This is a genomic window from Labrenzia sp. PO1, from assembly GCF_012273635.1.
Lineage (GTDB): Bacteria > Pseudomonadota > Alphaproteobacteria > Rhizobiales > Stappiaceae > Roseibium > Roseibium algicola.
On sequence record NZ_JAAXCR010000003.1, the window covers coordinates 1 to 57,671 of the forward strand.

At 56.6% G+C, this 57,671-nt stretch carries 37 protein-coding genes and 2 pseudogenes (1 of these 39 running past the window's edge); 16 read left to right on the top strand and 23 right to left on the bottom strand.

Features of this window, described 5'->3' with window-relative positions; genetic code table 11:
- Window positions 1-105: 105 nt before the first annotated feature.
- A pseudogene (locus HCG46_RS28590) lies at window positions 106-243 on the top strand (transposase); the annotation flags it as partial.
- Window positions 244-401: 158 nt separating this feature from the next.
- Here the strand turns inward: HCG46_RS28590 and HCG46_RS15115 are convergent.
- From HCG46_RS15115 to HCG46_RS15130, 4 genes are all read right to left on the bottom strand, one after another.
- Complete coding sequence (locus HCG46_RS15115; RefSeq protein WP_168686715.1) at window positions 402-2,342, bottom strand: MotA/TolQ/ExbB proton channel family protein; 1,941 nt, start codon at window positions 2,340-2,342, stop codon at window positions 402-404.
- Window positions 2,343-3,826: 1,484 nt separating this feature from the next.
- Entirely contained in the window at window positions 3,827-4,720 is an 894-nt protein-coding gene (locus HCG46_RS15120) for a hypothetical protein (RefSeq protein WP_168686716.1), read from the bottom strand.
- Window positions 4,721-4,725: 5 nt separating this feature from the next.
- The gene (locus tag HCG46_RS15125; RefSeq protein ID WP_168686717.1) at window positions 4,726-6,225 is read right to left on the bottom strand and encodes a hypothetical protein; all 1,500 of its coding nucleotides are present in this window, start codon (window positions 6,223-6,225) and stop codon (window positions 4,726-4,728) included.
- Entirely contained in the window at window positions 6,222-6,782 is a 561-nt protein-coding gene (locus HCG46_RS15130; protein ID WP_168686718.1) for a hypothetical protein, read from the bottom strand. Before HCG46_RS15130 ends, HCG46_RS15125 begins: the two co-directional genes overlap by 4 nt.
- A gap of 337 nt (window positions 6,783-7,119) precedes the next feature.
- Here HCG46_RS15130 and HCG46_RS28460 point away from each other — a divergent pair, with 337 nt between their 5' ends.
- Complete coding sequence (locus HCG46_RS28460; RefSeq protein ID WP_168686719.1) at window positions 7,120-7,413, top strand: transposase; 294 nt, start codon at window positions 7,120-7,122, stop codon at window positions 7,411-7,413.
- 231 nt (window positions 7,414-7,644) lie between these two features.
- Here the strand turns inward: HCG46_RS28460 and HCG46_RS15140 are convergent.
- A pseudogene (locus HCG46_RS15140) lies at window positions 7,645-7,790 on the bottom strand (IS1595 family transposase); the annotation flags it as partial.
- Between the two features lie 319 nt (window positions 7,791-8,109).
- On the opposite strand from HCG46_RS15140, the gene HCG46_RS15145 reads away from it, so the two are divergent.
- The 6 genes from HCG46_RS15145 (at window position 8,110) to HCG46_RS15170 (ending at window position 11,993) form a co-directional block, all read left to right on the top strand.
- Complete coding sequence (locus HCG46_RS15145; RefSeq protein ID WP_168686720.1) at window positions 8,110-8,838, top strand: hypothetical protein; 729 nt, start codon at window positions 8,110-8,112, stop codon at window positions 8,836-8,838.
- 110 nt (window positions 8,839-8,948) lie between these two features.
- Entirely contained in the window at window positions 8,949-9,851 is a 903-nt protein-coding gene (locus tag HCG46_RS15150) for a metallophosphoesterase (protein ID WP_168686721.1), read from the top strand.
- Window positions 9,848-10,678, top strand: a complete 831-nt coding sequence (locus HCG46_RS15155; RefSeq protein WP_168686722.1) for a metallophosphoesterase — start codon at window positions 9,848-9,850, stop codon at window positions 10,676-10,678. The genes HCG46_RS15150 and HCG46_RS15155 overlap by 4 nt, the downstream gene beginning before the upstream one ends.
- Complete coding sequence (locus tag HCG46_RS15160; protein WP_168686723.1) at window positions 10,675-11,211, top strand: metallophosphoesterase; 537 nt, start codon at window positions 10,675-10,677, stop codon at window positions 11,209-11,211. The genes HCG46_RS15155 and HCG46_RS15160 overlap by 4 nt, the downstream gene beginning before the upstream one ends.
- A gap of 8 nt (window positions 11,212-11,219) precedes the next feature.
- Window positions 11,220-11,513, top strand: a complete 294-nt coding sequence (locus tag HCG46_RS15165; RefSeq protein ID WP_286185401.1) for a hypothetical protein — start codon at window positions 11,220-11,222, stop codon at window positions 11,511-11,513.
- A 234-nt stretch (window positions 11,514-11,747) separates the two neighbouring features.
- Window positions 11,748-11,993, top strand: coding sequence for a hypothetical protein (locus HCG46_RS15170; RefSeq protein WP_168686725.1), 246 nt, complete (start codon window positions 11,748-11,750; stop codon window positions 11,991-11,993).
- A 144-nt stretch (window positions 11,994-12,137) separates the two neighbouring features.
- Here the strand turns inward: HCG46_RS15170 and HCG46_RS15175 are convergent, their stop codons facing one another.
- Complete coding sequence (locus tag HCG46_RS15175) at window positions 12,138-14,345, bottom strand: hypothetical protein (protein WP_168686726.1); 2,208 nt, start codon at window positions 14,343-14,345, stop codon at window positions 12,138-12,140.
- 396 nt (window positions 14,346-14,741) lie between these two features.
- On the bottom strand, window positions 14,742-16,988 hold the full coding sequence (locus tag HCG46_RS15180; protein ID WP_205838564.1) for a hypothetical protein: 2,247 nt from the start codon (window positions 16,986-16,988) through the stop codon (window positions 14,742-14,744).
- Between the two features lie 497 nt (window positions 16,989-17,485).
- Between HCG46_RS15180 and HCG46_RS15185 the strand changes: the two genes are divergently transcribed.
- Both HCG46_RS15185 and HCG46_RS15190 read left to right on the top strand, forming a co-directional pair.
- Window positions 17,486-22,780 (top strand): DUF3883 domain-containing protein, encoded by a 5,295-nt coding sequence (locus HCG46_RS15185; RefSeq protein ID WP_168686727.1) that lies wholly within the window; start codon window positions 17,486-17,488, stop codon window positions 22,778-22,780.
- Window positions 22,781-23,058: 278 nt separating this feature from the next.
- A complete protein-coding gene (locus HCG46_RS15190; RefSeq protein WP_168686728.1) occupies window positions 23,059-24,870 on the top strand; it encodes an ATP-binding protein in 1,812 nt (603 codons plus the stop codon).
- A gap of 31 nt (window positions 24,871-24,901) precedes the next feature.
- Here the strand turns inward: HCG46_RS15190 and HCG46_RS15195 are convergent, their stop codons facing one another.
- Genes HCG46_RS15195 through HCG46_RS15210 form a run of 4 tightly spaced genes read right to left on the bottom strand, consistent with a single transcriptional unit; the run spans window position 24,902 to window position 32,913 of the window.
- Entirely contained in the window at window positions 24,902-25,615 is a 714-nt protein-coding gene (locus tag HCG46_RS15195) for a SprT family zinc-dependent metalloprotease (RefSeq protein WP_168686729.1), read from the bottom strand.
- Window positions 25,612-28,995 carry a type I restriction endonuclease gene (locus HCG46_RS15200; RefSeq protein WP_168686730.1) on the bottom strand — a complete coding sequence of 1,128 codons (3,384 nt, stop codon included), beginning with the start codon at window positions 28,993-28,995 and terminating at the stop codon, window positions 25,612-25,614. The genes HCG46_RS15195 and HCG46_RS15200 overlap by 4 nt, the downstream gene beginning before the upstream one ends.
- Window positions 28,992-30,233, bottom strand: a complete 1,242-nt coding sequence (locus HCG46_RS15205; protein WP_168686731.1) for a restriction endonuclease subunit S — start codon at window positions 30,231-30,233, stop codon at window positions 28,992-28,994. The genes HCG46_RS15200 and HCG46_RS15205 overlap by 4 nt, the downstream gene beginning before the upstream one ends.
- A complete protein-coding gene (locus tag HCG46_RS15210) occupies window positions 30,226-32,913 on the bottom strand; it encodes an N-6 DNA methylase (RefSeq protein ID WP_168686732.1) in 2,688 nt (895 codons plus the stop codon). The genes HCG46_RS15205 and HCG46_RS15210 overlap by 8 nt, the downstream gene beginning before the upstream one ends.
- Window positions 32,914-33,123: 210 nt before the next feature.
- On the opposite strand from HCG46_RS15210, the gene HCG46_RS15215 reads away from it, so the two are divergent.
- Both HCG46_RS15215 and HCG46_RS15220 read left to right on the top strand, forming a co-directional pair.
- Entirely contained in the window at window positions 33,124-34,548 is a 1,425-nt protein-coding gene (locus HCG46_RS15215) for a DUF2779 domain-containing protein (RefSeq protein ID WP_168686733.1), read from the top strand.
- 64 nt (window positions 34,549-34,612) lie between these two features.
- Window positions 34,613-34,912, top strand: a complete 300-nt coding sequence (locus HCG46_RS15220; protein ID WP_168686734.1) for a hypothetical protein — start codon at window positions 34,613-34,615, stop codon at window positions 34,910-34,912.
- 37 nt (window positions 34,913-34,949) lie between these two features.
- Here the strand turns inward: HCG46_RS15220 and HCG46_RS15225 are convergent, their stop codons facing one another.
- From HCG46_RS15225 to HCG46_RS15255, 7 genes are all read right to left on the bottom strand, one after another.
- A complete protein-coding gene (locus HCG46_RS15225) occupies window positions 34,950-37,340 on the bottom strand; it encodes an AAA family ATPase (RefSeq protein ID WP_168686735.1) in 2,391 nt (796 codons plus the stop codon).
- The gene (locus HCG46_RS15230) at window positions 37,337-37,804 is read right to left on the bottom strand and encodes a hypothetical protein (protein WP_168686736.1); all 468 of its coding nucleotides are present in this window, start codon (window positions 37,802-37,804) and stop codon (window positions 37,337-37,339) included. Before HCG46_RS15230 ends, HCG46_RS15225 begins: the two co-directional genes overlap by 4 nt.
- A 3-nt stretch (window positions 37,805-37,807) precedes the next feature.
- The gene (locus HCG46_RS15235; RefSeq protein WP_168686737.1) at window positions 37,808-38,281 is read right to left on the bottom strand and encodes a hypothetical protein; all 474 of its coding nucleotides are present in this window, start codon (window positions 38,279-38,281) and stop codon (window positions 37,808-37,810) included.
- An 8-nt stretch (window positions 38,282-38,289) separates the two neighbouring features.
- The gene (locus HCG46_RS15240; protein ID WP_168686738.1) at window positions 38,290-41,172 is read right to left on the bottom strand and encodes a hypothetical protein; all 2,883 of its coding nucleotides are present in this window, start codon (window positions 41,170-41,172) and stop codon (window positions 38,290-38,292) included.
- Window positions 41,169-42,668: a site-specific integrase gene (locus tag HCG46_RS15245; RefSeq protein WP_168686739.1), complete on the bottom strand. Its 1,500-nt coding sequence runs from the start codon at window positions 42,666-42,668 to the stop codon at window positions 41,169-41,171. Before HCG46_RS15245 ends, HCG46_RS15240 begins: the two co-directional genes overlap by 4 nt.
- Window positions 42,661-43,950, bottom strand: coding sequence for a site-specific integrase (locus HCG46_RS15250; RefSeq protein ID WP_168686740.1), 1,290 nt, complete (start codon window positions 43,948-43,950; stop codon window positions 42,661-42,663). The genes HCG46_RS15245 and HCG46_RS15250 overlap by 8 nt, the downstream gene beginning before the upstream one ends.
- A 152-nt stretch (window positions 43,951-44,102) precedes the next feature.
- A complete protein-coding gene (locus HCG46_RS15255; protein WP_022998392.1) occupies window positions 44,103-47,786 on the bottom strand; it encodes a vitamin B12-dependent ribonucleotide reductase in 3,684 nt (1,227 codons plus the stop codon).
- A 641-nt stretch (window positions 47,787-48,427) separates the two neighbouring features.
- Here HCG46_RS15255 and HCG46_RS15260 point away from each other — a divergent pair.
- From HCG46_RS15260 to HCG46_RS15270, 3 genes are all read left to right on the top strand, one after another.
- On the top strand, window positions 48,428-49,138 hold the full coding sequence (locus HCG46_RS15260) for a response regulator (RefSeq protein WP_208993526.1): 711 nt from the start codon (window positions 48,428-48,430) through the stop codon (window positions 49,136-49,138).
- A 205-nt stretch (window positions 49,139-49,343) separates the two neighbouring features.
- Complete coding sequence (locus HCG46_RS15265) at window positions 49,344-49,730, top strand: NADH:ubiquinone oxidoreductase subunit NDUFA12 (RefSeq protein ID WP_168686741.1); 387 nt, start codon at window positions 49,344-49,346, stop codon at window positions 49,728-49,730.
- 293 nt (window positions 49,731-50,023) lie between these two features.
- Complete coding sequence (locus tag HCG46_RS15270) at window positions 50,024-51,031, top strand: hypothetical protein (protein WP_022998395.1); 1,008 nt, start codon at window positions 50,024-50,026, stop codon at window positions 51,029-51,031.
- A gap of 174 nt (window positions 51,032-51,205) precedes the next feature.
- Here the strand turns inward: HCG46_RS15270 and aat are convergent, their stop codons facing one another.
- From aat to HCG46_RS15295, 5 genes are all read right to left on the bottom strand, one after another.
- Window positions 51,206-51,886, bottom strand: a complete 681-nt coding sequence (gene aat / locus HCG46_RS15275) for a leucyl/phenylalanyl-tRNA--protein transferase (protein WP_022998396.1) — start codon at window positions 51,884-51,886, stop codon at window positions 51,206-51,208.
- Between the two features lie 141 nt (window positions 51,887-52,027).
- Window positions 52,028-53,374 (bottom strand): acetyl-CoA carboxylase biotin carboxylase subunit, encoded by a 1,347-nt coding sequence (gene accC / locus HCG46_RS15280; protein WP_022998397.1) that lies wholly within the window; start codon window positions 53,372-53,374, stop codon window positions 52,028-52,030.
- Between the two features lie 15 nt (window positions 53,375-53,389).
- The gene (gene accB / locus HCG46_RS15285; protein ID WP_168687181.1) at window positions 53,390-53,860 is read right to left on the bottom strand and encodes an acetyl-CoA carboxylase biotin carboxyl carrier protein; all 471 of its coding nucleotides are present in this window, start codon (window positions 53,858-53,860) and stop codon (window positions 53,390-53,392) included.
- Window positions 53,861-54,181: 321 nt separating this feature from the next.
- Window positions 54,182-54,985: a DsbA family protein gene (locus HCG46_RS15290; RefSeq protein ID WP_145903449.1), complete on the bottom strand. Its 804-nt coding sequence runs from the start codon at window positions 54,983-54,985 to the stop codon at window positions 54,182-54,184.
- 58 nt (window positions 54,986-55,043) lie between these two features.
- The gene (locus HCG46_RS15295) at window positions 55,044-56,462 is read right to left on the bottom strand and encodes a M48 family metalloprotease (RefSeq protein WP_200863737.1); all 1,419 of its coding nucleotides are present in this window, start codon (window positions 56,460-56,462) and stop codon (window positions 55,044-55,046) included.
- 257 nt (window positions 56,463-56,719) lie between these two features.
- On the opposite strand from HCG46_RS15295, the gene HCG46_RS15300 reads away from it, so the two are divergent.
- Window positions 56,720-57,671, top strand: partial view of a pyridoxal phosphate-dependent aminotransferase gene (locus HCG46_RS15300; protein ID WP_168686742.1) — the 5' portion only. Its footprint extends 218 nt past the window's final position; 952 of the gene's 1,170 nt are visible here — the first part of the coding sequence; the start codon lies at window positions 56,720-56,722; its stop codon lies beyond the right edge, outside the window.

A 57,671-nucleotide genomic window follows, 5' to 3' on the forward strand; every position in this document is an offset into this window, starting at 1 on the left:
TCTTGGCCAGATCAAGGCCCACGGTGGTTGGGGTCATTAGCGATGCTCCTCTTACAAACGGGACCAGCATACGGTCACTTCGGGAGCGGGGCCGTCTTCCCCATCAACGGCAGCTTCAGGGAAGAGTGCCTCAACGAGACGCTATTTTCGTTGCTCGCCGAAGCCAGATCCCAAATCAACGCATTGAAGGACGACTACAACCGAAACAGACCCCACTCATCCCTGGGCAATCTCACCCCCTAAGAATTCGCATCGAAAATGACATTGCAAACACGGGCCGCATAAGGCCAAAAATCAACCGGAGGACTCCGCGCTAAGCCGGAAGAGGATTGGGTCTCAGGTCAATACGCAAAAAGCAACCTTCTTAAGAGGTTGAGCCGAAGATAAATCCTAGGTGTTTGTTACTCTTGATAGAGCGTGGTGATCAAGTTTAGAAGCGATTCACCGAACAGAATGGTGGTTAAAACTGCACATAAAATCACTAGAAGAAATAGTATTCCAACGGAGAATCTAGAACTTTTCTGCTGACAAAGTCCATGGAGACTTCGTAACGCAAGACCTTCTTCGACCATATCCATGGTTTTTCGGAATTTATATGCATTTCCATCAAGTATGTCGCTCCAGCGCTCCACCTGTGCTGCGGAAAGGCCCATCTGGGCGAGGCCATTCCGCAAGTCCTTGATCGGATCATCCGGCAGGATGTTTTCGATCTGAACGAGTGCGCGGAGCGCGTCGTGCTTTTCGGAAGCGAGCATACTTTCCTCCAAGTGCTGAAGAAAGTGGAGTGCCAACATTAAGATAAAACTAAGCGCTAGTGCCACAAGCGTCGTATCGAATGCAACTCCGATTTCCACCGCCACTCGGCTCTCAGCTCGGAGGCGTGTGACTATGTCGGCACTTTGCAAATCAACTGTGGCCAGAAGCGCTGAGCCTATTCCGATAACTGTTCCGATGAAGCCGAGTGTCGGGATCGCCCATACAATAAAGCTAAGGAGCCGGTGATGAGCCTCCAGACGCTCCGCTGCGGCCTCGATTTCGACTGAAACGAAGGAAGGGACGTTCTCACCACTCCGCGAGGACTTCATGGCAAGTAAACCCGCAATCCAGACGTCAAGCTTTGGGAACGCCGGTATTGCTCCTGCCCCAAGGAAATTGGCACGCCAGCTCACATCAATGCGGATCGTTTCCATTTCGCGAATAATGCGGTCGAGATCTGCATGTTCACCTGATAAAAGCCATGGCGCGCGGACTACCACCAAGTTTGTATGCGACTTCTGTGGGACAGGAGATGCATCCGATTTCGAAATATCTTCAATTTCTATGGGAACGATATCCGGTTCTTCTGATCCCACTTTGGTTTGGCGTCCGGCTTGATCAGCAGGTTGTTCAATTGGTTTAGGCTTGGGTTGTTCCGGGGAGGGGAGATTATCAGTTTCTATTAGACGTCGGTCGAGTTGAAACGATGTCGTAGCAGTCAGGAGACGGTTTGGCAGAATATTGGCGATCCAATGAAGGCCGATGAAGATCAACCCCGCAGCGAAAAGCAAGTAACAAACGTACTGGATCGGTCCATTTAGTCGACGCGGCCAGACGAAGTCGATCGTACCTGCGGATGGTGCAGCACCAAGATATGAATCAATTATTTTCTTCGCTCGCTCGCGCTCTCGGGCGGAGAGGTTATCGTCTGCGCGATCCATGATCATGCTCGAGAGGATGTATGGGCTGGCCTCAAAAATTATCGTGCGAAACGGCCAAACGAGCCCAAAGGATTCGGTCCACAGTTTGTGAATTGCAGCTCCAGACCAAAAGCCAAATGGTCCGGGAAGTTCTTCGAGGGCTGGTGCGACCCTAAGGATAGTTACCTCGGAAGTATCGTCACCATTCACATAGCGCGCAATCATGCGGTACGAAGAAACGGATGGCGAAGTAGTCGCAGGCGTCACTTCTATCCAGTTCTCACCGACTGGTGACTGCACGATAAGGTTTGCTGGAAGTGGGTCTATGGACTTATCGATTTCCTTTAATCGAGCGACTACACTTGCACTGTGGAGGCTTTTCGCCTCCAGTGGAACCGCCTCGATGACGCGTAGGGTCGCTTCAGAAAGCGGCCCGCAGCTTGCCCTCTCTGCATTGGTGACAAGGCAAGCCAGCTGGGCGACATCCTTTTTTTGGGGGGGGGTGAAAGGTGGCTGACTAACAACGGCCCAGGTTAGGAGAAATGCACAGATCAGTATTGCCGCTAGTCGAATGACTGCGCGCAAAACACCGACGATCCAATTTCCCCGGAAATCGGCGGAACCAAAAAAAATGAGGGGCGAGATGACGTTGAAAACGTATTGCATGTCATCTCCAGTCGAGGACTAAGAATGCCGGTGGCTGCCTAATACGCGCAGTTTCTAGAACTCTGTCTACGTCTCTCAGAGGCATCTCGCCCATTAGTAGACGTTCAGTCATCATTTGACGTAGTTTGACAAGATCGGCACCGGACAGGCGCTCAACAACCACTCGTGCGTTGAGGACCGACAATCGGTTTTCGAACTCGGTTTGTGTGAGCAGCGGTCGGATTAAGCATTGTCCCTCACAATCAGAAGCGGTTCCGTGAAAGTGGAGGACGCCCGTGCTTTCTGAAGTGAAGCGACCTTCCATCCCTAGACCGCGGACATCAGCGAGGGCCACGCCCGCTGATAGAATTCGATCAAGCGTAGGTCCAAGACTTGTCCGTTCTGCTGCTTCGGTCCGAACAATAAGCGACGGCGTCAAATCAGCTCCCCTTACGACGCGCAATGAAACATGCGACGGGTCGGGTCGATGCCGATAAACAAGTGCGCCTCTAAGTTCTTCTACCGAATGATCGTCGGTCTTGAGGCCTCTAGCCGCTGCGTAGAAACGCTCAGTCGAAACCGGATGCACGCCCCCGGGTCCGGGTGGGACCATGTTACTGGCGACATTATAGTATTTCCCAAGTGGACCACCATCGCAACGCCAGAAGTAAGGGGAACGAAAATTGCAAATAGCATCATAGTCGGGGGGCGTTTCAAAGGTAAGTGTGACACATTGATATGCGCGAGAAATGCCGAACGTGGGAGCGCAGTTTCCACCCCGCGGCTGGTCTAGACGAATAAGCAGAACGTTCTGCTCCGCGCTACTCCGCGATACAATTACAACGCTTCCGTCCGTCGGATTCGGAGACCTGTTTGCAATGCAGAACTCCGCGTCTGAAGGCGCTACGGCTTCTACGGCTGGGCAAATTTGCTCTTTCTCAAGCGTCTGAGCCGCAGCGCCTATGACTTCTGCAATGCACGCGACAAGCAGGTATCCAAGTTGAAAAAGTCTCATGGGCAGCGTTCCAACACCGCGGACGGATCGTTAAATGGGTTGAGGCGTCTGCGGAAGCCATCGCTTCGTAGGAGCGCAATTATGCGCTGTTGTCCCTCGACTTCCGTTCGCACAATTATGCAGGGTTTGGTATAGAATCCCGCTCCGTCAAGTATCGCAACATCTAGTGATGTAGGGGTTACTGCTGCATCTGCCAGCACTGCCGTCAACCGCCCCTGTCCGCGACTCCATTCCCGCACGACATTTGGTTCGGGTGGGCAATTCTCTTCGAAGCAGCCTTTAGCCGGACTCGCTGCGGGCAAGCGTGCGCCAAGCAGAAATGGAGCGGAATTTTCGGTACGAAGCTCTACTATACGAGTAACTACAAATGGCTCCATAGTCCCGTCTATCGAAGGTGTTATAAGGTAAAGAACAACCACGCCTCCGAAAGCACAACTAATCATGTCAAGAAATGGCATCCCGATCACTTCGACCGTATGACGACGACGTCTCACGGGCAGCCCCCCAGTGATGGCGGTCGGTTCGACTTAAAAACTCCGCCTGCCCAGCCAACGATCCGATCACGGATTGAAACCCCATTCAGAGTGTCGAGGCGAGGCGGGCTTCCCTTCGGGTCTGGCTCGATCAACCGGACGGCGCCGTCGCCCGAAAAAGATACTTCAAGCTCAAGATTGCGGTCTAAACCACAGTCATAAACTTGGTAGTGAAGTGGCGTTGGCCAATTGTCAGTCGGACACATTGCGTTGATTTCGCTTTGGATACGGCTTCGAAAATGCGTTTCCCAGACTGCTGTCGGTCGCCGAGTAGCCCGCAGAGCGCTTTGAGCTCCATCGCGGCAATGAAAGACAGAGCGCGATTCATTAACGCCTCGTCTGTCGATCGATTGCATTTCCAAATAATGGACTTCGCTCGCTTTACAGGAACTGATAAACACCCCAACCTTCGCTGCGCTACTCATGTTCTCAAAGCGGATTGTGATTTCTTTTGCGAAGGCATCTGAGGCCTGACAACTGATTTCGACTTCGGAACCTCCTCCTTTTTTTCGAAAGCGAGCAGTGAAACGTTTACCGACGCCTGTCTTTGCACAGTAGTTATTGAAACTCTGGCGAGGGTTAAATGCTGTAGCATTGTGGGATACGTTGCCTCGCTCGTCCCGATAAGAGAAACTCAGGATGACGTAGTTGGGAAGCGAAAACCCAAGCAAGTGCGCTACACCAAACTGGCGGATTCGAAGTTCCCCGTTCCCGCGAGAGCGATCGCCATCGTGTGCTCCTCCTTCGTTGCCAAAGACTAGCAGCCACAGCACAAGCACTGCTCCGAGAGCACACGCCAGCATGTCGATTGACGAGGTCGAAAACAGTTGGATTGTCGCCCGGCGCTTCATGTTTCTTATTTTTTTCCTGGGCAGAGTTGGTTCGGCTCGGGGGTAAAGCTCGTATTGGTGACAGCAAACTCGCTCTCTTTGCCTGCTGGCCTTGCGATCTCAAGGCAAAGCGGAGCATTGGAACCTTCGAACTGAACAACCACGCCCGGAGTTTCGAAATCGCAGGAAATAAGCCGGATATCGGGATCCTTCCAGTCGAGCGGGAAGTCGGCGTAGAGCGAACTACCAGTGACCGCGCCTATGTTGAGATCGAAGGGAAGGTCATTGCTGCTTACCTTCACCGGGGATAGAGTGAGTATTGCGTCGTTGTCGCTCACTAGCGCGTATGCGCATCCGACGCCAGGATGCGCCTTCACCGAAGGATCGCCTCCAACTGCTTTGATCTCAGCGTCGCTCCGTGGATCAGGGTTCGTTGTTTCGACAATTGAACCTGGCGCGGAGTTGTCTGGTGCCTTCAACGAGTTGTCAGACGGATTTTCCGAGGGCTCTTCCCCCGGATTATCAGTCGGAATGCGCGGTGTTTGCGATTGAGCGACCGGACCTGAATCGCCTGTTGATGGAGTAGGAGCACCTGGGATCGGACCTCCTCCGGGTTGGTCGTCCACACCATCTCCGTCGCCGTCACCATTGCCATCCGAAAAGAGAGCTGAAAGGATTATCATAGCCAGTGCTAGGTAGGGATTGCCGGTCAACATGGCTGCCATTGCAAGGTTTTGCATGGAAGACTGAAAGGCGTCTTGCACTTCCTCAGCGCTGCGAGCTCTTGAGAGTTTCCGAACCAGGTCCGGCGCTTCGTTGCAAGCATATTGCCCGAGAAGGTCGCTGAAATCCTTACCCCCTTCGCCGCGGCGGACTGCTGAGACTATGGCCCGCTGTTGGTACGGTGTGGTCCCTCGGCAGGCTTCGGAAATTGCTGGGATGAGCTCTTGCTCCACAAAATTATCGAGAACTTGGTCCATTGCCTTTTTAGTTTTCTGGATCTCCTCCATGGTCTTGTCGACTTCTTCCTTGCTCCAGCTTTTAAGCTCTTCCTGGTTGGGGACCTGCTTAATTATCTCTTCAAACTGCTTCGCCTGGTCCTCGAGCGCCTTTTCCAACTCTGTTGTAGCGTCCTTAGCGAGATCCTGTGCTGCGTTCTCGAGCTGCTTCATTTGCGCTTCGGCATTTGCGACTTCCGCTTCGACCCTGGCTTCGACTGAAGCACCGGCCTGGGTCGCGAGGATCTGGCCCATCATTTCCATGAGGATTTCATTTTGCGCCGCGGCGGTGTCGAGCCTCGCGTTCAGCGTTGTAAGTTGTTGTCGGGTGCTTTCAGCTGCTGCGGCGCGAGCCTTCTCGGCTTCTTCGGCTGACTTTCGGGCGTTGGCGGCAAGGGTCCTTAGGCTATCGAGGTTTTGAATTTCCTCAGCTAATGCCGCCGGGGTCGTGCTTAACAAAGCGATAGATAATGCCGCTACCCCGGAGACGAGCCTTCGGCTCACTGAGAAGGTGATTTTGTTAATCATTCTCTTTCCTCTATCAAATGAGCTGAGTTATCTGTTGCTTTTGGATGCTGAGGGGTCGGAGTAGCTACGAGAATATCGAGGAGCAGGGAAAATGATTGCGCGCAGAATGTCTCGGTTGAAGTGGTCCGGGTGGAAAGGTCTGCGATGCGTTTCCGTAGGTCCTCAATGCCGTTGAATTGTTGAAGACTGTTAGCTGATACTGATTGGCTGACACGCATTGTGCCGCTTTTTATCAAAGTGCCAACGGAGCTTTCCAAATTGTCGAGCCGGGTCTCGCAAAGGCCTTCAATTTCGGCAAGTGAGATTCCGACACCGTGACGTGTTCGAACCTTGTCAAGGTTGACCGTCGCATCGAGCCGATCAAGCATGTTCAATAGAATCGCACCGGTGCTTTTAGCTTCAGCACCAAGTCCAGTCATGCGTCGCAATTCTGCTAGACCGTCGGCATATATTCCGCTTGTCCCGCACACCACTCCAAGGCCGAAGGCAACAAAGATAGAAACGATTGCCAGAATTCTGCAAATGAAGCGCCAGAAGCGAATTGCAGGAGTTATCACAATAGTCTCCTGGACACGAACTTTAGAGTTCTGCCGACCTATCTTCGGGTAATCTTCTGAAGGGCACACTTTACTCAGATGTCCCAGCGTTCAAAGAAATTATAAGAAAGCTACTCTACGTAAACTACATATTGGCGTTATCTGCAACCTTTTCTTTCGGTGAGGTTGAATTTGGCCTGCATCTGAGCATCTGAGCATCTGGACATGGGCTCAAGCCGCTTTGCACGGCATTTTTAGCGAGGAAATCCGCCAAAATCTGAGCTACTCCTCTGAAATCGGACACTGACGTAAGCTACGATTTGTTGTCTGCTGATCTTCAAGAAGAAGGAGATCAGAGATGTCGAAACGCAAGCAACACTCGCCGGAATTCAAGGCGAAAGTCGCTCCGGAAGCCTTGAAGGGCGAAGAGACGGCATCGGACCCGGCGAGCCGCTTTGGGGTTCATCCGACCATGATCCATCAATGGAAATGGGCACTTCTTGACGGGGCCTCGGACGTATCTGAACGTGGTGGCAAACGAAAGCCGGAGATTGACGAGGACCAGTTTAAGGGCTCCACGCCCAAGATCGGGGAGCTGGCGGTCGCCCAACGGTTTTTTGGCCAGAAGCTTAAGCCTTGGGGCGTGAAGTGAGGCGCAGCATAATCACGGTGACATCCCCAGCCCGTCACCGTGAAAGAAGCCGGAAAACTCCAACCTCCGGCGATCCAAGGTTGGGTCTCAGTGCAACACGCCGAAGGACTCCGCGCTAAGCCGGAAGAGGATTGGGTCTCAGGTCATCTCCACCGCACGGATGACGGTCAGCAACCCGTCGCTTCTCCTGCCACTGCCGAAGGAGATGGGATTGGAGCGCTTGCGATGGGGAATGAAGGTCTCGTCGACCTCGATCGTTCTGACAGGGGCTTCCGGTCCGGACGCACCATGGCCCGCATCAGCTTGTGCAGGAGCAACCAGGCCGTCTTGTAGGAACCAAGACCGAGCTTTGCCTGAATCTGGAGGGCGGAGATCCCGTTTGACTGCCTACGCACAAGGTTGCGCGAGATCGTGAAATCACCGTGCCCTGAGCGACGGAAACGGCAATCTCTTGCTCAAAGAAACCCATTGTCTGTCCGGTCTTTATTGGAAACGAATCCCTGAGCGACGCCATCAATCTTCGGTTCGGAGGCCTCTGTGCAATTTGGGGGGCGTCGCCGTTCGAGGAAATGTGCCAAGTTTCCATCATTCGGTGATTCTTGGCCCACTGGAATAGTCGGTCAGCCGAAAAAGTCTTTTGTTTCAACATCGTGAAGGATTCGCCAGAACCGCACGGTGTGGCGAAAAGGATGGCAAATGAAGTACAGTTTTGAAACGCTCGACGTCGCGCAAAAACATTCCATCGTTCAGAGTGCGCTCCGTTCGATGACCCATATTCGCACTGGCCGACGAATCCCTGCCACCTGGGAACTCGAGCTCGGGTTTCCATTCTACAAGAATAGTCTGGGGGAGGATTTAATTAGTTATTGCAAACATTTGTATGAAACAGACCCGGTTTTTGACTTGGACACTGATCTGCTGTCAAACGCGCCGTCTGGAAATGACGAGTTGATAAAGATTTGTAAAGACTACCTTGATTCAGCAAGTTCGACCAATTTCGCGCTCAGTAGCAACTTTGAAGACTTCAAGCGGCGCCTGTACGTATATTCCTCCCGTCATGAGAACGGTTCAGAACTTGCGGTCGACGGGTTTGCCTGTGTTATGGACAGTTTACATTTGCTGTCACGCGTTTTTTCCAAGGTCATTGAAGGCTGCAACAAGACAGATGCTGCGGAGATCGCGTGTAGCTTCGGTGAAAACAAGCAATTTCTTGAACGATGCCTAGTCGAAGCCGAAGATAGTTTCAGTTCGGCAGCGTACGAAGTGTTTCTGATCGAAGATGCGCTCGACAGCCAAGACGCCGAAATGAAGCAACTGGCTCTGTGCCGATTGGGGGCAAGGAGAGGGATCACACCGGAATGGCCGGAAAAACCGCTTCATGGCGGATCTGTGCATGATATCCCGACCTCCGAAAATGCGTCGTGAAATCTAAGTGAGAGATACGGCGTTGTTCTCCGAGTGACGTCCTCGATCCGGATGGTCTCGACAACGACGTCGGGTCTGAGAGCCCCCAAAACAACGAAAGTTCTCAAACGATGCCTCGCCTCCGCGTCCTCTCGGACCTCCACCAAGAGTTTGTTCGAGATCCTTACTACGGCCCGTATCCGCTGACGAAATTTGATCCGGCTGTCGAAATGGACTCCGACTTTGACGTTCTGGCCATCGTCGGTGATCTGGACGTCCCTCTGACGCGTTCGCTCGAATGGATCGCCGACAGGTTCCCGGGCGAGACAGTTCTATATGTGCCGGGCAACCACGATTTCTACAGCAACCCCGGGAAGCACGAGGCTGGCTTCACCATGCTTGAGCAGATCGACGCCGGACTGGAACTTGCCGATAAGCTCGGCATTCATCTCCTGCACGACCGCGTTCTTGAATGCCCCAACGACGGGATCCGTTTCATCGGCGCCACTCTCTGGACCGACATGGCCACCGTTGGCCTGGGTACGAAGCATTCGAAGATGGCGCAGGCCGAAGGCAAGAACGGGATGAACGATTACAAAAACATCAAGCGCGAATCCACGACGAAGCCCGGGAAGCGGAAGCGGATCCGGGCGCAGCACATCGCGGATGCCCACGTCGTCTCTCGCAGTTTCATCGAAAGCGCGCTTGCAGAGCCTTTCAACGGCGAAACCGTCGTGCTGACCCATCACGCTCCGCATCCTGAAAGCCTATGGCGTGACAATCCCAACCTGGTCGATCTCGCATGGTGCTACGCGTCCAATTTGTCGTCGATCCTCGAGGCTGAGACAGCACCTGACCTTTGGTGTCATGGCCACATCCACGACAGCCGGGACTACCAGATCCCCAACAGCCGCACTCGTGTCGTCAGCAATGCGCGAGGATACGCGTTCGTGGAGGATCCCACGAAGAGGGCTGCGGCGTTTGATCCCAACTTCACGATCGAAGTCGGCTATCGACCCGGTATGAAATCATGAAGATCTGGATCGTCAGCGATTTGCACTATGAGATGCAGGCTTTCTCCCTGCCGTCGCCGGAAGATGTGCCGAATGCCGACGTCATGATCATTGCTGGGGATTTTCACAACGCCCACGCCACAAAGGACTACATCAACGAGCTGATCGAGATCGTCGGTATGGATGTCGTCATGGTGGCTGGAAACCACGAATTTTACGGCATCGGAATCGAAGAGGGTTTGGAGCGCCTTCGTGCGATCGACAATCCGCGACTGCACTTTCTCGAGAACGATACCGTTGCCCTCGGCGGCACCCGCTTCATCGGGGCGACGCTCTGGACGGACTTCAAACTCTTCGGCGAAGAGCACGCGATTGCGGCGAGGGAATTGGCTCGGGCCAAGATGAACGACTTCGTTCAGGTATGGCGGTACTCGGATCCGAACGTGATCGATGACCTTGCGGACGAGATGGTCGTTATGCACGCCGAAAGCAAGGCGTATATCTCCGATGTCCTGGCCGAGAACTTCGACGGCCCGACCGTCGTCGTGACTCACCATGCGCCACACCCGGAATGCTGTCATGAAAAGCACGGGAGAACGCTCCTGGACGCGGCATTCGCATCCGATTGCCGTGACCTAATGCACGGCGACAACGCTCCGGATCTTTGGATCTCGGGCCATACGCATGACGGACACGCATTCACCGAAGGCAGAACCAAGCTGATCGGGAATCCCTACGGATATGTCTGCCGATGGACCGGAAAACCGGAAAACGAAATCTGGCAGCCGGATCTTGTGATCGACACCGACATGCTTCCGCGCTTCCGGTCGGGAAGACTGGCTCCATGAAAGTCTGGGTCGTCTCCGATCTTCATTTCGAACGCTTCCGACCGGAAGTAGTTACCGTGCTGGAGAAGCCGGATGACGCCGACGTCATGGTCGTTGCCGGGGATACCCACAAGTGCCCGAGGGTGCCTGATTGGGTCCTTCGCCAGCGTGACGCTTCCGGGATCCCCATTGTCATCATCGCCGGGAACCACGAGCATTATGGCCAAAACACCATCTACAATTCGCTCGGCCTCCTGAGGGAGGTTCTCGGCCGGGAGGAGGGCATCCACTTCCTCGAGAACGATGCCGTGACCCTCGGCGATTGCCGCTTCGTTGGAGCGACCATGTGGACCGACTTTTCGCTTCATGGAAAGGGGAACAGGAAGAGCCGGATGACGAAGGCGCACTTCTACATGAACGACTACGCGCACATCCGCACCGCGATGCACAAGCATCTGACACCGGCCGACACGCTTGAATTCCACGGCGCACGAGGGGGGAGTTTACCGAAACGCTGGACTGGTATCCGCACGACGGCCCCACGATCTTCGTGACGCATCACATGCCCCATCCGCTATGCGGCGTCCGGTATAGCACGCACGAACTCCTCAAACCCGCCTACGCATCCGACATGTCCGACATCATGCTTCGCGATGACGGCCCGGATCTTTGGATTTCCGGCCACGGGCATGAGAGCTATGATTTCGAAGTCGGCGAATGTCGATTGGTCGCTAATCCTCGCGGGTATCAGGACAAGCGTAGTCCCAACGGCTTCGAAAACCTCGATTGGGATCCAATCAAGGTCATCGACACTAACCTGTTGCCGCGATTTCGACCCGCCGGACCGACGCCTTAACACCGCCGGCGATTTCAACGCGGTCGTTTGTGGCCGAAGGGTTTATGATGTCGGATAAGCAAGGATGGATCGGTGACTGACTCATATTTCGAAGGCCTTACGATCCTTTTTTTAGGATTTCACGAAATATGCCGATCGCTGGAACCGGCTGCTCAGGATATTGACGTCAGGGTCCTACTGGATGATTTCGGAGATGCTATCAGTCGCAAGTGCCGAGCACGTGAGATCTAGGACATGAACAAAGACGGAGATGGCGTTCAGCAGTCGATGGTGAAGCTCGGCGAAAACGGAAAGTCGCCCGAGCCGCCGAATAAGCTCGATACGCTGATGGACCAAATGGCGGTGCCGGGTCCGAACGAGGAAGCCTTTTTCGAAGAGCGACGACGGAAAGGTCTGGGCGTAGGTCTTGACGGCGACGGCAATCTCGTCGGTGCCAACGATAGCGCGAACAGAAAGCCGTCTGCACACGAGGACGAATGACCGGATCTTCGTTCCCGATGCCGAGGTCCGCCAAGCGGACAATCAGGGGAGCAGGCTGAAACAGATCGGGTTGGCATCCTACAGCTTGTGTCCATTCGCCTACCAAACACCGCGGGTCATTGCCGTCGCAAATTTCGTAGTGAATTAGCGTCGGAAGGCTTTCATGGTAAATCGCTTCACGCTCCTGCCGCCATTCCTCATCAAGACTTCGTTCAGCCCGGGCTTCTCGAGGAGCACGGTTTGAAGCCGATGCGAGCTCGCGAGAGCCGAGGCATCCGCTGGAGCGATGTCCGTAGCCAGAATGAGGAGTTCCGCGCATCCGGCTTCCGTCTTCGGTGCTTCGGTCTCGAGCAGTAGACGGTCTTCCATCGCGGCGACGAGATCGTCCGAAGCGCGGATCGCCATCCATCGTTCAAGATCAGATCCGCCCAGGTTCGCTTCGAGAGCGAGATTGCGGGTTTGCAGGCATGCAATGCGGCGGTCACAGGCTTCGATCAGGTCGTCATGGAGATCTTTCGCAGCGGCAGACATTCGAGCGATCCATTCGCGCATGAGGCCGGACTGGACGGCGTTCTTGACTGTGCCATTGGCCATGAGGGCCGCGCTGCCGATAACGGGTGCCAGAACAATGGCTCCAGCCGCCCCGACGGTGACAAGCCCAACCCACGCCCCGGCCTTGGTTCCGACCGCTCCCAACAGGCCGCGAGAGGCCCCGTCGATCATCATCCACGCTGGGAGATCCCCCATAGGAATGCGCCCCCGGGCGACTTCAAGGCCGCCGCGCAGCAAACCAATGGACAGAGCGAACTCCAGTATATCCGGGTCGGCAAGGTCGGCTGCGTGTCCAAGCGTTTCCGACAGCATCTCCTCGACGGTGGGGAGGTCGAAGCTGGGAAGGGTCGTGACCATGGGAGCCCATGGCTCTCCGTGCGCCCGCGCCGCCTCCACAAGCGCCGCATTGGCGATCACGGGAATGTTGGGGTTCTTCTCGAAATGCTCGGACAGGATCGAAAGGCTTTTACCACACTTCACCTGAACCTCGGCCCCGTCGACGAGCAGATCGAAGCCTTGCTGGTTGCTGGCTTCCGGGAAGGAGACTGCGTGACCGTCCGCAACGAGGCGGTCGAATACGAGACGCTCGGCGGTGTATCCGCGCAAAGAGATTCCGGCGCCGACGCTGGTGAATTCATGGACGCTCGCCGCGAAATCGAGAGGATCGGCGAGATCCGCCTTGCGGGAGAAGTCGGCGGCCTGAAGGACCTTGGGGTCCATCGCCAACGAATGCCAGATCATCTCTCCGGCGCTAAGACCGAAGACAAGAAGGCCGTCGGCGACGTCGGTGCCGGACGGTCGGACGTTCCAGCGCCCCGGAGGCGCTATGGCGGCGCGCGGCATCGGAGATCGCATCCACCCGTCCAGTGTGGCCGTGCGCTTGCGGAGCGCGAGAAGGTCCCTTTCCCGCAGCCAGAGGACGTCCCCGTCGTTAAGGCCTCCAAGAACGCGCATGTCGGAAAGGAAGGTCTCCAGACCAACATCACGATTTCCCGACCCGGAAGCGGACAGGAGAACCGTTAAACGCGCGGCGATCTGACTGCGTACGATTTGCGCGCCCTTTCCCATGCCGAGCCAGGCGATGGCCGATACGCCGACCATGACTGTCAGCGGATTGATCAAGGTGGCCAACAGGGAAACAAGGGCAGGCCCACCGACCAGAGGGATGAAGGCGCTCGCTTGTGCCGCCAGAATGTAAGGGGCGAACCCGGCGTTGGCGACGACGAGGGCGAATGTGGTCCAGCTGCCGCCGGCTGCCATGGCCGCAATTGCGGCTTCGTGGCCCTTGCGCAAAGCCTTCGCGATTTCGGGGTCCGCGTTTCGAGCGACGGACTCGACCATCTCGGTATCTGCGAAGAACGCCAGGAGTTCCTCTGCGACGACCTCTGGAAACGGCATGGGAACGGAGCGGCTGGCCATCCGCGCGAAAGAGTTCCGGATGTCGGAAGCGGCGCCGCCGATGCGCGATTTCAGGTCCGTGCCGCGCGTCGGTTTCGCTTCCGCGTGAAGGCGCTGCCGTACCGTCGGGCTGAGGCGTTCGGACGTTCGCACCGCCATGGCGGATGCGGATTTGATTGCGTGTTTGACGGAAAGGGGTGGCGACGAGGGAAGGTCCAGGCCCTCGGAAATGCGAACCAGAAGACGAAACCTCAACGAGGCATCCGGTAATCTAGAATTGAAAAGACGGGTCCGCGCTTCTTGCAGGCTCGTCGCGGTCTCCTCTCGACCAAGGCCGATGCGGTCTCGAACGGCATCGACGGCGCCGACCGCCAGGGAGAAGCCGTCAACGGATTCGATCATCGCGATCATTCCGCAGAGTTGCTCTCGGGATAGGGTACCGATCCCTGAGAGGATGTCTGTGGCGCGTATGTCGGGAGCGGCAGTTTGAATTGCTGCGAACACGTCTTTGTTCAATCCGGGGGCGGAAGCCGGATGGTTCACGATCATGGAAACTGCTTCTACCCTCTTTGCTGTCACACCACGTAGTCGTGACGCGTCACTCAGTGAACAATGTCCACCGGACGATCTCAATTATCAAAATTCACTAAATGATAGGTTGAAACATTCAGCCTAGGGTCAATTGAATTTCAGTGCGCAACAGCTGGGGAACTCTAGCATCCGGCGCCCCAAACTTCGGTCTCGGTTAGTGGTTGAGGCTTCCAATCAAATGGGCCCGATACCTCGGTGTTTTTCAGGTCACGCTGCTGCCCAAACCCGATTGAGAATTCTCGCCGCAATTTCCGCTTTGTCCTGTGGCAGAAAGCGTCCGTAGTGTTTCGCCACCATGTCGGGCGTGTCCTGGACCGCGTAACTGGCCTGCTCGTAAGATCCGGTCTGTTTGAGGATGTGTGTCGCAAGTACGTCACGTACGTTATGCGGTCCGTGCGGTAGGAGTCCTTCGATCGCGCCGCGCCCGGTCCAGGGATTATATATGCCGTATCGCTGGATGACAGTTCGCCACGCCTCGAAGAATGTGTTCTGGGAATATGCGGCGTTCGTGCTGGTGACTTTTGCTGTCTTGACGAAAAACGTGCCGGGATCCGCCGCCGGTCCAATGAGACGAGAGCGGTGCCTGTCGATCCAGGCGTCGATCAACTCGTAGAGCTGGCCGAGATCAGGCAGTATCAAACGGAATGGTTTCGATCCGAAAAACGAGGAGTTCGCGTTCTTAAAGGCCACAGAGGGGATCAGTATTTCCCATCCTTGATCTCTGGTGCTCCAGCGCAGCTCTCCTCGTTTCATATCCTCCAGCTTGCGCTCTGACGTTGGCAGGTCACCAGGTTTGCAAAGCAAGAGTTCTCTCAGATTCTTCTGACGAAGCCCTGTATGTAAACCAATCCGGAGGAGCAGGAACGAGCGGACTGCCTCCGCCGTCGCGCGAGCGTGACGTCTTTCGTCTGGCATTCGACGCAGGATTTCTTCGGTGATCTTCCGATACTCCCCGACCGGACTGGGAGCCTCGAGAACCGGCATGATAGGCTCAAATGGATCTCGGTGAATTTTCGCGACACGTTCGATTTCCTTGATGCGGCGTCGAGCGTGCTTGAACATGCGCTCACAGGCGGACGCCCAATCGTTCTGCGCATCGGAGATGTCCTGTTCCGTGATCAGCCCTTCGATTTTCTGAAGGCTGGATGCAATGCGTGGTGTTTGACGCAACCAACCGGTTTCCTCTCGGCACAGAGCGGCGGCCACGGACAACATGTCGATTTCCCATCTGGTATAGAAACCCCGCCGCTTTTCGCGCCAGTGCAGGTAGCAATCCCAGACTTGTGGGAAGACCATCATCGCGAAAGTCAGCACTTCCGGATCTACGCCATGCCCTTGAACCTCACCTTCACAAGAAGCCGTGAATGCGCCGAACCACAGTCCGAAATGTTCGACTTTCTGCGAGGCTGTCTCTGGGCCCCAGACCCCATTTCTCTGTTGGCCGAATGCCGCGAACGTTGAAGTCTTGAAACGCAGAAGTTCCGCCAGTTCGTCGTTCAACCGTTTTGGTGCATCCACGATGTCAGAGGGATCGCATGAGCTGCTTCTCGAATATTTCCGCTGCGGCCCTGCGGCCCAGTGGAAACGCACCGCGTAGCGCTGCCGCATCGCTGCCGCCTGATAACGTCGATATTCCGTCGAGCCGCTGATGATCACGTTTCTCACCCACGAAAGGATCTCAGCTTGTTCGGCTTTTGGTCTTCGTCTGAAGTCGTCCGGCAGGTGCCAGACAAATCGGCGCCGTTCGGCCGGAGCCATTTCATCCAGTTCGCAACTTCCGAAGCCTGCTATGTCGGCTTTCGAAACTTCGGAGAAATATCCTTCCGGTAGACGGTAGCGGCGCTCGATGCGGCGCAGAATTTCCAGACTGATCGAGGAACTTGGTGCGGTTGTCCTTCGTCCCCAACCGACAAAGGTGCTGCGTTTGACGCTGTCTTCGGTGCGAACCACTGCATTGAAGAGGTGGTAAATGGACTCTCCATGCCGCTTGGAATGCAGACGAAGCGCAGCTCCAAAGTTCGAAGGCTCATCCCAGGTTGCCTCCAGCGGATCTGGAAATTCAACAACCGGCTGCGGTGGCTTGCCCCGACGCCCGCGACCACCTGAGTGGTACTCTGGCGCCGTACGAGGGGTAACACTCGTGGACTGATAGGTTTGTTCATATGCTTCCGGGCGCAGCGATCTTTCGGTGATGGCTCGTGCAATCGCGTCGAATATCGGCTGAAGGTTCGACCTCTCAGCCATCAGACGGCGAGAGTCCAAACCCAAACCTTCGGCGAGTGCCCGGACGTCCAGACGGCTCCCCCTGTATGTTGGATATTCGTTCCTCTCCAAAAGGTCGACTAGGTGTCCGCGGAGGACCTCCACATCCTGCGGCGCGAACACGGGCGCTAGGCGCTTTTCGCAAAAGGTCGTGATCATGCTTGGGGTGAGGACGGATCGTTTTGATTTCATTGACTAACTTCCAAAGGCCGGGGAGGCGACGGCATATAGGGAGTCGGAACTGGAAGAAAGAGAATGTTTGGCAAAGTCCGTGAAAAACGCTCTTTGATTGTGCCTCGGAACTAGGGGCAATATCGCGGTAACAACAATGATGCTCAGGCAGTTAAGCACGGTTGTCGAGTACGGCTTGCAAGGTCGGTGGAGATTGCTACGGATGCTGATGCTGCTTTTGGGGGAGGGGAAAACGTTCTGGATTAGTCTTGGCAAATAATGACTGCATCTAATTCATAGATAATTCAGTACATCCCGATGGCAGCGGAAAAAGTTTGGGAAGTTCGGCTTGGACTGACTTGCTTCACTTCGGGTTCGACGCCTTTTCAAGTGGGTGGTTGTTCGAACCGGCACTGATGGGTTGCTTTCTTCTCCCACATGCTATCACTTTCGATCGGAAACGGGTGGAAAAGGTCCAGGTTTAATGAAGCTAAAAGCCCTGGAGAGGGGAGCAGTTCTTGTCGATCATTGCTGACGGTGACGCGCTTCGACAAGCCGACCGCGATCTCAAACTGTCGGTCTTTGCTAGCGAAATCACGGACATCGCGACGTCGCAACTCGAATATGCGCTCGAAGGCCGTCGGCGCAAAATTAAGGTCTATGAAAGCCTCAAGAATCTCAATGAAGTCATCGGGACGCAATATGGCGACCGTGTCCTCTTCGAACTTGTGCAAAACGGGCATGACGCGCACCCGCCATCTACGCACGATGGCACCGGAGAAATAGCTGTTCGGCTCCTAATTTCTTCTGACGATCAAGGCGAGTTACTCGTTGCCAACCGCGGGCAAGCCTTCACCCGGTCGAACCTTGACGCGGTCATCAATATCGGAACCAGCGACAAGCGGATCGGGGAAGGGATTGGCAATAAGGGGCTTGGTTTCCGAAGTGTTGAAGCGCTGACTGACGAGGTTCGGATATTCTCGTGTTCTCCTGCGGGAGCGCGCGGTCGCTTTGACGGCTATTGTTTTCGATTTGCAACCCAGGAAGAGATCGAGGCGGATTTATTGGCCCTCGGGGCAACCCTCGAGGACGCGCGCGACGTCGCCGCCACCGTCCCGCGTTACCTAGTTCCCAAGCCCGTATCAGAGCGCAACCATACCGTCGACGCGCTCGCAGCCGCCGGCTTCGCCACCGTCGTCTCGCTGCCGCTGCGGTCTGCGGATGCCGTCGCACTTGCCGAACGACAGGTCAACGAGTTGCTTGATCCTGACGTACCCGTGCTCCTGTTCCTTGAGCGGCTCGCGGCGCTGGATGTCGAAATCGCACGCGATGGCACTGCCGTTGTGCACCGCCGATCGACCCGCTCGGTAGAACAGCTTGCCGATAAGGCATCCGGTGCCTGTTCGTTGGCGAAGGTTATGGTCGATGGCAGCACCTACCTTCTCGCTCGATCGGTGTTGCCAAAGCCCCCCCTTCTTGATGCGGTCCGCGCAAGTGTGCAGGCTGCGCCGACGCTGAAACGGTGGCTCGAATGGCACGGCGAGGCGGTCGTATCTGTTGCCGTGCCGCTCGTCGGACACGGGGGGGCGGGGCGTCTCTACAATTTTCTGCCAATGACGGAAAACTCAACCTCGCCGATAGCTGGCCATATCGATGCGCCGTTTTTCGCCGACATCGATCGCCGCTCTATGAAGCCCGATTTGCCGCTCAATAGGCATCTGCTTGAGGCAGCAGCCTCGGCCTGCGCGATGGCTGCGACCGAAATCGTCGACTTGGCCCATCAATTGCCATCAACAACTGTCGTTGATCTCGCCGCATGGTCGCAGCCGCATACGCAGAAATTGCTTGCCGCCTTCCGAAATATCGAACGCCCGCTCGACAAAGCAGCGATTTGGCCGATCGTTTCGGGTGGTGCGTCGAACTGGGCGAGCTTCGAAACACTCTACGTTTGGCCCGAGGTCAAGACGAGGCAAATGACGATGCGGCGGCTCGCTGAAGTCGCTGACGCGGAAATCCTTGCAGATGCGCTCTGCGCCGACCGCGTGTCACGTATCAAGGCACTCGCGGCGTTGGTTAATTTGCCATTGGAGCCATCCAGCGACGTATTGTGCGGTTGGACTGAAGCGGTGGCCCACTGGCTCGCGCGCGAGCGCCGTGTCTTTCCGACCCGGTGGAAGACATTTCTCGAAGATGTCCACAAGGTGTTTGACGCGGCCGCACTCAAACTGTCGTCGCTCGAGGGCCGGAAGATACTGGTCGGTGCTGATGGCAAGCTTTATGCGGCGACGGCACTAGGCCGCGACGGTGCTCCCCCGGTATTCGTTCGGACTAAAGCCGGCCGCGGGCGGCGCGGTGAAGGCGCGCCCAACCCGCCGGCGTCGCTCAAGCGCAAGTTCCGTTTCTTGAATGATGCGATCACGCTCAATGAGACGACCCAACGCGCATTCGAGCAAGCCAAACTCCTCAGGAGTTACGATCCGCTCGACGTGCTGCTCGCGCTAAAGGGCGCGCTCGAGCCTAAAGCAAGCGATCTCCAACGTCGTGAAGCTTTGCTCTGGTCGTTCAAGGTGTGGCGCAGCAGGGGAGGGAAACCGATCGAGCAAGCCCTGCGCGCGGCCGATTTGTCGGTACCGACACTCGGCGGATGGAGTCCGGCACGGACAGCTCTATTCTCAAGCACATGGACATCACTTGGCCGAACAGTTGAGCAGTACCTCGTTGAGGCATCCGCTGTGTCGCCTGATTGCGCTAAGGCGCGCGACCGTTTGCTTGTCAGCTTCGGCGAATGGCCGCGGGCCGCCGCGGACGATCGGCGCGAAGACTGGGCTCGCTTTCTAGGCTTGCTGAAAACGAGTGACGGCCTTCCGCCGCTCGCTGCCGAAGTGCGGCGCAGTGGCACGCCGAGCGGTTATTGGAATGGTATCCTCTCCACCGTCTCGGCGAAGCAGGGCTTCGACAGGGCATGGGTCGCCAAGGTCGACTCAACGTCCTTCCAGAATCCACTTACGTATTACGACCTGTCCGGCGAAATCTGGAGGCTGCCGGGTCAGACTGAATACAACGAGATGTCCGCCGACGCCCGTGCCGCGCTGTCCGACCTCATCGTCACATTACTGCGAGACCATGGCGACAAGTATTTCAAATTCTCGATCGATCACTATCGCCAATACAACCGCGTCGAGCTGCCAACGCCGCTGGCGGTGTTTCTCGCCACCGCCCCCTGGGTTGCTAGCACGAAACAGGATGAGGTCGTCTTCGCGGTGCCCGCTGCGAGTTGGTCAACGACCGCTGCCCGCCAACCGCCGCCGCGTTTCGTTCCGCGCTTCCAATGCGAAGTTGGCGCTCGCGCGATGTTACCCCCGATTCTGTTCGACCCACGCATCGGACTTCGCGACTGGTCGAACCGCGACAATGCTCCTGCACGCCTCGTATCCCTCGCAGAAAGTCTCGAAGACCTCTCGGCCGCCGAGCGCCGCGACCTTCGCGATCAACTGCGACGTGCCTGGAGTGATGTCGCCGAAACGAAACGTGCATTGCCTGCGTCGCTTTCATTAGTGGTCGAGCGCGCGGGAAGCCTCGAACTCTATCGTCCGGATGCAACAAATCCGCCGCTCGTCCATGTCGCCAGCGAACGACAGGGGTTCGCGACGCGGGCATTGGCCGATCGCGGTGAGGCGATACTCGACATCGGCGAAAATGACAGCGCAGTGATCGCCGAGCTTATCGAGGCTATGGGTGGCTTTCAGGTCCAGGTGACAGACTCGCGCAATGTAAGGCTCATTGTCGACGGCAAGGACTTCGAAGCCCACGCGGGTTCTCTTTCGCTCGTCGCCGATCCGCTCGCCTGGCTTGTCGATGCGGCTGTCCTTGCGCACGAATATCTGGGCGACCCCCTCGAATTGCGAACCATACCGCCCGACGAGTTGGAGCGACGTCTGCGCCGGATCCGGCTCCAACGCTGCGCCAACTTCTCGCTGATGATTGATGATGAGCTGGTGCACGCTCGCAAAGACGAACGTGCCCAACCCGTGGCTCATCCGAAGTCGCCGACCCTGGTGCTGGTCTCGGACGCGGCCATAGGGCTCGACCTGCTTTGCGAGGCGGCTCCAGCCATTACCAAATTGATGGGGGTGCGGCGAAACACGCTAGAAATCATGCTCGAACGTCTGAAACGGGCGGGGTTCGCCGGCGTAGGAAAACCGACCGAGGCGCAATATGCGAGCGCTATTAAGCGCGATGAAAGCATCATACGCGACCATTTCGCGGCGACTCGCGGCGGTGTCGAAAGGCGGATGCGTGCCTTGCTTCCTGTTGTCGCGCATCTCGGGGGGCTTGAATGCGCTGGGGACCTCGAAGACCTGCACGATCGGATTGGGCCGTCGCTGAACCTTCGCGCATGGATTACAAAGAGGTTCAACGAGACGACCGCCGAGCGAGCGCTCTCCGCAGTCGAAGAAACGGATAATCAGGGGCTCATCCGCCAAGAGATGGGGTTTGATTTCGTTTCCTACGGTGAAACACTCGCGTCGCTGGGTTACCCGCCGCTCAACGACGAGAACGACTTCCGGCGCACATTCGAGGTATATCTCGACGAACTCAAGCCGGGGTTGCTTGATCGGATACGGCGTTGTTTTGCTAAGGTGTGGGCCGCAGGAGAAGACCTTGCTCCCTATGTCGCCGCGCGGGGCCTCGACTTCGTAACATTCGATCCAGCGTGGCCTCGTATACTCGAAACGCTCAGCCGTGAAGTCGTAGCCGCGCGCGCGACGGAGGCCGCCGCAGAGCTACTGGGTTCGCATGTGCCCGATGTCGATCTACCCCCGCTCGACAATGTCACCATCGACAACCGTAAGCTCGTGCTCGCCCATCATTCAGACCTCGCTGGATTGGTCCGCGCCTGGTGCCGCAAAAACGATACGACAGTGCCGGCATTGGTCGAGGCGGCCGACCCGCAGACGCTGGTCCGCACGCTTGACGAGGCTGGCTTGCTCGACTTCGAGAAGCTCGACCTGGCACAGCTTCCGAAGTTCTACGCTCGCGTGGGGGCCTGGTCCGCCGATATGCCGCTCACAGCCGATCTAGCGCGCCTTGGGCTCGTTCCCGACGATCTACAACGCGATGTGATTGAGGCGCGTGAGGTGAGACGGAAAGCCGAAGTCGCGCGGCGCACAATCAGGTTCGCTGGCGACGATCTGGACGCGGGGGCTGGAGACTTCGTCCGTAGCTTTGAGACGCTTGCTGCCGCCGCTATTGAAAATAGCGATGAATGGTACACGCGGAGCCGCGCCCCACGATTGCTCTCGCAGGATCAGCAAGTACTGGGAACTTCCAGGGGCAGCGGGGGAGGCGGCGGTCAGTCATGGCGGTCTCAACCGCCAGAATCGGTGAAGACCGCGATGGGTGTTGCCAGCGAGTGGCTCGCCCGCGAGTATTTGCGTAGGCGTCATGCCAAGGAAATGTCCGATGCCTGCTGGGTCTCGTCCAACCGCGCTGCTTTCTGTACAGGTTCAGCCGGCGATGACGGCCTCGGTTATGATTTCCGGGTCATTACGGAGCGAAACGAATGGCTCTACGAGGTGAAATCCGCAATGGACGCGGGCGGAGAATTTGAACTCACCGCGCGGGAACTCGAAGTCGCGGGTAGTGCAAGCCTCGAGCGCAAGCGGCGCTACCGTATCCTCTACGTCCCGTTTGTGTTCGATCCTGCGCGATGGCGCGTTCTTCCACTGTCCAACCCGGTAGCATCGAATACTCGCCATCGTTTCCGCGTGCTGCGAAGCGGCTCGGTACGCTATCGCTTCGAGCGGCCATGAAAGGCTCCGCTGTGTTGTGCGGCTTCGAAGGGTTGCCTTGGTTAGCACTGCCACGACGAACGTGGTGGCCTCATAATTCTAGGCAACAATAGCAGTCTGAAGTTCAAACGTTCGTAAAATCCTGGACGAAAACGAAAACACGATCACCAGTTATTATTTCCACTGGAAAGCGTGCGCTCATTCATCATACGCCAAGCTGAAAAGCAACTCAGGCTTGCGAGCTCTTTGTATCTCGTTCAACGTGTGATGGATGGGCTTGGGGAGGTTTCAGCGGAATTATGGGACTAAACATAACTAAAATAGAAATTCGTAACTTTCGATCGGTGCGAAATTTGTCATTAAGTCCGGGTAAGTTGGCGGTCCTCGTAGGTAAAAACGACTCTGGTAAGTCGAATATTCTCAGAGCCCTAAACCTGTTTTTTAATGGCCGCACCATGCCCGCCAATGACCTCGATTTCGAGATCGACCACAACGTATTCAACAACCCCAACCGACGAGCCAAAGAAATCTCCATCAAGCTCGAAATCACGATGCCTGAGTCTTATCGGGCCACAAACGGCGATTACGTAGTTTGGGAGCGTCGATGGCGGTCAGAGGGTTTGGTCCATGACGAATACTCTGGGCGGCGGCGGCAAGCCGGGCCGCGTGGCGCAGCAAATGTGGAAACGGTCGTTATTCCTCCGCAGTCCAATGCGCATGCACTGCTGCGTAACATCAATTTCGTCTATGTGCCCGCGATAAAAGACCTGGAATACTTCTCCGAACTTCGCGCGAGCATCTACGACATCATCGCTGAAGTTGCTGATCGGGAATTCCGGAATTCAAGCCAAGATTTTGAACAATCTATATCCCACCAACTTGAAGACCTGACGAACCAGATCACGGCGTCCCTCGGTTTCCGGTCCCGCCTAGCACTGCCCAAGGACCTTAGCCATATTTTCGAAAGCCTCGATTTCTTAAGCGAAGGTCAGGATATTTCGCTTGATGCTCGAGGAGACGGGATAAAGGCCAGACATATTCCCCTGATCCTTAAATTTATGGCAGACAAGAAGCGGGGCCTTCAGGTGCGCGGGGCCCAGCCACACACGTTCATCTGGGGCTACGAAGAGCCGGAGAACAATCTCGAACTGTCCAGTTGCGTTGAACTCGCTGACCAATTCTGGGGCTTCATAGGGCATGGTGTCTCCCAAGTATTCCTAACCACCCATTCCCCTGTCTTTTACAACCTGCATCGCAAGCAGGCAGAAGGTGAGTGTAAGATTTCCTGCCACCACATCTTCCGGGAGACGGATGAAGCAGGGACCAACCAGTTATCCGAGTTGGCCGATCTTGATGATCGGATGGGAACCACTGCCCTGTTCGCCCCCATGGTGACGGAGTTGGAGGACAGAGTACGACGCCAGGAACAAGCCCGTGCGGAGGTGGATCAACTCGCCCAGGCGAACCGCCGGAAAATTTTTGTAGAGGGCGATTCCGACAAACTCATCATCGAGAAATCTCTGTTGGTTTTTGCAGCTGAAAGGGCTGCTGAAATCGATGTCGAAACGAAAGTGGGGGCTGGGATCAACTACGTGGTCGATATGCTTCAGTCTTGGCGTAGCCGAGCAAAACACCATCCTGAGCTTCCCAGGGCAGCTGGTATTTTGGATCTCGACCCGGAAGCGAAGACCGCCCTAAAGAAATGGAATGAAGTAGGGGATAACATAAGATCGGCAAAGTGCTTTAAGCTCCCCACGCCGCCGCATTTGTTTCCGGTGTTTGACGCTGGGTTCCATGTGCCAGTTGTCCTTGAGTGCCTCTATGACAAAGCTGCTTGGGAATGGGCCGACGGGCGTGGGCATCTCAAAAGCCGAGATGTGCCAAGTGTGATTTCAAGTGAACTCAATAATCAGATCGTGAATGCTGAGACTACCTTGGATGAGCATCTGCACGACGACTGGGCGATCTTCGTCAAGAAGGAGTTTGAGCAGGCAGGCAAGGGGCCCATCGCTAGACACTATGCAAACAAGAACGAAGACGACTTCCGCGATCGAATGCCGTTCATGGAGCCCCTAGTTAGTCAGATCGTTGCCTACTTATTTCCGGAGTAGCAGGAGGTTCAAAACCTTTTTTAGGCGACCCTCAAAGTTCGCCGCCCTTCTGCTGCAACCATTTCCGTCGTGCCTCGAAATCTGGGATGGCGAGACCAACGAGCTTCCAGAATGTTGCAGAGTGGTCTGGAACCTTAATGTGTGCGAGTTCATGAACGACGATGTAATCTATCATTTGTGGCGGTAACTGCATGATACGCCAGTGGAAGTTCAGAGTTCCATCCGTACTGCAAGAGCCCCATCTGAAGCCGAGATCCATCACCTGTACAAATCGTCCAGGCTCTACGCCGACAATCCTCTTCCACTTTTGAACGGCGTCATTCAGGTAGGGATGGGCAGCTCTTGTGTAATACTCGGCAATCCTCTTCGCTCCTGCCACAGATTGCTCTCGCCGCAGCAGGAGCCGGTCCCCCTCGAACCGAACGCTCGGTATATCGGTGGCGTGCTTGGGAATATCAACGAGTTTGAGGCGATAGTGCTTGCCAAGAAAATGGAAGCCTTCACCGTCTACGAACTCTGCGGGACGAAAAACTTCGTCTCGTGCATTCCCACCTTGCTCGGCTAGTTTTTGATGTACCCACAGCAACTTCGTGGCTATCAGCTTTTCTGCCTCATCGAGCGTGGCCTCGTGAGGGAGGTGAGCGATGAGACGCTTGTCTCGTTCGACCGTAATGCCGACCGTTTTTCGTCTCGTGCTTCGTTTCACCGAAAATACGAGGTCGTCGATGTGGATTGCTTCGCTCATGACGTGAATGCCGCCCGGTTTGCTCTTGCGACCCCCATGCAGTCAGAGGAGATCGCGTCCAGGCCACCGAAGTCGAAGATGCTACTGTTGTCGAGATGTTGGAAAATCCAACGCCTAGCTGCCTCTTGGCTTACTGAATTGTCCCAGAACCCTGAGACAGCGCTTTCCTCTCGCAAGTGCTGAACGATCCTGGCCGTAAGCTCTATCAAATCCGCATCTCGATCATCATTACCATAGCGTATGCGGAGGACTCCGAAGATCGGAGCTTCCGTGTGAGGTTCCAGACCATGGGCTGTGAAGCCGCCACCGGAGCGAGCGACAGCGTCATCGATCAGCGCCTGAAGTTGTCGGGCAATTTCATCCCAGTCCTCATGGTGGCTCGTGAGGATCCCTTCAAGGCGATCGCTGAGCGTCTTGTACTTCGCTGTGTCCTTATCGAAGGATATCGAAATGTGGTGGCGAAGAGCGTTTTCCATTTCCGCCGCCTTCGCCCGCCCGCTCGGCTTCCGTGCCACCTCGGCAGCAAAGTTCGGGTCCAGGATCTCGATGGGAGGTACCTTCGGGTCGATGCCGTGCGCCTCGATGTAGGCATCAAGCATGGCTTGAACCTTGTGGGCAACACCCCGGACGTCGAGAGAACGGTCTCGGTAAAGGTTCGCCGTAGCCTTGGCGATGAACGCATAGATTTTCACGTCACGCGTGAACGGTCGTGCTTCGGGGCGCGGCATGAGAGCATCGAACAAGCCGACCAGTTGCTTGACGAGAACGAGGAACTGAGCCCGGAACTTCTGGTCCTTCAGCTTGGCCACGCATGCATCGACGTAGGCTTGCAGGTCGGACCCCAGGGTTATCCCGACATCGGTGAAGTGCTTGACTACCGCGTCACGGGCTTGTCGCAACTCTGGCAAGAGGTCTTCGGGCTTGCCGATGCCACCTGTCAGATCGCTCTGGTCTTCCGCATCGTAGATCGCCAAGGCGTCCGCCAGGTTCTTACCGACACCATAGTAGTCCACGACGATTCCGAAGCGCTTGGCTTCCCCCGCCGTTCGGTTGGTACGAGCGATGGCTTGCAGCAGTTCGGCGCCCGATATGGCCCGATCGAGATACATCGCCTGTTCGACCTTGGCGTCAAAGCCAGTGAGCAGCTTGCTTTTCACCACCAGGATCGCAAGAGCGTCCTGGGACAGAGGTTTCTTGAATCGTTCGATGCGCTGCTTCGTCTCCGCCACGCCGCCCCAGGCCTTCAGGTGAGGGAGGTCGTTGTGGTCCACGGATATGACCGCTGCGAACTCGAGATCCTTGATCGCGTCCAGATAGGGCAATGCGGTGGAGAGGAATGCCACGTCGCCGCCAGCCTCCTGCGCGTCTTCTGGGGCGATATCCTTCAGTATGTCAGCGGCGCCCTCGATGGCGGCAACGATCTCGTCGCAGGCGTCATTCAGGGCGTCGACGTATTGGACCGCCAACTCTCGGCTCGCCGCAACGAGCTGCGCTTTCAGGTCGTTGGGGAGAATGTTGACGATGTAGTGCCGGAGCACATCAATCGCCTTGGCCTTCAGCGGGTCAGCCGAGTTGAGGACGCGCGCGCGCGTCGCATAGCGGTCCTTGATGGCCTCGCGCTCGTCGGCCGACTTTCCGGCAAAGGTGGCGTCGAACAGCCCGTCCAGCGTGCCCTTGTCCGTGACATCGGCCCTTAGCTCCCGTCCCTCGTACAGGATCTTCACGATGGCGCCGTCGGCCTCTGCGTCCTGGAGGAGATAGCGGTCAATATAGGCGCCGAAGATCTCGCGCGTCTTCTTCTTGTTCTTCTCTTCGATAGGCGTCCCGGTAAATCCGATCCGCGCGGCGTTCGGCAGTGCGTCGAGCAGGTTCTGGTGGAGCCCGCTGGTGTGCGAACGGTGCGCCTCGTCGATGAGGACGAGGACGTCCTCGCTCTCGTTCAGGACGGGGAACGCCTTTCGCTCGCCGATTTTCGCGACCAGTTTGCCGGAGCGCAGCTCGTCGGTCTTGGCAAAAAGGCGGTTCTCGTCCTTGGCGTCGGACTGCTCGTCGTTCTCGGCAGCGAACACGATTTCCTGCTCATCGCCTTCGCCGTTCCGCTCTTGAAGCTTCTGGATCATCACGAACACGAGGTCAGGCTCCTGCCGGCCCAGATGTATCTTCGCGCCATCGGCATTGCGCGCGACCCGCATGACCTGGCCGGCCAGTTTCGCCGTCTTTGACAGCTGATCCTCGAGGTCGGTCCGGTCGGTGACCACGACTACCTTGAACCTCCGAAGTGCGGCGATCGTCCGCAGCTTCCTGACCAGGAACACCATAGTCAGGCTCTTTCCCGAGCCCTGAGTATGCCAGATGATGCCGCCCCGGCGGTCGCTCATACCATCCTGCCGCCGGGTCTTGCCCTCCTGAAGGCGCTGCAACGCGATGTGCACCGAACGGAACTGCTGGTAGCGTGGCACTACCTTGATGCGCACGCCGTCGTCCGTCGTCATGTAGACAGTGAAAGAGCGTAGCGCGTCGAGGAGGTACTTAGGCCGCAACAGGCCCGCCGTCAGAACCTCCTGCTTCAACAGTTCCGAGCCCGGCGCCTTGCCAAGCTCACCGCAAACCTCGTCCATGGCGGCGCGCGTCTGCTCGATGCCGACCGGCTTGACCGAGCGCCACGGGAGGAAGTCGTCGGGCCGGGCGGTAACCGAGCCGACGCGCGCATCGTAGTAGTCGGTGGCGACGAGCAGGTGATTCGTCCAGAACAGCCGCTCCGCGCCCTCGTTCTTTTCGGGCACGCGGCGGTTGGCGTAGCGACGCATCTGGTCGATGGCGGTGGCGATGGGGTCGGTGACGGCGGGGCTCTTGGCCTCGATCACCACCAACGGCAGACCGTTTACGAACAGCACGACGTCCGGCACGATGAACCCGCGGTCGCCAACAGCGCCGGGCGGGTCAACGCGGAACTGGTTGACCGCGATAAATTCGTTCTCGTCGTCCGGCGCGAACCCGATGAAGCGCACGGGACGTTCGTGCTCGCCATCGCGGCCCGAGACGTTGACACCGCGCACGATCTTGTCGTGCAGCTCCTCGTTGATCGCAATGAAGTCCCGCGCGGTCGGCCGTTCGAGCTGCGAGATCGCTTGGCTGATGCGGCGCTCGTCCAGCCACTCGGAGCCATCGACGTTTCGGTTCAGACGGCGCAATGCGGCCTCGAGCCGATCGCGCAGCAGCGTCTGCTGGAAGGTGTCGCGCCCGAGCAGGTGATAGTCCTTCCTGCCGGTGCTCGGGTCCTCGTCGGCGCCCTCGACATGGGTCCAGCCCATGACGCCCAGCTGGCGCAACAGAGGGCGTTCGACGACGTTCAGTTCGTCCAGACGGTCCTGTTGGCTCATTCGGCAGCCTCCCGAATGGCCACGACGGGTTTGCGGCCAGTAAGAAGGTCGTCACGCAAACCCTCGCGAAGCGATGAAAGCTTGGCGCGTTCTTCGCGGTAAGCTTGGATTTCGAGTTCCAGCGCGCTGAGGCGTCGCGATATTTCATCCTGCTCATCCCGCGGAACATCGACGACTTTGAGCGCCTGGATTCGGTGAAGCGCCAGCTTCGGCACCCCTCCACCAGTGCCAATCTCAAGCTCCACCTGCTTCTGGACCGGAAGCGAATTCAGAAAACGGGCATAGAAGTCAGGATTTATCGACTTCTTTGGTTCAAGGCGCGCGGCATTCTCAGTCAGGATGACGCGAAGATCCGTGTCGTTGTTGAATGGATAAAATCGACCGATTGAACCAGCGATAGAGACGGCGAGAGCGCCGTCAGTGATTTCGTATCGCTGAAGGGCCTTGAAGGTCCTGGCCTTCAAGCTCGGCAGTTCGTGTGGTCGACTTGCTTCTCCAAAGAAGTCCGTTACTCGAAGGTAACGAAACCCTGTCTCCTCCATCGCGTAGGTATGACCCAGGGGGAGCCTCTTGCCGCCAAAGACGCCGAAAATCGTATCTAGGCGGTCAACGGTCCAATCGAGAGGGAGCGCACCGAGCGCCGTTTGCGTAAGGGCATCCGGCTGCCGCAGCTCACCATTGCTATCCAAGCCGAGATAAAACAGGTCGGCCGCTATGCCTTTACCGACCGCATTTAGCTTCTCTATTACTGCATCCGTTTCGAGAATTGCATCATCGATGGCATTGAGGACGTCGGCGATAAGCTTCTGTGCGCTCTCGTCTGATGGAGCGAAGACCTCGATCTCTGAAAGCGTTTTCCACGATGTTCGGGGCATCCGGGTGCCCTCGGTCATTCTCTCTGCTTCAAAGAATACGGCTTCCGAGCGCAGGACATGGCCCGCGAACGAAGGATCAACGCCCGGCTTGGGCCGCAGAACAACAATTTCTGTCGAACCCAAGCCGTCCACCGGAGCCAGGACGCTCTTCCGCAGGTTCGGCCTGAGTTTCCCGAACAATATGTCGCCTTTGGAGAAGCGGACACACATCCCGCGAATGGCCTCTGTGTTGCCGGCCCTCTCGATGCGGATGGCTCGCTCTGGAATATGCTCAAGGCCAATGTAAGCCTCCGGCCTCGCTTGGTCCGCAACCTGCTTGTCTATGATGGGTTCGACCAGATCGGATACGATGGTTTTAGGCATACCCGAGCTCCAGCAGATAGCCATCTAGCCGAGTCGTCGCGTCTGCCCTCCGGGTCCCGATCTTCGCGAGGCTGACACGATACTTGTCCCAGAACCGCTCCAGGTCCGCCACCAAAGCGCCGACACGGCGCACGCGGGCGCGCTCGAGCCGGTCGAGTAGCCGCTCGCGGTCTATGTCGAGCACCAGTTCGCGGCAATCATCGTCGTCCAGTTCGGCCCGTGCGGCCGTCAGCCGTTCGACGAACGCCGACTTGAGTCGCCGCAGCGTTGCGCGCGCCTCCTTCAGCTCCTCCTTGATCGCCTCATAGGGTGCGAGCATGGCGTCGATGGTCTCCGCCTCCTCGACCAGCGGGGCGAGGCGGCGTTCGATAGCTGCCAGTTCGGCCTCGAACTCCCGCACATCCGTGCCCTGCGCGCGCAACCAGTCGATGGAGCCCTTGGACGGCTTGCCGGTGCCCGTGGTTTTCACCAGCGTCTTCCGGCGCTTGTCGTCGTCCTTCATTTCGGTGCGCAGTTCCTTGCGCCGCTTTTCCAGCTCCTTGGCGAGGTTGCTGCCTTCCTCGGCCCCGTCCAGCCAATCCTCGGCACCCTCCACCCCGTCGCCGGTCTCCCAGGCTTCCTTCTCGGCCTTGATCTGCTCCACCTCGGCCTGTGCGGCGGACAGCTCGGTGACGTAGTCCGCCATGCGATGGCGCACGAAGGGATGGGCGAGCAGCTCCTCCAGTGTAACCTTCACGGTCTTCTTGGCGTCGCTGTCCTCGTCGTCGTCCGCGTCCTCATCCTCCAGCGCCGAACGCAACGTCTCGACCCACCCGTCGACCAGTTCGGCGAACCCGTTCTCAACGATGACGCGCAGCTCGTAGCGGATTTCGTCCCACCAGCCCGCAATGGAGCCCATCAGCGCATAGCGGTCGAGGCAGCCGACCGGCAGTATGGCGGGCTCGAAGCTGTCGAGCATCTCGCGCCGCAGCGGCATCAGGCGCTTGCTTTCGGGAAGCTCCGCCAACCCGGTCCGCGCCGACGACCACCAGGCATCGAAGGCCGCGACCATCTCACCCTGCCGAGTCGCAACGCCGGGGTCCGACTCGACGAGGGTCCTGATATCGGCACGCTTCTCGACGGTGTCCGCGAACTCGGCGTAGTCTGCATCGCGGTCGACGAACGGCGTGTCGACGTCGAAGCCCTGTGCCTGCGCGTGCGGGCGGTTGGTCTCGATCTCCCGTTTCGGCACGCCGCCATGGAGATGCGCGCGCACATCGTGGGGCTCGGGCGGCGGGCTGCTGTCGGCATAGCGCCGGATGTTCAGGTTGCCGGCTTCGTCCTTGATGATCGTCGTGTTGTCGACGACCGACGCGAAGCCCGGCACGTCAGCGAACGCGTCGTAGGCGTTGACGATCTTCTCGATGTGCTCCGGGTCGATGAAGTTCTGCGCGCGCCCTTCGCGATACTCGCGGTCCGCGTTGATGAAGAGCACCTTGCCCTTGCGCACGTCGGGCTTCCCGCCCGGGTGGCGCATCACGAGGATGCAGGCCGGGATCCCCGTTCCGTAGAAGAGGTTCTGCGGCAGGCCTATCACCGACTCAATGCAGTCCTCCTTGAGCAACGCGATCCGGATCTTCTTCTCTTCGCCGCCTCGAAACAGCACGCCGTGCGGCATCACCACGGCCATCTTGCCGGTCTGCTTCAGGCTGGCCAGCATGTGCTGGGCGAACATCAGGTCGGCCTTCTTGCCCGTCGTGGGGCACCAGCCGAAGCGAAAGCGGTCGCCAAACTGGATGCCGCGCTTCGTGTAGTTCTGGCTGAACGGAGGGTTCGCGATCACTCGGTCGAACCGCATGAGGCGGCCGTCTTCGATATGCTTCGGATCGACAAGCGTGTCGCCGTTCCGGATGTCGGCGTCGGGGATGCCATGTAGCAGAAGGTTCATCCGGCAGATGGCCCAAACCGCGCCGTTGTCTTCCTGGCCATAGAGGCTCAGGCGTCGGCCGTCATGCTGTAGAGCGTATTCGTAGCCTTGGTTCAGCATGCCGCCGCTGCCACAGGTGGGATCGTAGAGCGACGTGCCGCCCTGCGGATCGAGGATGCGCACCATCAACTGCACGACGCCACGCGGCGTATAGAACTCGCCCGCCTTCTTGCCCGCGGAGTCCGCAAATTCGCTGATCAGGTATTCGTAGGCTGCACCGAGAAGGTCGGGGAACTCGAAGTCCTCATCGAGCAGGCGGTACTTGTTGAAGTGGCTGATGAGACGGCGAAGCCTCTCGTCCGGGATCTCCGACTCGCCGACCTTGTGGGCGAAATTGATGTGCCCCAGCACGCCCCGCAATGCATTGTGGTTATCGTTCTCAAGCCCCTCAAGGGCCTTGTTCAATTCGTTGGCGACGTTGGCGTGGACGTCATTCAGGAGGCGATCCCAACGGGCGACCGGAGGCACGAAGAAGGTCTTGGTGTACGAGGACGGATGATCCGCCCGTTGCTGGGCTTCCTGCTCTGATCGGCCAAGACCTCGTTGTTCCTTCAGTATCCTTTCTCGCTGCTGCTCGAACACATCGGAGCAGCGCTTAAGGAACAGGATCCCGAAAATGTACTCCTTGAACTCCGACGCATCCATCTTGCCGCGAAGAATGTCGGCTGCTGCGAACAGGTGGCGTTCGAGTTTTTCAAGGGTAAGTTTTGCCATTAATTTTCTTCTCGATCTTTACGCGGATACGCACCTTAGGCCCTGAGAGGCTTGCAGTCATTATGACAAGCTTGACCAGATTCTGCGCATAAGTTCAAATCCATGCTTGTATATACTGGGTGTACAATTTTTGCTTGGTTGTTGGGGTGAATTTTGAACCACGTTTAATGGGACGCTCCAGTTCAAACAGCTATTTGAATGTCTGATGAAATGTTATCGAAAACTGATTTTATCCAGTATCTGAATTGCCCCAAATCGCTCTGGCTGAAACAGCACAAGCCGGGGGTTTATCCTGAGGGCGAGTTTTCCGATTTCGCCCAGAAACTGGCTGCGGAAGGCTATCAGGTCGAAGGATTCGTACGTCAGTTGGTCAAGGATTGGCCGGATGCCGAATCCTATTCCTTCCAGGGTGTGTTCGAGACAGGCGAGGGACTCCATGCCCGTGCGGACATGCTCCGGGAGAACGAGGATGGCACCATCGATGTCTTTGAGATCAAGTCCTCGACCAGCGTGAAGGACGGGAAACCGCACAACCAGCTGAAGGACGCGGCGTTCCAGACGATCGCAGCCACAAGGGCAGGGCGAGACGTCAGGAACGTCTTCATCGTTCACTTGAACAAGGACTACGTTCGTGATGGCGAGATAGATCCCGGAGAACTTCTCACCTTTGCTGATGAAACCGTTCGGGTGAAGGGCCTGCTGGACGAAACAGAGCGGGAAATCGCCGAGGCGCTCTCACTCCTTACTGAGGCGGCGATAGACGAGAGCTCGTGTACCTGCCTGAACCTCAGTCGGTTGCATCATTGCGACAGCTTTGGTTACTTCAACCTGGGCATTCCAGAATACTCGATCTATTCTCTGCCGCGTTTGTCTGGCAGGAAGCTGGAGAACTTCGTCGCAGAAGGACGGTTTGGACTGGATCAGATCGAACTCGATGAGGTTTCACGCTTCCAGCAGCCGATTGTCCGGGCACACAACATCGAGAACCCTTATGTTGACCTCGCCGACATTGCGAATTTCATCAGTGTGCTGGCGTACCCGCTCTATTTTCTTGATTACGAAACCTACCTATCCGCCATCCCGATCGTTGATGGGACAGGGCCGCAACAGCAGATGCCGTTTCAGTTTTCCCTCCATGTCCTCAATGAAGATGGTCGGGTCGATCATGTCGAATATCTAGCGGATCGGCCGGAACTCCCGCGTCCATTGGTGGAAGCCCTGGAAAGCGCCGTCGGTGCGAGCGGATCCGTCATCACCTGGAACAAGACCTTCGAAAACGCTCGAAACAACGAGATGGGTCAGGCGTTCCCGGACAAACGGGACTTTCTCCTTGGACTGGTCGATCGAACAGTCGACCTTATGGATGTCTTCAAGACGGGCTATGTCGATATCCGTTTCAATGGATCGACATCCATCAAGAAGGTTCTCCCTATTGTCGTGCCTGAACTCAGCTACGAGGGGATGGAAATCGGCGACGGGACAGCCGCAATGAATGGCTGGAATAAAATGATCAACGAAACCGATCCGGAAAAGCAGGCGCGACTACGACAGGCCCTCCTGGAGTACTGCAAGCTCGATACGCTCGCGATGGTCCGGATCTTTCAGTTTGTTGAGGGGCTGGTGAGGGCAAGTTGAAGGCATTCAGACCGCACAACGGACCGCCGTTGAGGTATGCTCGTAAGGTTGAGAGAATCCTGTTGTGACAATAAGTAGAGAAACCGTCGTCGCTAACATCGACCGCATCCTGGACGATGCGGATCGCAGTCTGGTCACGATCCTGGTATCGGACCCGAGAGAAAGCCTGCTGGAGTTCACAGACCGTTGGGACGCAGCCGTTGAAAAAGGCGGCACAATCGTCGTCGTGGAATACGATCCGGTTGCCGTCTTGGTTCGGTCCGGAAGCAGTGACATTTCTCGTACGACCTACCGGGATCCAAAGGACCTCGTTGAGATATCGGATTTCGGTGTGAACTTTCGTTTGAACGAGTTGTGCATTTAACACAACATCAGGCTTGCCTAACGACGCCGTGATTTAGCTAGGCGTTCAGTGCATCATCCAGTCGAGCAGGTAGACGGGTACGCCTTTGGTGGACCGCCGAGTTCTCAATGATCGCTCTTTCAAGCGCGGATCGATCGCCCAGGAGGATCACCTGAGTTTTTGCTCTCGTGATCCCCGTATAGATCAGTGTTCTGTCATTCAGCGGGTTCGGGAACACTGGCATGATCACGATGGGCCACTCTGAACCTTGCGACTTGTGGACCGTGATGGCGTAGGCAGGAGCGACATTGAGTGCGTCGTTAGCCGACAGGGTCACCGATCTACCATCAAGAACGCAATGGGCGCGTTCACCATCGGTTTCAATGAACCGCCCCATGCTTCCGTTGAATATCTCGCGGTCGTAGTCATTGACCTTGAAGATAATGGGCTCACCTTCAGCAAGACCGTCTCGTCCCGGGAAAAGCCGAATGTCGCGTGGATTGCCGTTCTTGTCGTGAGACCGGAGCCAGTGGAAGTGAGCGTTAATGGCGTCCACTCCGGCCTTTCCCCCGGAAATGGGAGAAATGATTTGCATATCATTCCGATCAACTCCGGATGCAGCGAGTTGTCGGCCAATGCTGATGATCGTGTCAACTGCCTGATCGGCGTTGCAGGGAACGAACGACACGCCCGTCTTGAGACCTGCGAACTGGTGTAAGGTAGGTACGCGGCCAAACCTCACGTCCTCAGCAAACTTGGGAATACCAGTCTCGGCAGATTGTCGCATTACCTGGTCGAGTACCACGCGCGGTATCCTCGTATGTTCGACGAGGTCATGATATGGCCGTCCGAAGCCGATGGGCGGGAGCTGAGCTGGGTCACCAATGAATACCAGTCGACCCGTCGGCATTCGGTCGAAGAGAACACTCAATGTCCCCAGGTCAATCATGCTGGCTTCGTCCAGGATCAGAGTGTCTTCCGGTCCGAATTGGATCTTTCCATCTCTAAGACGCCGTACTAGGGCCGCGATGGTCAGAGCGGACTTTCCGGTCTGTTCGCGCATTCGCTGAGCTGCCCGACCGCTCAGAGCGGCCATGACGACGCGTCGGCCTGCGTCTTCCAGAACTTTTACGAGAGCAGAAAGGGCCGTCGTCTTTCCCGAGCCTGCGTATCCGCCCAGAACGACCGCTGGAGCATTCGCTGCGGTCCGAACGGCTTCCGCCTGGCGTTTGGTTAGTGGATAACCTTGTTGGCGTTCGGCGGATTTTAGAGAATTGGCGAGAGCCGAAGGTGTAATTGATGTGCTCGCAATGAAGTCTTTCTGTCGCGGCTGAAGGCGTTTGGCGATTGCTTCTGCGACATGGACTTCCATGTCGTGCGCTCCTGGGCCCTGGAAACCATCATCAACGTAAACGGCGCCGCGCGCTGGGATGGCGATCTCGACGGCTCGTTCAGCCCAATTCGCTTCACCAAGCAATTCTGCGACTTCATCGACGAAAAGTTGTTCAGGTATCCAAGTGTGGGCGTTTCGGATTTGTGCAATCAATACGGCTTCAACCGCCCCAACCAACCTTCGATCATCACTTTTTGGAATGTCGAGGCGTTCACGAAGGTGTTCGCAGCCTCTCCATCCCAAGTGCCGAATGAGCAGATAGATGTTTTCCTGCACAGCACGAGCGCCTTCGTCTCCCCAAGCCTTGATGACTTCGGTCGCGATTGCAGGATCGATGCGGAGATCCATCAACCATTGGATCAGGTCCATGCGGGCTAGCAGAAGCTGGTAACCGTCGAGGAGGGGGCCGATAACGTCTCCCGGAAGAACGTCAAAGAGTTCGGAAACGCCATCGGATAGAACTGCATGGAGGCGATCTCCGAACCTCTCACGCAATTTCCGGGCCCGAGCTTTTCCGATCCCTGGGAAGTCCTCAGACTTTGTAAGTTCGCGTTCGAGCAGGTCGAGATCACGAAAATGATATCGCTTTTCGGACTCTCCAACGACCAGGGCCTGATCTCTGTCACCTTGCTGTCGCCTTTCTTCGGTCTCACCGGTCCCATCCGTCTGCAAGGCTCGCCTGGCGGCGCCCGCCTCCGGCGGCTTTGGCCTTGCATCCATCAGGTCCAGGTGAGGACCTTCAGGCGCGACGCGGCGGCTCCGACGACCAGACTCAGCAGTTCCCGGCGAAGTTTTCTGGGGAGGTAAATTGGGCCGATATGCCTGACCCTGAACGTCCATCAGGTAGGTTTCTGCGTCGACCTGCATAGCGCCGTGTTCGGTGACTACGACGCATGTGAGGATTCCACCGAGAGTAAACGTTCGCAGTTCGTCGCGTAGGCCGCATTGACCGCGAATGGTTCTTGCGCCGTTTTCTTCAATGAGCCGGGCGTTGGTCACCTTTCGGGACGTTACAGTGCCGTGTCTGTCCCTGTAGGTGATCGCCAAAGTGGTCATTTTTTGCGGGCCTCAAGTTCCCTACGCTTTGCAAGGCTCACGCGAAGACCGTGTGGGCGCATGGCTTCGCGTGCTTCATGAGGCTGGTTTTGCTCCCGGATCAGTTTGGCGACCAGTCTACGTTCTTGAGCGAGAGCGGATTTCAGCTGATCTATCTCTTGCTGTTTTTTCCTGAGGAGCCGATCTACCTTTTCGGCAAATCCCGCCGCATCGCTTTGATGGTTACCTAGGGCAGTCCGAGGCTCAAGGCCGATTTCCATCACCGCATTGTTCAAGTCCTGTTTGAGGCTGCCATAGAAGGCGTTTCTGCCGATCTTCGTCGCCCTAGCTATTGCTGTTATGTTCGGACCACCATCGCGCTGAGGAAGCTTCTCGCCGGCCTCTTTAAGGGCATTGAGGTAGGTCTTGAGTTTAGCTCGGTTCTTTGCCTCTCCGGCTTTGCCGCGTTCGATGACTTCACCCATGAATCAAACCTCATTCGGTTTCCGGCGTTCGCGCTTCTGGCGTGTCTGACGATCGAGGTGCGTCTTCCGAGCAGGCAGTGGGCGGTTCAGGATCTCCTGACTGATACCGTTTTTCTGTGCGTTGTACTGCCACCTTTGGAACTGCTCGAGCAGATCATGGTTCTCCCGCTCAAGCCGGTCAACCTTCGCCCTCAGACGACGGTTCTTCTCAACCTCGTACTCGAGCGCCATGTCGCCGTGTCGAACGATACCTGCTTTGGCAGCAATGGCTTTTCGGCTGACAGCAATCCTGGTCTTGGCTTCGTCGAAGGCATCGACGATCCGTTGGTGCTTACGGATTCCCTGGCGAGTTATACTTATTCCGGTGACCTGTTTCAGGACTTGCAGATAGACGTCCCATGTCAGTTTCTCATGCCAGCCATCAAGGATACGGAGGGCATGGTCAATGTGCGCCTCGGTGAGTTTTTCCCTTGGCATGGTTTGTTTCAATCTCCGTCGAACATGGTTTTCATGTCGAGCGTGAAGGGTACGTCTTTGTCGTCCGCGTTGGAAGTTGGATGTAGTGTGGCCGACGCCGCGACCTCATCCATGATGAGTCCTGCTTTCGATTGATCGTGTTCCGGAGGTGGAAGGGAGATGATCGTGCCGCTTGGAGTGTCCTGATCTGTGATCAGGTAATGAATCATGTCCCAGCGAGCGAGCTTGCGCTTGTGTTTTTCTATCCAGCGATCGACCCCGGGTTCGCCTTCCTGCTTGGCGTTCAATGAATGCTTGAGCGCGTTCTGGTGCATAGCAATGCTTCTCTCTGCCTCCCTAATGTGGCGTTCATCATGGGCGACAATCATGTTCTCTCCGCACTCCTCGCAGTTTTTGTCTTTGGGGCAGGGGGTGAGCGCGAAGTTGTGTCGACACAAGCCCTTGCTGGTTACGTGGATCGCCCCGAGTTCAAGTTTCAGAGCTTCATCGTAAGTAATGGCTTCATTGATTGATCGATCCTTGGCTTTGTCGGCAAGTGGCCCTGTCACTTTGATGTCGACGCCGGACTTTTCGTCCATCAGTTGCCAGCTTTCAATGATGGCTTCTTGAGGAACATGATCATAGAAACTGTTCTGGGAAACGCTCTTGCGTCCGGACCAGAACGCGATGAGAGCCTGGGAAAGGTATTTGCCTTGGGCCAAGGTGTTCAGCAAGTGCCTAAGCTGATGCGTCGTGAGCTTCCACGGCTTCCCGGTTGCGGGGTTCAATAACTTGTTTCTCGAAAAAATTGTCAGGGCTTTTTGTCCCTCACGGTGCTGACCAGAAAGGGCGTGGATGATTGAATTATAGTTTACCCAAAAGGGGACATTCCAGATCGTTGCCTTGTCGGCGATTTGACTATTATAACCTAAGCAAAAAAGAGCTTGAGAGAAGTGCAGTTTAGTTTCTGGGTCAATGACTGGAAATTCTATTTGAAATTTTCTTAAAACGAACTTCTCCAGGCTGTCAAAACTGTAAGTGGCCAGAGACCTAACGTCCAATCGGCCCAAACGGTTCGGATCTTTGGTCCTGCCTACCTGGTCCAGTTCATCTGAGGTGATATATCGAATGGAATTGGGCTTCACCAAGTCATTCTCAGTGACATTGATTAAAGATAGGGCTTCACTGAGGGTAAGTGGTTCGTCACGTAGATGCTGGAGTTCGTCGGTCAGGTACGGTTGGTCCGAATGTTCTTTGAACCACTTTGCCATGGGTATTAAGTGGTCGGGCAGGGGGCCGATATAAGCCGCGATGAAACTTCTAAGATACCTATCAATACTTTTTTGAGAAAAGGTTGATCGTGATCTGTTTGATTTAGCGGATGTATCGATTGTCTTGCGTTCCACGCGCGCCTGGTCGGTAGTGGTTCCGTGCTGCCGAAGCAATTTAGCATTTCGCTGATCTAGCGCCTTCATCGGGTGAGGAAAGTCGGAATATTCGTTTAATAATCTGACTATCTCCTTTTTGGTGAGTGGCTCCCCGTTCAAGTGCTTCAGGTCCTCTGGCATTAACAAATGGTCTGGATTTGCTAAGAACCAATTCTTCATTCGAGTGTTGTTTGGGCCTTGCTTTGCTTTTGTGGCGTTGACTCGCTTCTTGGCCAATGCGACGACCGACTTATATGTGTAAGTCGCCGCGTGTCCGACTTCCTGGATGTTCTTCTTAAGTTCACCCATACGATTTTTGTCGTGGGTCGTCCCGACTTGCTCAAGCGCTCGCATCATGCGGAAGGCGTCTCGGAATAACGGCTTATCGATCGGATCCCAATCCAGTATTTCCGCGACTTCAAGCCATGTTAGTGGATGCCCACGAAGATGCTCCGTATCGGGAGGCATGTAGAGTTTGTTCGGATTCTCCGCGTACCATTTGGCTGCGCGTCGAGCGCTGCTGCCGATCGCCTTTAGGCGCTGCACCGCCTCACTCGCAACAGCTTCCCATTCGGGGTTCTGGCCCTTGCCTACAGCAAATTTGGTGATTGGCTGCCCGTTTTTCGCAGGGCGCCAACTAAGCCCCATACGCGTGCTGCCTGCTATTTCATCAACAGATGAAGTGATGCAATCTACTGGCAAAGTAGTGATTTCCGACTGCCGGGAAGGAGCGAACATTCCCAAAGCCACGAATCCTGAGTAGATCATGTTATAGATGTGGTATGGACCGCCGTGGCGATTGAAAAGCGATGCAATATCGATGATTGCCTCAATGTCAGGAAGTCTTTCATTTTTTTCTTTGAAGTCAGCCGACTGCATGTCGCGGATCAGCAGATTTTCTCTGTTCTGCAACTCTCTCCATTTGTACGGACTGTGGTAGCTGATCTCGAAACCCGTTAGGGCAAACTCGCTCAATACGGAGTTGATGACGATGTTCATATGACGGCCCTGTGACCACCAGCCACCTGGTTCGCTTTGCTCAATGTAGTCGCCTAGCCCATCAATCAAGAGTTGTTCGACAAAGACAAGATCGGGTGGTTTCCCACCTGCTAGGAGCGCTTTGTATATAGTCCGAAGGGCCCTGAGGATTTTTTGGGGTTCGACTTTCGGGTTCTTACGAAAAAGCTCACAAAGCACAGCTTTGGCTTGATCCAGGAACGGTTCCGAAAACGGTTCGTTGCCGTTTGGTTCAGTAACAAAGTTGGTACGTATGACGCCCGTTTTTCCCCGAGTTCGGTCAAACGTCCATGTCGTGTCGGCCCAGTCGATTTCGTAAGCCGTCATAAAGTGACCGTGCTTCTTCTGGTGCGCGATGAAGTCGGCCATGTTGCGCTGCGCGACGGATGTTGCCGCCGATTTGCAGTCTGGGGAAGTTTCCGAAGGGCGAGATTCCTTGGGAATGAACGGAATGATTACCGCTGTCATACTTGGGCCCCCTCAAGGAGCTTCATCTTGGCGGCGCAGGCATTCTTGATGCTATGTACTGCATTCAGCTGATCGAGATGGATCTGCTTGATCCTGGAATCGCTTTCACGTTCGTATTCGGCCTGAATGACACGTTCCAGATCACCCCAATGTGCATCGACAAAAGGTTCAAATTTGAAGCAAGTCAAGCAAGCGCGCGGGGCGTCCTGGTAACACGTTGAACGAGCCCCACAGGCGCCTATTTTTTTGCCGGTTAGACGTTCGAAATCACGGATCAGCTTATTGTAGTCACCCGAATTCGTTGCTTCGTCGAAGTCGTTGATTATCTTCCCGCTGAACACGCCGGCGAAAAAGTCCATCTCCTCGCCCAAGGCTTCATTGATAGGCGCTTGGTTGTTCGCAAGCGAAGCTCGATAGTGTTTGATGCTATTTGTATCTTTATGAGTGAGGAGGCGGGCGACCTGCGCATCCGTGGCGCCTTGGGCGACCGCGCGGGTGGCCAACGTGTAACGGAACCGGTACGGAGTTATGTGAATTGGCCCTTTGGTCCGGTTGGAATAGGTGATTATCCGGCGAAAAACTGCTGAAAGTCGAACGTTGAGATAGGTCGAAGTTCTTAGTCCAAAGAGACTTTCTTCTGGATCAGGGTCGTTTTTGGCTGTTTGGTACCGGATCAATATGTCTGCCAAGACGGACGGGGCGCGGCGGCGAATATATCCGGAGGTCTTACCCTGCGTGTCCTTGGCCAAAGGTACGAGAAGCGTCACTTCCCGTCCCAACCCAGCCGGCCCATCTTGGATTATGACATGCTTGTTTTTCATGCGAGCTGTTTGGATCGGACGAACGCCCGTTCCAATTTGAAACCAGGTCACGACATAATCTTCGAAGGCGACGTCGCCGCTCAAATAGCCTTTGTTCAACCCTGCTTGAATGCTTTTTAGCTCTTGTTCTGTCAGCGCTCCGCGATCGGGGTCGTTGGTCAGCAGAGCAAAATAGGGACCCGCGCCGTCGTCGTTTAGTTCCCTGGTTTCAGGATCAAGAATGAACTTACGGAGTTCTTCGTCAATTACTCGATTGTCCATCGTCTGAGTGAGCTGGAAAAGATAAAACTTTAGAAATGGCCAATAGGACAAGGGGGTGACTGCACACCAATTATCCAAATTTTTGAGTGAAATTGGCTCCTTTACATCGAATATGCGCTGTCGAAACGCGTCACCGGTCACCTTAGAAACAAGTCGTATGTAATCAGTGGAGAACTTTGACAAGCCTTTGAAAATTGTGAGGAATGTAAGTTCCGATAAAATTGTCTTTTTGTTTAGAAACTGCAAATTTATATTGTATGGGGAGCTTCCTTGTACAGATGGAATGTGTGTTTTTCTGCCGGGAATTAATTGAACTATTTTGCCGTCATGCAGCTGGACGTCTTCTCCGTTCCTCCATTCGTCATCTGTATAGTACTCGCGAGCCTGGAGACGCAGGTTCTCAATTCTAATCATCGTTAGCTATCTCCATTTCCAATTTTGGATTGGAGACGGTCTCTGCATCTTCAAACAGCTTCTCGCTGAGTTCATCGGCCTTCCTGCGGATGTGTCGGCGCAGGTATTTGTCGGCGGACCGGCTGTTTTCACTCCAGCCCATCAGACGGTTCCGGATGCGACGTTCCATCTCCAAACTCAGCGCATTTTCACTGGCGTCGATCATCTGGGAGAAGAACTCATTCCATGTGCGCCGCATTGTGTGTGGCGTAACGTAATCAGGAATCCGATCGTTGCTATTCCGTATTTCTTCGAAGATCCGGTTGATTTGACGTTCTGAAAGAGGGTGTCCGTCCTTGCTGGTGATCAAGTAACCGGCCTTTCGGGACCATTTAGGCAGATTGGACCAGTGTTGCTGGATAAATTCATCGATCAGGATGCAGGTTGCAGGACGGAACGGGACGGTGCGCGGCGCGGTTTTAGACACATGGAAAGTGACGTTGCCTTGGGTCACTTGAAGATTTGCGAGGACAATATTATGAACTTCGTCCCTGCGCCCTCCGGTCTCCAAAAAGAGACGCCATATCAGATAATTGCGATCCCGTACGAAATGGTCTTGCCACGGATTGTCTGGACTATGCGGGTTTACCGTATCCTCAATGATCTGCACGATTTCTCGAGAAAGTCCCTCGAGAGATTCGTCCTGATCACCTTTGCTTGAAAGTCTGGGAACGTTAGAACGGAATTGTTTCAAACCCTCTATCGCTTTCTCCCACTGTTCGGGGCCGAACTCTGCGCCTCCGTCCGAGAACCGCCGTTGCCGATAGATCCATTCGAGGAAGGAAGCGATATTCCGAAGGGTCGAGGCATAGGGCTCGTCCGCGATCACTTCGAGTCGATTGTGTGTGGTGCTACGGTGGCTCGGCCGTATCTTTTCGAGCTTCCGAACTTTTTGGTTTTCTGATTGATTTTTTGCCGCTTTGATGAGCGTGAGTTCTGTTTGCTGTGCTTTGGCCGTTAGCTGCAAGAACTTTGCAAGCGCTGTCGCCTCTTCGAAGGCCAGTGGATTGTCCCTCATAATGCGATCAGCGAAATCGACATTCTCCCTGGCGAGCATCCAGTCGGAGGCGCGGCAGATCGAATTAAGGTGGTTTCTGATGGTTTTGGGAGAGAACGCCTGGTCGCGTAAGACCGCGGAAGCGTAGTAGTTCGGCCAATATGACGGCATGCCGTTCGGACATATCAGCATGTGAGTCTCTTCACCTTTTGATGAGGTGAAATGACGGACATTGTAGCGATCCATGATCGGTCCCTGCTTTACAAAACTGCGGGTTCCTAGACTCTACAAACCTTATTGTGGACCGAAATCCCGGTTTGTAAAGTCAGAAACCCGCAGTTTTGTTAGCTTAGACCTGAGTGCGGCGTCTTTAGTTTACATTTTTCGAAAACGTCTTCCTAGCTGCAGCCGCTGGTGGAGCCGCAGGTGTCGCACTTCAGGCAGGTGCCGTTGCGCACCATGGTGAAGTTGCCGCATTCCGAGCAGCTCTCGCCTTCGTAACCCTTCATTCGGGCCTGAGCGATCTGCTGAGCCGCGGTTTTCACCTGTGGGGCAGGGGCCGAGGTCACTTCGACAGCGGCAGCTGCTTCCGAGCCGCGGGCGAAAGCCGTTGCGACGGCGGAGGTCTGGGCGGCGATTGTTGTGCCCAGTTCCACTTTCACCGCTTCGGTGATCTCGCCGGAAGGCTCGTTGCCGGCGACGAGACGGAAACGCTCGGTCTGGCCGCGGACGAGGCCATGGGAAACCACACCGCCTGAGCTACCCTTGTCCATGGTCTTGACCGCGCCGGCGCTGACCGGGCCGCTGAAGGCTTCCGGCGGGACGTGGGCAAGGTCGTGACGACCGAGATAGGAGACTGCCAGTTCGCGGAACACGTAGTCGAGGATCGACGTGGCGTTCTTGATCGCATCGTTGCCCTGGACCATGCCGGCCGGTTCGAACTTGGTGAAGGTGAACGCGTCGACATATTCCTCGAGCGGCACACCGTATTGCAGACCAAGCGAAACCGAGATCGCGAAGTTGTTGATGAATGCCCGGAGAGCCGAACCTTCCTTGTTCATGTCGAGGAAGATTTCGCCAAGGCGGCCATCGTCATATTCGCCGGTGCGCAGGAAGATGGTGTGACCACCGATCTTTGCCTTCTGGGTATAGCCCTTGCGGCGGGTCGGCAGTTTTTCCTGTTCGCGGACAACGCGTTCGACGATCCGCTCGACGATGCGTTCGGCAACCACTTCGGCCTTTGCAGCCATCGGCTTGGCGGCCAGAGCTTCGAGGGCCTCGTCCTCGTCTTCGTCCTCATCGGCCAGTAGCTGGGCGTTGAGCGGCTGGGACAGTTTGGAACCGTCGCGGTAAAGGGCATTCGCCTTGAGCGCGAGTTTCCAGGACAGCATGTAGGCTTCCTTGCAGTCCTCCACCGTCGCATCGTTCGGCATGTTGATCGTCTTGGAGATCGCGCCGGAGATGAACGGCTGGGCCGCTGCCATCATGCGGATGTGGCTTTCCACCGACAGGAAGCGTTTGCCGATACGGCCGCACGGGTTGGCGCAGTCGAAGACCGGATAATGCTCTTCCTTCAGGAAGGGAGCCCCTTCCAGGGTCATCGCACCACACACGTGGGTGTTGGCGGCTTCGATGTCAGCCTTGGAGTAGCCGAGGAAGGTCAGGAGATCGAATTCCGGATCTTCCAGCTGCTCGTCGGTAACGCCGAGGGCCTTCATCTGCTCGTCGCCGAGGGTCCAGCGGTTGAAGACGAACTTGATGTCAAAGGCCGACTTCATGCCGTCCTTCAGCTTGGTCAGGCTCTCGTCGGTGAAACCCTTGGTCTTCAGTGCGGACGGGTTGACGCCCGGTGCCTGATCGATGGAGCCATGGCCAACGGCGTAGGCTTCGATCTCGCCAATCTCGCTTTCAGTGTAACCGAGCTTGCGCAAGGCTTCAGGAACAGCGCGGTTGATGATCTTGAAGTAGCCACCGCCGGCCAGCTTCTTGAACTTCACAAGCGCAAAGTCAGGCTCGATACCGGTGGTGTCGCAGTCCATGACCAGACCGATGGTGCCGGTCGGGGCAATAACGGTGGACTGGGCGTTGCGGTAGCCGTTCTTCTCACCAAGCTCAAGGGCACGATCCCAGGCCTTCTTTGCCCGCTCGACGATCACCTGATCCGGGCAGGAGACGTGGTCAAGAGCAACCGGAGCCGTGTTGAGGCCTTCGTAGCCGTCCGCTTCGCCGTAGGCGGCGCGGCGGTGGTTGCGCATGACACGCAGCATGTGGCTTGCGTTTTTCTTGTAGCCCGGGAAGGCGCCGAGTTCGCCAGCCATTTCAGCGGAAGTGGCATAGGCAACACCGGTCATGACCGCGGTGAGGGCGCCGCAAAGTGCACGGCCTTCGTCGCTGTCGTACGGAATGCCGGAGGTCATCAGCAGGCCGCCGATGTTGGCATAGCCGAGACCGAGGGTGCGGAACTTGTAGGACAGTTCTGCAATTTCCTTGGACGGGAACTGAGCCATCAGCACCGAGACTTCCAGAACGATGGTCCACAGGCGGACGGCATGTTCGTAGTTGTCGATGTCGAAGGACCGGTCTTCCCGGCGGAACTGCATCAGGTTCAGGGACGCCAGGTTACAGGCCGTGTCGTCCAGGAACATGTATTCCGAGCACGGGTTGGATGCACGGATTTCACCATCGGCAAGGCAGGTGTGCCAGTCGTTGATCGTGGTGTGGTATTGCAGGCCCGGATCAGCGGAAGCCCAGGCGGCATAGCCGATCTGTTCCCAAAGTTCCTTGGCCTTGACGGTCTTCAGAACGTCACCGGAGCGGCGGGCGGTCAGGTCCCAGGTGCTGTCGTCAACAACGGCGTTCAGGAAGCCGTCGGTCACACGCACCGAGTTGTTGGAGTTCTGTCCGGCAACCGTCAGATAGGCTTCGGAATCCCAGTCCGTGTTGAACGTCGGGAATTCGATCTTGGTGAAGCCCTGCTTTGCAAACTGGATGACGCGCTGGATGTAGTTTTCCGGCACCATCATCTTCTTGGCAGCACGGATCTCACGCTTCAGGGCCGGATTCTTGGCCGGATCGAAGCAGTCGCCATTGTCCGCCTCGCAGTTGACGCAGGCGCGCATGATTGCGCCGAGGTGCTTCTGGCAGATCTTGGAGCCGGTGACGAGCGCGGCCACCTTCTGCTCTTCCTTGACCTTCCAGTTGATGTATTCCTCGATATCCGGATGGTCGACATCGACAACCACCATCTTGGCCGCGCGGCGGGTGGTGCCGCCGGACTTGATCGCGCCGGCTGCCCGGTCGCCGATCTTCAGGAAGCTCATCAGGCCGGAGGACTTTCCACCACCGGACAGGCGCTCGCCTTCTGCACGCACGTGGGAGAAGTTGGAGCCGGTGCCGGAGCCGTATTTGAACAGGCGTGCTTCACGGACCCAAAGGTCCATGATGCCGCCTTCGTTCACCAGGTCGTCGCCGACGGACTGGATGAAGCAGGCATGCGGCTGCGGATGCTCATAGGCGCTCTTGGACTTGACGAGCTTGCCGGTCTGGAAGTCGACATAGAAGTGACCCTGGCCCGGGCCGTCGATGCCGTAGGCCCAATGCAGGCCGGTGTTGAACCACTGCGGAGAGTTCGGCGCCACCTTCTGGGTCGCCAGCATGTAACGCAGTTCGTCGTAGAAAGCCTGGGCGTCGGATTCCTTGTCGAAATAGCCGCCCTTCCAGCCCCAGTAGGTCCAGGTTCCGGCTAGACGATCAAAGACCTGGCGGCCGTCAATTTCAGAGCCGTAGCGCTCGTCCTCGGGCAGGTCTGCCAGTGCGGCCTCATCGGCCTCATGGCGCCACAGCCAGGACGGAACGGTGTTTTCTTCTACGGCCTTCAGCTTGGCGGGCACGCCGGCCTTGCGGAAATACTTCTGAGCCAGAATGTCGGACGCGACCTGTGAAAACTGGGTCGGGACCTGAATGTTCTCAAGACGGAACACGATGGATCCATCAGGATTCCGGATTTCGCTGGTAGCGTTCCGGAATTCTACGCTGGCGTAAGGCGATTGACCTTCCTTGGTGTAGCGCCGCTCGATCCGCATCTTCTCAAGTCCCCTTTTAGATTACAGCCGGTTCCCCCGAACCGGGCTTGACCGCATTGCATCCGAACTGGCGTGGCCGCCTGCCTCTGTTCTCGAATGCCGCCCTGCAAGTTACAGGCTTCGAGCCTGTATGTAGCGTATCTTGTGTTTCTATCCACTATATATAGTGGTCATCAACAGGTTTGTCACGACATGCGCCTTGAAGTCGGCACAACAAAACCCGTCTCCCGGCTTTGGGGTCAAAGACCTGGAGCGGTACTCTTGGATACTGATGGTTTTGGATGACCGGAGCGCCCGGATAGGCACCCGACTACGCACATCGCAATGATGAGAAACTAATGTAAACGAATTCTTAAGGTCAAGGACCGAGTGACAACAGCTAGTGCCTGGATTGTGGGCAAACGCAAAATCTTGTGTGGTCGTGTGGATAATGGGGAACGGAGCGGGGACAGCGTTTTAGCAAGGGATTTAGCGCTTGCTTTCCCGGCGAAGGAGTGCCCGCCAGGAAGGCACAAGACCCTGTGGATGACGATAGACTGCATTTTATGAAAATTTGAAGAAAATGGCGGTGATCGATTTCAACCGGGTTTAAGCCGGGTCTGGTTTCATGATGGCGGGATAGGGAAAAAGGTCCGCAATTCATGAAACATCACGCCGCATTCGGACTAGCGATGGAGGACATCGATGCTGTCGTCGTCGAGGACAGCAAGCCGATGCAGACGATTCTCCGGTCGATATTGCTCAGCTTCAAGGTTGCGCGCGTGCGGGTGTTCGATTCGGTCGACGAAGCGCTCGAGGCAAGTCTCGCCGAACCACCCAACGTGATTCTCACCGACTGGCGCATGGCGCCGACATCCGGCTACCAGTTCCTGCGTCTGGTGCGGCATCGCCACATGGAGCCGCTTTGTTATGTGCCGATTCTCTTCATTACGGCACATGGCACGCGACCGCTGGTCGACAAGGCCTTGCGGGCAGGTGCGCACCATGTGCTGGTCAAGCCGGTTTCGCCGTCGACGCTGTTCAAGCGCCTCAAGTGGCTTCTTGCAGACGACCGGCCGATGATCCTGGAGAACTCCGGCTTCTACAATATCTATGGCATTCAAAAGGCCATGGATGAACAGGCGGAAAAGATGCAGTCGCTTGCCGGAGCCCGGCTGCACCACCGCGTTGCCACGCAAAAGCGTGCGGAAGTGGAAGGAGCCGTTGAGGCGGCATTCGACACCAAGGAAGAAGAGCCGGAAAAGGTCTTCGCCGGTGTGAAGAAGGAAGCGCCTCCCAAACAGCATTCCGCCGCTGCCAAACATATCCGCAATGCCGGCTTTGCGCCCTTCAAGGGGTTGAAACTTCACTGAAGCAGTCTGTTTGTGACCACCTGGGTGCGGTGTGCACCGGGCGTGACTGCGGCAATCGGCCCGCAGGCGCAAAATCCCGTTCTTTTCTGGCTTCCAACTCTGGACAGATGCGGCCGTTGTCGCCATAGTCCGCGAAATTCCGTCCTGTCATGTTGGCGGGGCAACGGATGTTTCCGACTTGCAATCAAGGGACCTTCAAAGGGCCATGAAAACTCTGCTGCTAGAATTGTTCACCTGGTGGAACAGCCAGACAATGGGCACCCGCTTCTTCACGTGGCGCAAGGGTGAGTTTGTCGGTGAGGATGAGTTCGGTAACAAGTACTACAAGGAACGCGCAGGCAAGAAGCGCTGGGTGATCTATAACGGTCTTGCCGAAGCCTCTGCCATTCCCGCGGGCTGGCACGGCTGGATGCATCACCGCGTTGACACGCCGCCGTCCGAAGAAACCTATCACGCCAAACATTGGCAGCAGGGTCACAAGGTCAATCCGACGGGCACTCCGGCCGCTTACCGGCCGCACGGTTCCATCCTGACCCCGGAAAAACGCCCGGATGTGACCGGCGATTATGAAGCCTGGACCCCGGGCAGCTGATAACCGCGCATTGCGAAAATCATGAATGAAATAGCCCCGCAATTGCGGGGCTTTTTTGTTTCGGGCCAACCGGACGTTCAACAACCTGAATGTTGTCTGAAGAAGTGACCTCAGATTATCCGCGCTCCAGGTGAGAAATTCAAAGGGGTATATGTAAATACATTTTACAATTCATAGTATATAATTTCAATTGTTTTTGTATCGAAAATATTTATTTGTGATTTGAGGCACATTACGCAAGGTAAAATAAGTTACAAGGAGAAGGATGTTAGTATTAGCTAAGGAGCAGACTAATGGACCAGGAATGGATGAAGCTCCAGGAGTTGAGCAACCGTCTTAACAATGTCTGCAAACCGGCCTGGGAAAATATTTTGATCAAGACAGGCAGCAGTTATGTGAATGCTGATGAGGCCGTTCGAAAGCTATTGCCGAAAGGCTACGATACAGAGCCAGGCTGGGCCTGGACGGCGTTGAAGGCCACCATGAAAGGTCCCCTGGCTGCCGTGATCACCAATCCGGTGGCAGCAGGAATAGCGACTTTCTACATCATAGATGCCGTCAAGGGTGAAAAAGAACCGCTTCCGTCACCACCGCAGTTTGATACCGATCCGCAGAAATATCTTCAGTACATCAAGTTTCACTACAATCTGGTCTACATCAGCTCCACTCAGAAGATACTGAAAATGCAGGAAGCTGCGCGCACGGGCGGTTCGGTGAACATCGAACAGCTTCGCCGCTCGCTGGAGCGGTCTCCATTCGCGCATGTGCCGCGAGGCTACAAATCGTTCAAGCACGACAAACTGGAGGAAAACATCGAAGCCGGTTTGTGGGCGATATGGCTGACCAACCTGAGCAGCGATCACAAACTGGAACAGGTTTCCCGCGCGATGGGGGAGGATGACCGACATAATGCCAGCGGCGCGGCTCGAAAGTCCGACGGGAAATACCGTCACCACCTGTGGCAGAGACTGAAGGACCTTGGAGCGTTCGACCGGGCCTATTCGGGCGGCGTGAAGAAGCGTGACAATGCCAAATCTACCGATGGTTTCATGGGGAGCGGCACGCCATCTTACGAATATGAATTCTGGCTCAAGATAGCTCGGGATTTCTGGGCAAAAAATCAGTCACCGACGGAATTGTTTTATATCGCCCTGGAGGAACCGGCAGCCGAACTGGCTTTCCGGAACGCCATGAGGACGTTTGAATCGCAAGATTTTACGCACAGAATGAGCGCTTTCCTTTCGCCGTCCTGGTCGAAAATTCGCGATATAGTCGGCACCGGCAAAGGCGGAAAGAACTGAGCACGTTGCGCTGATTTATGAAGCCGGAGAAGGTTCTTTCGCCCATTGACAGAGAGAGACTGGCTGGCGACGACACGTCTGAAAGCCACGGCATTGCCGGAGCCGTTCCGGTCTGTTGTTGGCCTGGCTGTTCCTGCTTTGGTGGTGACGAACTAGGCTCGCAAGCAAGAAGACCTAGCGCTCGTACCAACTATCGAGCACCGCCAAAACCTCCTCACCACTGGCTTGAGGTGACAGGGCGTAGAAATCGGTTTCCAGCTTCAGGGCTTCGCTGAGCAGCTCGTTATAGGCAGCTTGAGGAACTTCCTCGGTGCCGAACTTGCTGAGGTGCTCGGTTACGAACTGAGTATCGAGCAGGGAATAGCCGCCGACGATCAGCCGGGCAACCAGATGCGCAAGGCACACCTTGGAAGCGTCGGTGCGGAAGGTGAACATGCTCTCGCCGAAAAAGGCGCCGTTCAGGCTGACACCGTAAAGCCCCCCGACAAGTTCGCCATCCTGCCATGCTTCAATGGTGTGGCAATAGCCCATGTCGAAAAGCTCGCCGTAGAGACGCCTGATCTCCCGGTTGATCCAGGTTTTCTGGCGTCCGGGCATGGGCTCGGCACAGCCATCGATAACGCCCTGAAAATCCGTGCTGACCCGCACCTCGAACACGTCGTTGCGAATCGTCCGGCGCAGGCGGCGAGGCAGGTGAAAGTTGTTGAGGGGAAGGATGCCGCGACGCTCTGGCTCCAGCCAGAAGAGGCCGGGGTCGTCGGCAGATTCTGCCATCGGAAACAGGCCGCAGGCATAGGCTTTCAACAGCACCTGCGGTGTGATTTCCATGATGATGTCGTCTTTGTAACCAGCCATGAGGCCTCACTTACCAGACGGGATGGGCAGATCAGCAGGTGTCGACTTGAGCACCCAAAATCTGATCGACCTGAGTGCCGGAGCACCTCATGCGCATTCCTTGGAACACGCGATGCTCCCGGCACTCGTCCCAGGATCCGGTCAGCTGGACTTCTTCGCCAGATATTGTTCCAGCCAGTGGATGTCGTACTGACCGTTCGCTATGTCCTGATTTTCCACCAGATCGCGGAAAAGCGGAATAGTCGACTTGATTTCGTCAACCACAAATTCGTCCAGGCAACGACGCAGACGCATCATGCATTCCACGCGGTTACGGCCATGAACGATCAGCTTGCCGATCAGACTGTCATAATAAGGCGGGATCTTGTAGCCCTGATAGACACCGCTGTCGACGCGAACACCCAGACCGCCCGGCGGGTGGTAGTAGGTGATTGTGCCTGGTGACGGCGTGAAGTTGACCGGATCTTCCGCGTTGATGCGGCATTCGATGGCGTGACCTTCGAACGTGATGTCGTCCTGGGTCATATCCAGCGATCCACCTGCGGCGATGCGGATCTGCTCGTTGACGAGGTCGATGCCGGTGATCATCTCCGTAACTGGGTGTTCAACCTGCAGACGGGTGTTCATTTCAATGAAATAGAACTCGCCGTTCTCATAGAGGAATTCCACCGTGCCGACGCCGCGGTATTTCAGCTTGCGCATGGCAGCAGCGACGATCTCGCCGATTTCCTTGCGCTGGCTGGCATTGAGGCTCGGGGAGGGAGCTTCTTCGAGCACCTTCTGGTGGCGGCGCTGCAGCGAGCAGTCACGTTCACCGAGGTGAACCGCATTGCCCTTGCCATCGCCCAGTACCTGGATCTCGATATGCCGAGGCTTGCCGAGATATTTTTCCATGTAGAGCGCGTCGTCGCCGAAGGCAGCTTTTGCTTCGGAACGTGCAGTGGACAGGGCAGTATCAAGCTCGGCTTCGGTGCGGGCAACCTTCATGCCGCGGCCACCGCCACCTGCAGCTGCCTTTACCAGAACCGGATAGCCGATCTCGCGGGCGATCGCGTGGGCGTCGTCACCAGCCGTCACGGCACCGTCGGAGCCAGGAACAACCGGGATGCCAAGGTCCTTGGCCGTCTGCTTGGCCTGGATCTTGTCACCCATGATGCGAATGTGTTCAGCGGTCGGGCCGATGAATTCGATACCGTGTGCTTCAAGGATTTCCGCGAAACGGGCGTTTTCCGACAGGAAGCCGTAACCCGGGTGGACAGCATCCGCTCCGGTGATTTCACAAGCTGCAAGAAGCTGCGGGATGTTCAGGTAGCTGTCGCGCGCGGCAGGCGGGCCAATGCAGACGCTTTCGTCTGCCAGGCGCACATGCATCGCATCCGCATCAGCGGTGGAGTGAACCGCAACGGTGGAGATGCCGAGCTCTTTACAGGCGCGCAGGATGCGCAGGGCGATCTCGCCGCGGTTGGCAATGAGAATCTTGGAGAACATGGCCACAACGGCTCCTTATTCGACGATAATAAGCGGTTCGCCGAATTCCACCGGCTGAGCGTCGTCCACAAGGATCTGCTTGACGGTGCCCGCCTTGGTGGCAGGAATGTGGTTCATGGTTTTCATGGCTTCGATGATCAGGATCGTCTGGCCTTCCACCACCTTGTCGCCAACCTGAATGAAGGCCGGTGCGCCCGGTTCGGCGGCGAGATAGGCCGTGCCGACCATTGGCGAGGTTACGGTCGTGCCGGCGTGGGCCGGTTCGGCGGCAGGCGCTGCTGTTGCCGGGGAAGCGGCTGCGGTCGGCGCTGTCGGTGCGGCCATAGGTGCTGCAACGTTCACCGGTGCGCTGATCGTCATCTGACGGGCCACGCGAATGCGCGTGTCACCCTGTTCCAGTTCGATTTCCGAGAGATTTGTCTCATCCAGGAGAACGGCGAGGTCCCGGATCAGGGCCGTGTCGAATTTCTTGTTATCATTACGCATCATGTTTGGCTCTCATACTCGGTCCGCAAGACACGCAGCTGGCCGGCTCGCCGGGCGACCGCTCCATACCGGGATGGGGTCAGACCCGAAATATCCAGCCCTGCAACTCGATCAGGGTCCGTAAGGCCGGGGCCGCAACCACGCTCTTGCTCCGCCGTTGTTGGGCGGACAAAGATCTTCGGCCCGTCTCTTCCTGGAGGCGAGCCACGCTTCTTATAGGGATTCAATTGGAACAGGAAAACCCCCGATTTCTCACTGACATGAGGAATGGGGGTTTCCAACAGGCAAGTGAACGCCGAAACATTGTTTCGGTTCACAGGTTCAGCAAGTGGTCTGGCCGCAATTCTGCAGCGCGTCGAGCTTCTGGCTCAGTTCCTCATAACCGACCGCGCCCATGACCACGTCGTTGCCGACCACATAGGACGGAGTGCCGGTCAAGCCGAGACGGTTGGCCAGGGAGTAGACTTCTTCAATTGTCTGGCCGGCTTCGTCCGTTTTCATGGACGCCAGGAGATCGTCTTCCGAAATGCCGACGGACGTCGCTGCGGCGAGGGCGCTGGCCCGGTTCGCCTGGCCGCGGCTCAGCAGCAGTTTTTCATGGAATTCGCCGTATTTCTCTGGCGCCACAGAGTTGACAGCGACAGCCACCTGGGCTGCTTCGACAGAGCCCTGGCCGAGAACTGGGAATTCCTTCAGGACGACTTTGAGGTCGGGGTTTTCATCGATCAGCTTGACCATGTCGCCGTGCGCGCGCTTGCAGTAGCCGCAGTTATAATCGAAGAACTCGACCAGGGTGACAGACCCTTCCGGATTGCCCAGCACCACCTGCCGCGACGAATTGAAGAGAACGTCGGCGCTTTCGTTGAGGGCTTCTACGCGCGCAACTTCTGCAGCTTCCTTTTCACGGCGATCGAGTTCGGTCAGCGCTTCGGCAATCACTTCAGGATTCTCAAGCAGATATTCCCGCACGATTTTTTCAATCTCACCGCGGTTCAGATCCTGAGCGGCAACCGGGCCAGCCAGCAGGGTAAGTGCAAGCGCGCAAGCCGACAGGACGCGCAGCAGCATCGGCGGGCAGAGCGACCCGGTCTTCAGGATCTGGATCTTCGGGGAAGTGTCGGTCATTCAAGGCTCCTCAGGTAACCGTCTTTCGTTCGAACGGCACCCATATGTGTCTGAGATATCAGCGGCCGTTGTTAGGCAGATTAGGTGGGTTGTACGCTACAATGTCGTCCGCTTGAAGCCATGCCGGCGTTCCTCTCTTCAAACTTTTTTGAGCACGCGCCGCGTAGCGTTTCGCAGCCTGGAAATCGCCACTCACCATCAGGCCTTTCGCAGTTGCCAAATCAGCTTCCGCACGCTCGCCCTGGCGGCCGTGGGCAATGGCCAGCTGACTGTAGGCAACGCCCGAGTTCTGGTCCCGCTGGATCGCCTCTTTCAAGATGCGTTCTGCCTCCGGCAGATTGGACTTGTCATTCGAAGCAACCAGCGCATACCCGAGCCAAGTGAGGAACTGCGGTTCGGTCGGTTTGAACGACAGAGCCTTGCGGAAGGGAGCGATCGCGCCTTTGGGATCGCCGCCTTCGATCAGGGCCTGCCCCTTGAGCTCGTAATAATAGGGGTTGTTCGGCTGCGTGCGGATCAGGGCGTCTATCTCCTTGACCGCGCCTTTTCCCCGGCTCTTCATTGCGGCAATAGCGCGTGCGTATTGTGCCTGAGGGCTTTTGTCGCTGCGCGGATAGGCTCGCAACGTGGCGGACGGATGGCTGGTGAAGGCGAACAGTTTGGCCCGCACCATGTCGTGCCTGTATTGCAGTACATAGTCTTCCGGCTGGTTGAAGTATTTCGATTTCTGAGCGTCGGTCGCCAGACTGTTGTAGCGGTCCTGCGCCATCGGGTGGCTCTGGGCATAAGGGTCGGCGTATTTGCGGGTGAACATCTGCTGTTCCGACATGCGCTCGAAGGTCTTCAGCAGGCCGCGCGGGCTTTGTCCGGTGGCACTCAGGTATTTGAGTGCGGCCCGGTCGGCTGCGGCTTCTTCGCCGCGCTGATAGGACAGGAACGACCGCTGGCCGACGGATCCCGAGCCCATGATCACAGCGCCACCGCCCGAAGCAACCTCACCGGACCCGGAGGCCGCACCGGCTGCCGCGGCACCCGCACCGAGAATCATGCCGATGACAGAGATGATCTGGGCATTGGCGGCAGCGGCACGCAGGCGCACGAGATGACGACCGGCGATGTGGCCCGATTCATGGGCAATCACGCCAATCACTTCACCGGGCGTTTCCGATTCCATGATGACACCGATATTGATGAACATCCTGCGGCTGTCGGGAACGAAAGCGTTGAAGCTCTTGTCGTTGACCAGAATGATTTCCGGCTCTGAATTGGAAATGCCGGCTGCCTTGAAGATCGGCGTCGCATAGTCCTTCAGAAGATGTTCCGTTTCTGCATCGCGCACGAGCGGCAAGCTGCGCCCCTGTGCCATCGCTGGTACCGAAACAAGAGGCAGGGCGAGGGCGCTTGCACAGGCAAGTGCGACCGCTTTACGCGCAAGGCTGCGAGGAAAATCGATTTTCAAAATGGCGGAACCAGGCACAGGTGCAAAACTCCAATCCGGACCGGAACGCTTTCCAGGCTCATCTTTGCTCAGATGTTATCCTGGGACATGGATGTGTGGCGAAGGTATGGAGGTGTGCGATGCGGGTCAAGGAAGCCGGCATGACAAAAAGGTAAGGTGCCGGGCCGTTGTCGTGCCGGAACAGCCCAGAAGTTTCAACTGGCCGCACGCGTTGCATCGGATGGAAAAATCCGCGATAGGGTGAAGCCAGTTTGTCAGCCGGATTTTCAGGACACATGAACCAGCCTCTTTTTCAGCCGTCTCGCCGCAGTGACGTTGCCCCCTTCATCGCAATGGATGTTCTTGCCGAAGCGGCACGTCTGGAAGCGCAGGGGCGCAAGATCATTCATATGGAAGTCGGGCAGCCATCGGCCCCGGCGCCCAAGGCTGCGTTGGATATGGCGAGAAAAGCTCTGGATCACGGTCGTCTCGGCTACACCGAAGCGCTTGGCATCCGCCCATTGCGCGAGGCATTGGCTGCGCATTATCGAACGACCTATGGCGTCGACGTGCCTGTCGAGCGGATCATGGCAACCACGGGCTCATCCGCCGGTTTCAATCTCGCCTTCCTTGCCGCTTTTGATCCCGGGGACCGAATTGTCCTGACGGCTCCCGGTTATCCGGCCTATCGCAACATCCTGAAAGCCCTTGGTCTCGTTGCGGTCGAGATCGAAGTCGGGGAGGAAACCCGGTGGAGCCTGACGCCAGCGCATCTGGAAGAGGCTCAAAAAGAAGGTCCTGTGAAAGGCGTCCTGGTTGCCAGTCCGGCCAATCCGACCGGAACGATGATGACGGCCGATGCGCTGGAAGACCTGATCCGCTATTGCGACGAGGCGGGCATATGGTTCATCTCGGATGAGATCTACCATGGGCTTTGCTACGACGGTGAAGAGAAGACCGCGCTGGAAACATCGCAGAATGTCATTATCGTCAACAGTTTCTCGAAATACTATTGCATGACCGGCTGGCGCATTGGCTGGCTGGTGTTGCCGGAGCAACTGGTGCGCCCAACAGAGCGGATTGCCCAGAGCCTCTATATTTCTCCGCCAGAGCTGTCCCAGATCGCTGCGGGAGCAGCACTCAACTCGGTGCAGGAACTGGAAGCGGTCAAGGCAGGGTATGCTGCCAACCGCGCCTTGCTTCTCGACGGGTTGCCGAAAATCGGTCTCGACAAGCTGTTGCCGGTAG

Bases quoted from the DNA above. Each gene is read 5' to 3' on its own strand.
- HCG46_RS15120 (WP_168686716.1), bottom strand. From the start codon at position 4,720: ATGAAGCGCCGGGCGACAATCCAACTGTTTTCGACCTCGTCAATCGAC.
- HCG46_RS15250 (WP_168686740.1), bottom strand. From the start codon at position 43,950: ATGGATCGCTACAATGTCCGTCATTTCACCTCATCAAAAGGTGAAGAG.
- HCG46_RS15170 (WP_168686725.1), top strand. From the start codon at position 11,748: ATGAACAAAGACGGAGATGGCGTTCAGCAGTCGATGGTGAAGCTCGGC.
- HCG46_RS15190 (WP_168686728.1), top strand. From the start codon at position 23,059: ATGGGACTAAACATAACTAAAATAGAAATTCGTAACTTTCGATCGGTG.
- HCG46_RS15225 (WP_168686735.1), bottom strand. From the start codon at position 37,340: ATGACCACTTTGGCGATCACCTACAGGGACAGACACGGCACTGTAACG.
- HCG46_RS15245 (WP_168686739.1), bottom strand. From the start codon at position 42,668: ATGATTAGAATTGAGAACCTGCGTCTCCAGGCTCGCGAGTACTATACA.
- HCG46_RS15290 (WP_145903449.1), bottom strand. From the start codon at position 54,985: ATGACCGACACTTCCCCGAAGATCCAGATCCTGAAGACCGGGTCGCTC.
- HCG46_RS15235 (WP_168686737.1), bottom strand. From the start codon at position 38,281: ATGCCAAGGGAAAAACTCACCGAGGCGCACATTGACCATGCCCTCCGT.
- HCG46_RS15205 (WP_168686731.1), bottom strand. From the start codon at position 30,233: ATGCCTAAAACCATCGTATCCGATCTGGTCGAACCCATCATAGACAAG.
- HCG46_RS15175 (WP_168686726.1), bottom strand. From the start codon at position 14,345: ATGATCGAATCCGTTGACGGCTTCTCCCTGGCGGTCGGCGCCGTCGAT.
- accB (WP_168687181.1), bottom strand. From the start codon at position 53,860: ATGCGTAATGATAACAAGAAATTCGACACGGCCCTGATCCGGGACCTC.
- accC (WP_022998397.1), bottom strand. From the start codon at position 53,374: ATGTTCTCCAAGATTCTCATTGCCAACCGCGGCGAGATCGCCCTGCGC.
- HCG46_RS15215 (WP_168686733.1), top strand. From the start codon at position 33,124: ATGTTATCGAAAACTGATTTTATCCAGTATCTGAATTGCCCCAAATCG.
- HCG46_RS15150 (WP_168686721.1), top strand. From the start codon at position 8,949: ATGCCTCGCCTCCGCGTCCTCTCGGACCTCCACCAAGAGTTTGTTCGA.
- HCG46_RS15200 (WP_168686730.1), bottom strand. From the start codon at position 28,995: ATGAGCCAACAGGACCGTCTGGACGAACTGAACGTCGTCGAACGCCCT.
- aat (WP_022998396.1), bottom strand. From the start codon at position 51,886: ATGGCTGGTTACAAAGACGACATCATCATGGAAATCACACCGCAGGTG.
- HCG46_RS15240 (WP_168686738.1), bottom strand. From the start codon at position 41,172: ATGACAGCGGTAATCATTCCGTTCATTCCCAAGGAATCTCGCCCTTCG.
- HCG46_RS15155 (WP_168686722.1), top strand. From the start codon at position 9,848: ATGAAGATCTGGATCGTCAGCGATTTGCACTATGAGATGCAGGCTTTC.
- HCG46_RS15265 (WP_168686741.1), top strand. From the start codon at position 49,344: ATGAAAACTCTGCTGCTAGAATTGTTCACCTGGTGGAACAGCCAGACA.
- HCG46_RS28460 (WP_168686719.1), top strand. From the start codon at position 7,120: ATGTCGAAACGCAAGCAACACTCGCCGGAATTCAAGGCGAAAGTCGCT.
- HCG46_RS15230 (WP_168686736.1), bottom strand. From the start codon at position 37,804: ATGGGTGAAGTCATCGAACGCGGCAAAGCCGGAGAGGCAAAGAACCGA.
- HCG46_RS15195 (WP_168686729.1), bottom strand. From the start codon at position 25,615: ATGAGCGAAGCAATCCACATCGACGACCTCGTATTTTCGGTGAAACGA.
- HCG46_RS15160 (WP_168686723.1), top strand. From the start codon at position 10,675: ATGAAAGTCTGGGTCGTCTCCGATCTTCATTTCGAACGCTTCCGACCG.
- HCG46_RS15260 (WP_208993526.1), top strand. From the start codon at position 48,428: ATGAAACATCACGCCGCATTCGGACTAGCGATGGAGGACATCGATGCT.
- HCG46_RS15165 (WP_286185401.1), top strand. From the start codon at position 11,220: ATGCCCCATCCGCTATGCGGCGTCCGGTATAGCACGCACGAACTCCTC.
- HCG46_RS15210 (WP_168686732.1), bottom strand. From the start codon at position 32,913: ATGGCAAAACTTACCCTTGAAAAACTCGAACGCCACCTGTTCGCAGCA.
- HCG46_RS15180 (WP_205838564.1), bottom strand. From the start codon at position 16,988: ATGAAATCAAAACGATCCGTCCTCACCCCAAGCATGATCACGACCTTT.
- HCG46_RS15115 (WP_168686715.1), bottom strand. From the start codon at position 2,342: ATGCAATACGTTTTCAACGTCATCTCGCCCCTCATTTTTTTTGGTTCC.
- HCG46_RS15255 (WP_022998392.1), bottom strand. From the start codon at position 47,786: ATGCGGATCGAGCGGCGCTACACCAAGGAAGGTCAATCGCCTTACGCC.
- HCG46_RS15125 (WP_168686717.1), bottom strand. From the start codon at position 6,225: ATGATTAACAAAATCACCTTCTCAGTGAGCCGAAGGCTCGTCTCCGGG.
- HCG46_RS15145 (WP_168686720.1), top strand. From the start codon at position 8,110: ATGAAGTACAGTTTTGAAACGCTCGACGTCGCGCAAAAACATTCCATC.
- HCG46_RS15270 (WP_022998395.1), top strand. From the start codon at position 50,024: ATGGACCAGGAATGGATGAAGCTCCAGGAGTTGAGCAACCGTCTTAAC.